This window comes from Albidovulum sediminicola (genome assembly GCF_025751575.1).
Lineage (GTDB): Bacteria > Pseudomonadota > Alphaproteobacteria > Rhodobacterales > Rhodobacteraceae > Albidovulum > Albidovulum sediminicola.
In genome coordinates this window covers 57,062-112,932 of record NZ_JAOWLA010000013.1, presented here as the reverse complement: position 1 = coordinate 112,932, position 55,871 = coordinate 57,062, and the positions used below count along the sequence as shown (strand labels likewise).

At 66.1% G+C, this 55,871-nt stretch carries 54 protein-coding genes and 5 pseudogenes (2 of these 59 running past the window's edge); 21 read left to right on the top strand and 38 right to left on the bottom strand.

The features are described from left to right. Together OE647_RS14330 and OE647_RS14325 are read left to right on the top strand one after the other, a co-directional pair. Positions 1-24 (top strand): IS5 family transposase gene (locus OE647_RS14330; protein WP_412174959.1); it begins 827 nt to the left of the window's first position. Within the gene, positions 1-24 belong to an annotated coding region that runs on past the window's edge; the region does not span the whole gene. A 129-nt stretch (positions 25-153) separates the two neighbouring features. Further along, positions 154-827 (top strand): annotated as a pseudogene (locus tag OE647_RS14325) (transposase); the annotation flags it as partial. 58 nt (positions 828-885) lie between these two features. On the opposite strand, the pseudogene OE647_RS14320 reads toward OE647_RS14325, so the two are convergent. Further along, positions 886-1,095, bottom strand: a pseudogene (locus OE647_RS14320) (TAXI family TRAP transporter solute-binding subunit); the annotation flags it as partial. A gap of 585 nt (positions 1,096-1,680) precedes the next feature. On the opposite strand from OE647_RS14320, the gene OE647_RS14315 reads away from it, so the two are divergent. Next, positions 1,681-2,853, top strand: a complete 1,173-nt coding sequence (locus OE647_RS14315; protein WP_263722436.1) for a ShlB/FhaC/HecB family hemolysin secretion/activation protein — start codon at positions 1,681-1,683, stop codon at positions 2,851-2,853. 30 nt (positions 2,854-2,883) lie between these two features. Here the strand turns inward: OE647_RS14315 and OE647_RS14310 are convergent, their stop codons facing one another. Then, positions 2,884-3,849: an EamA family transporter gene (locus OE647_RS14310; RefSeq protein WP_263722435.1), complete on the bottom strand. Its 966-nt coding sequence runs from the start codon at positions 3,847-3,849 to the stop codon at positions 2,884-2,886. Between the two features lie 344 nt (positions 3,850-4,193). Further along, positions 4,194-4,607 carry an RrF2 family transcriptional regulator gene (locus OE647_RS14305; RefSeq protein WP_263722434.1) on the bottom strand — a complete coding sequence of 138 codons (414 nt, stop codon included), beginning with the start codon at positions 4,605-4,607 and terminating at the stop codon, positions 4,194-4,196. 141 nt (positions 4,608-4,748) lie between these two features. Here OE647_RS14305 and OE647_RS14300 point away from each other — a divergent pair, with 141 nt between their 5' ends. The 6 genes from OE647_RS14300 to OE647_RS14275 are packed head-to-tail and all read left to right on the top strand — an operon-like array spanning position 4,749 to position 8,110. Beyond that, the gene (locus OE647_RS14300) at positions 4,749-5,147 is read left to right on the top strand and encodes a group III truncated hemoglobin (protein ID WP_263722433.1); all 399 of its coding nucleotides are present in this window, start codon (positions 4,749-4,751) and stop codon (positions 5,145-5,147) included. A 2-nt stretch (positions 5,148-5,149) separates the two neighbouring features. Next, complete coding sequence (locus OE647_RS14295; protein ID WP_263722432.1) at positions 5,150-5,635, top strand: hemerythrin domain-containing protein; 486 nt, start codon at positions 5,150-5,152, stop codon at positions 5,633-5,635. Then, on the top strand, positions 5,628-5,972 hold the full coding sequence (locus OE647_RS14290) for a carboxymuconolactone decarboxylase family protein (protein ID WP_263722431.1): 345 nt from the start codon (positions 5,628-5,630) through the stop codon (positions 5,970-5,972). The genes OE647_RS14295 and OE647_RS14290 overlap by 8 nt, the downstream gene beginning before the upstream one ends. Further along, positions 5,972-6,394, top strand: a complete 423-nt coding sequence (locus tag OE647_RS14285) for a DUF488 domain-containing protein (RefSeq protein ID WP_263722430.1) — start codon at positions 5,972-5,974, stop codon at positions 6,392-6,394. The genes OE647_RS14290 and OE647_RS14285 overlap by 1 nt, the downstream gene beginning before the upstream one ends. Then, positions 6,375-7,415, top strand: coding sequence for an NAD(P)H-dependent flavin oxidoreductase (locus tag OE647_RS14280; RefSeq protein WP_263722429.1), 1,041 nt, complete (start codon positions 6,375-6,377; stop codon positions 7,413-7,415). Before OE647_RS14285 ends, OE647_RS14280 begins: the two co-directional genes overlap by 20 nt. Continuing rightward, complete coding sequence (locus OE647_RS14275; protein WP_263722428.1) at positions 7,412-8,110, top strand: 5-formyltetrahydrofolate cyclo-ligase; 699 nt, start codon at positions 7,412-7,414, stop codon at positions 8,108-8,110. Before OE647_RS14280 ends, OE647_RS14275 begins: the two co-directional genes overlap by 4 nt. A 103-nt stretch (positions 8,111-8,213) precedes the next feature. Here OE647_RS14275 and OE647_RS14270 read toward each other — a convergent pair whose 3' ends face one another. The 8 genes from OE647_RS14270 to OE647_RS20205 are packed head-to-tail and all read right to left on the bottom strand — an operon-like array spanning position 8,214 to position 17,315. Then, the gene (locus OE647_RS14270; RefSeq protein ID WP_263722427.1) at positions 8,214-9,128 is read right to left on the bottom strand and encodes an FAD:protein FMN transferase; all 915 of its coding nucleotides are present in this window, start codon (positions 9,126-9,128) and stop codon (positions 8,214-8,216) included. Positions 9,129-9,132: 4 nt separating this feature from the next. Continuing rightward, on the bottom strand, positions 9,133-9,699 hold the full coding sequence (locus OE647_RS14265; protein WP_263722426.1) for a nitrous oxide reductase accessory protein NosL: 567 nt from the start codon (positions 9,697-9,699) through the stop codon (positions 9,133-9,135). Then, on the bottom strand, positions 9,696-10,517 hold the full coding sequence (locus OE647_RS14260; protein ID WP_263722425.1) for an ABC transporter permease: 822 nt from the start codon (positions 10,515-10,517) through the stop codon (positions 9,696-9,698). Before OE647_RS14260 ends, OE647_RS14265 begins: the two co-directional genes overlap by 4 nt. Further along, positions 10,514-11,410, bottom strand: a complete 897-nt coding sequence (locus OE647_RS14255) for an ABC transporter ATP-binding protein (protein WP_263722424.1) — start codon at positions 11,408-11,410, stop codon at positions 10,514-10,516. The genes OE647_RS14260 and OE647_RS14255 overlap by 4 nt, the downstream gene beginning before the upstream one ends. Then, complete coding sequence (locus tag OE647_RS14250) at positions 11,376-12,704, bottom strand: nitrous oxide reductase family maturation protein NosD (RefSeq protein WP_263722423.1); 1,329 nt, start codon at positions 12,702-12,704, stop codon at positions 11,376-11,378. Before OE647_RS14250 ends, OE647_RS14255 begins: the two co-directional genes overlap by 35 nt. Before the next feature lie 2 nt (positions 12,705-12,706). Next, positions 12,707-14,626, bottom strand: a complete 1,920-nt coding sequence (gene nosZ, locus OE647_RS14245) for a TAT-dependent nitrous-oxide reductase (RefSeq protein WP_263722422.1) — start codon at positions 14,624-14,626, stop codon at positions 12,707-12,709. An 11-nt stretch (positions 14,627-14,637) separates the two neighbouring features. Continuing rightward, positions 14,638-16,821 carry a NosR/NirI family protein gene (locus OE647_RS14240; RefSeq protein ID WP_263722421.1) on the bottom strand — a complete coding sequence of 728 codons (2,184 nt, stop codon included), beginning with the start codon at positions 16,819-16,821 and terminating at the stop codon, positions 14,638-14,640. Beyond that, complete coding sequence (locus tag OE647_RS20205) at positions 16,818-17,315, bottom strand: DUF2946 family protein (RefSeq protein ID WP_412174958.1); 498 nt, start codon at positions 17,313-17,315, stop codon at positions 16,818-16,820. Before OE647_RS20205 ends, OE647_RS14240 begins: the two co-directional genes overlap by 4 nt. 348 nt (positions 17,316-17,663) lie before the next feature. Between OE647_RS20205 and OE647_RS14235 the strand changes: the two genes are divergently transcribed. Further along, entirely contained in the window at positions 17,664-18,188 is a 525-nt protein-coding gene (locus OE647_RS14235; protein WP_263722420.1) for a GFA family protein, read from the top strand. Here OE647_RS14235 and OE647_RS14230 read toward each other — a convergent pair. Continuing rightward, positions 18,185-18,880, bottom strand: coding sequence for a glutathione S-transferase family protein (locus OE647_RS14230; RefSeq protein WP_263722419.1), 696 nt, complete (start codon positions 18,878-18,880; stop codon positions 18,185-18,187). The two genes, OE647_RS14235 and OE647_RS14230, sit on opposite strands and share 4 nt — an antisense overlap. A 331-nt stretch (positions 18,881-19,211) precedes the next feature. On the opposite strand from OE647_RS14230, the gene OE647_RS14225 reads away from it, so the two are divergent. Then, positions 19,212-19,550, top strand: a complete 339-nt coding sequence (locus OE647_RS14225) for a hypothetical protein (protein ID WP_263722418.1) — start codon at positions 19,212-19,214, stop codon at positions 19,548-19,550. Continuing rightward, complete coding sequence (locus tag OE647_RS14220; RefSeq protein ID WP_263722417.1) at positions 19,534-20,208, top strand: hypothetical protein; 675 nt, start codon at positions 19,534-19,536, stop codon at positions 20,206-20,208. The genes OE647_RS14225 and OE647_RS14220 overlap by 17 nt, the downstream gene beginning before the upstream one ends. Positions 20,209-20,459: 251 nt before the next feature. Here OE647_RS14220 and OE647_RS14215 read toward each other — a convergent pair whose 3' ends face one another. Then, complete coding sequence (locus OE647_RS14215; RefSeq protein ID WP_263722416.1) at positions 20,460-22,163, bottom strand: winged helix-turn-helix domain-containing protein; 1,704 nt, start codon at positions 22,161-22,163, stop codon at positions 20,460-20,462. A 109-nt stretch (positions 22,164-22,272) separates the two neighbouring features. Here OE647_RS14215 and OE647_RS14210 point away from each other — a divergent pair, with 109 nt between their 5' ends. After that, complete coding sequence (locus OE647_RS14210; protein WP_263722415.1) at positions 22,273-22,620, top strand: hypothetical protein; 348 nt, start codon at positions 22,273-22,275, stop codon at positions 22,618-22,620. A 90-nt stretch (positions 22,621-22,710) separates the two neighbouring features. Then, entirely contained in the window at positions 22,711-23,580 is an 870-nt protein-coding gene (locus OE647_RS14205; RefSeq protein ID WP_263722414.1) for a class I SAM-dependent methyltransferase, read from the top strand. Here OE647_RS14205 and OE647_RS14200 read toward each other — a convergent pair. The 6 genes from OE647_RS14200 to OE647_RS14175 form a co-directional block, all read right to left on the bottom strand. Next, positions 23,577-23,831, bottom strand: coding sequence for a hypothetical protein (locus OE647_RS14200; RefSeq protein WP_263722413.1), 255 nt, complete (start codon positions 23,829-23,831; stop codon positions 23,577-23,579). The genes OE647_RS14205 and OE647_RS14200 overlap by 4 nt on opposite strands. 19 nt (positions 23,832-23,850) lie before the next feature. Then, the gene (locus OE647_RS14195) at positions 23,851-24,951 is read right to left on the bottom strand and encodes an ABC transporter ATP-binding protein (protein WP_263722412.1); all 1,101 of its coding nucleotides are present in this window, start codon (positions 24,949-24,951) and stop codon (positions 23,851-23,853) included. 9 nt (positions 24,952-24,960) lie between these two features. Then, positions 24,961-25,794, bottom strand: a complete 834-nt coding sequence (locus OE647_RS14190) for an ABC transporter permease (RefSeq protein WP_263722411.1) — start codon at positions 25,792-25,794, stop codon at positions 24,961-24,963. Further along, the gene (locus OE647_RS14185) at positions 25,791-26,636 is read right to left on the bottom strand and encodes an ABC transporter permease (protein WP_263722410.1); all 846 of its coding nucleotides are present in this window, start codon (positions 26,634-26,636) and stop codon (positions 25,791-25,793) included. Before OE647_RS14185 ends, OE647_RS14190 begins: the two co-directional genes overlap by 4 nt. A 66-nt stretch (positions 26,637-26,702) precedes the next feature. Then, entirely contained in the window at positions 26,703-27,827 is a 1,125-nt protein-coding gene (locus OE647_RS14180; protein WP_263722409.1) for a polyamine ABC transporter substrate-binding protein, read from the bottom strand. A 222-nt stretch (positions 27,828-28,049) separates the two neighbouring features. Next, positions 28,050-28,943 carry a LysR substrate-binding domain-containing protein gene (locus tag OE647_RS14175; protein ID WP_263722408.1) on the bottom strand — a complete coding sequence of 298 codons (894 nt, stop codon included), beginning with the start codon at positions 28,941-28,943 and terminating at the stop codon, positions 28,050-28,052. A gap of 95 nt (positions 28,944-29,038) precedes the next feature. Between OE647_RS14175 and OE647_RS14170 the strand changes: the two genes are divergently transcribed. Further along, complete coding sequence (locus tag OE647_RS14170; RefSeq protein WP_263722407.1) at positions 29,039-29,815, top strand: creatininase; 777 nt, start codon at positions 29,039-29,041, stop codon at positions 29,813-29,815. A 143-nt stretch (positions 29,816-29,958) separates the two neighbouring features. On the opposite strand, the gene OE647_RS14165 is transcribed toward OE647_RS14170, so the two are convergent. From OE647_RS14165 to OE647_RS14115, 11 genes and pseudogenes are all read right to left on the bottom strand, one after another. Continuing rightward, positions 29,959-31,173: a M24 family metallopeptidase gene (locus OE647_RS14165; protein ID WP_263722406.1), complete on the bottom strand. Its 1,215-nt coding sequence runs from the start codon at positions 31,171-31,173 to the stop codon at positions 29,959-29,961. Between the two features lie 260 nt (positions 31,174-31,433). Next, on the bottom strand, positions 31,434-32,576 hold the full coding sequence (locus OE647_RS14160; protein WP_263722405.1) for an ABC transporter substrate-binding protein: 1,143 nt from the start codon (positions 32,574-32,576) through the stop codon (positions 31,434-31,436). A 223-nt stretch (positions 32,577-32,799) separates the two neighbouring features. Then, positions 32,800-33,690 (bottom strand): annotated as a pseudogene (locus tag OE647_RS14155) (AMP-binding protein); the annotation flags it as partial. Positions 33,691-33,884: 194 nt separating this feature from the next. After that, positions 33,885-34,037 (bottom strand): Rid family hydrolase, encoded by a 153-nt coding sequence (locus OE647_RS14150; RefSeq protein ID WP_263722404.1) that lies wholly within the window; start codon positions 34,035-34,037, stop codon positions 33,885-33,887. Between the two features lie 124 nt (positions 34,038-34,161). Then, positions 34,162-34,434, bottom strand: coding sequence for a hotdog family protein (locus OE647_RS14145; protein ID WP_263722403.1), 273 nt, complete (start codon positions 34,432-34,434; stop codon positions 34,162-34,164). Further along, positions 34,431-34,637 (bottom strand): acyl-CoA dehydrogenase family protein, encoded by a 207-nt coding sequence (locus OE647_RS14140; RefSeq protein ID WP_263722402.1) that lies wholly within the window; start codon positions 34,635-34,637, stop codon positions 34,431-34,433. Before OE647_RS14140 ends, OE647_RS14145 begins: the two co-directional genes overlap by 4 nt. Before the next feature lie 275 nt (positions 34,638-34,912). Continuing rightward, complete coding sequence (locus OE647_RS14135) at positions 34,913-35,125, bottom strand: hypothetical protein (RefSeq protein WP_263722401.1); 213 nt, start codon at positions 35,123-35,125, stop codon at positions 34,913-34,915. Positions 35,126-35,186: 61 nt separating this feature from the next. Next, a pseudogene (locus OE647_RS14130) lies at positions 35,187-35,863 on the bottom strand (enoyl-CoA hydratase-related protein). A gap of 37 nt (positions 35,864-35,900) precedes the next feature. Then, positions 35,901-36,299: a MarR family winged helix-turn-helix transcriptional regulator gene (locus OE647_RS14125; protein WP_263722400.1), complete on the bottom strand. Its 399-nt coding sequence runs from the start codon at positions 36,297-36,299 to the stop codon at positions 35,901-35,903. Then, positions 36,296-37,036 (bottom strand): SDR family NAD(P)-dependent oxidoreductase, encoded by a 741-nt coding sequence (locus tag OE647_RS14120; RefSeq protein ID WP_263722399.1) that lies wholly within the window; start codon positions 37,034-37,036, stop codon positions 36,296-36,298. The genes OE647_RS14125 and OE647_RS14120 overlap by 4 nt, the downstream gene beginning before the upstream one ends. Then, a pseudogene (locus tag OE647_RS14115) lies at positions 37,033-38,567 on the bottom strand (oxidoreductase). Before OE647_RS14115 ends, OE647_RS14120 begins: the two are co-directional and overlap by 4 nt. A 98-nt stretch (positions 38,568-38,665) precedes the next feature. Here OE647_RS14115 and OE647_RS14110 point away from each other — a divergent pair. Continuing rightward, on the top strand, positions 38,666-38,839 hold the full coding sequence (locus OE647_RS14110; RefSeq protein ID WP_263722398.1) for a hypothetical protein: 174 nt from the start codon (positions 38,666-38,668) through the stop codon (positions 38,837-38,839). A gap of 133 nt (positions 38,840-38,972) precedes the next feature. On the opposite strand, the gene aguB is transcribed toward OE647_RS14110, so the two are convergent. Both aguB and OE647_RS14100 read right to left on the bottom strand, forming a co-directional pair. Further along, on the bottom strand, positions 38,973-39,854 hold the full coding sequence (aguB, locus tag OE647_RS14105; protein ID WP_263722397.1) for an N-carbamoylputrescine amidase: 882 nt from the start codon (positions 39,852-39,854) through the stop codon (positions 38,973-38,975). A gap of 121 nt (positions 39,855-39,975) precedes the next feature. Further along, positions 39,976-40,278, bottom strand: a complete 303-nt coding sequence (locus tag OE647_RS14100) for an antibiotic biosynthesis monooxygenase (protein WP_263722396.1) — start codon at positions 40,276-40,278, stop codon at positions 39,976-39,978. 208 nt (positions 40,279-40,486) lie between these two features. Here OE647_RS14100 and serS point away from each other — a divergent pair, with 208 nt between their 5' ends. Beyond that, positions 40,487-41,779: a serine--tRNA ligase gene (gene serS / locus OE647_RS14095; protein WP_263722395.1), complete on the top strand. Its 1,293-nt coding sequence runs from the start codon at positions 40,487-40,489 to the stop codon at positions 41,777-41,779. Between the two features lie 84 nt (positions 41,780-41,863). Here serS and der read toward each other — a convergent pair whose 3' ends face one another. Genes der through OE647_RS14080 form a run of 3 tightly spaced genes read right to left on the bottom strand, consistent with a single transcriptional unit; the run spans position 41,864 to position 45,443 of the window. Continuing rightward, positions 41,864-43,333 (bottom strand): ribosome biogenesis GTPase Der, encoded by a 1,470-nt coding sequence (gene der / locus OE647_RS14090; RefSeq protein WP_263722394.1) that lies wholly within the window; start codon positions 43,331-43,333, stop codon positions 41,864-41,866. A 52-nt stretch (positions 43,334-43,385) separates the two neighbouring features. Next, entirely contained in the window at positions 43,386-44,741 is a 1,356-nt protein-coding gene (locus tag OE647_RS14085) for an outer membrane protein assembly factor BamB family protein (RefSeq protein WP_263722393.1), read from the bottom strand. A gap of 45 nt (positions 44,742-44,786) precedes the next feature. Beyond that, a complete protein-coding gene (locus OE647_RS14080) occupies positions 44,787-45,443 on the bottom strand; it encodes a tetratricopeptide repeat protein (protein WP_263722392.1) in 657 nt (218 codons plus the stop codon). 225 nt (positions 45,444-45,668) lie between these two features. On the opposite strand from OE647_RS14080, the gene OE647_RS14075 reads away from it, so the two are divergent. Then, positions 45,669-46,772 carry an efflux RND transporter periplasmic adaptor subunit gene (locus OE647_RS14075; RefSeq protein WP_263722391.1) on the top strand — a complete coding sequence of 368 codons (1,104 nt, stop codon included), beginning with the start codon at positions 45,669-45,671 and terminating at the stop codon, positions 46,770-46,772. Beyond that, positions 46,769-50,341 (top strand): efflux RND transporter permease subunit, encoded by a 3,573-nt coding sequence (locus OE647_RS14070; RefSeq protein ID WP_263722390.1) that lies wholly within the window; start codon positions 46,769-46,771, stop codon positions 50,339-50,341. Before OE647_RS14075 ends, OE647_RS14070 begins: the two co-directional genes overlap by 4 nt. Positions 50,342-50,356: 15 nt before the next feature. On the opposite strand, the gene OE647_RS14065 is transcribed toward OE647_RS14070, so the two are convergent. After that, complete coding sequence (locus tag OE647_RS14065; protein ID WP_263722389.1) at positions 50,357-52,270, bottom strand: ABCB family ABC transporter ATP-binding protein/permease; 1,914 nt, start codon at positions 52,268-52,270, stop codon at positions 50,357-50,359. A gap of 96 nt (positions 52,271-52,366) precedes the next feature. Between OE647_RS14065 and OE647_RS14060 the strand changes: the two genes are divergently transcribed. Further along, the gene (locus tag OE647_RS14060) at positions 52,367-52,708 is read left to right on the top strand and encodes an ArsR/SmtB family transcription factor (RefSeq protein WP_263722388.1); all 342 of its coding nucleotides are present in this window, start codon (positions 52,367-52,369) and stop codon (positions 52,706-52,708) included. Between the two features lie 47 nt (positions 52,709-52,755). Here OE647_RS14060 and OE647_RS14055 read toward each other — a convergent pair whose 3' ends face one another. Further along, positions 52,756-54,330: a LysM peptidoglycan-binding domain-containing protein gene (locus OE647_RS14055; protein ID WP_263722387.1), complete on the bottom strand. Its 1,575-nt coding sequence runs from the start codon at positions 54,328-54,330 to the stop codon at positions 52,756-52,758. Between the two features lie 99 nt (positions 54,331-54,429). Here OE647_RS14055 and OE647_RS14050 point away from each other — a divergent pair, with 99 nt between their 5' ends. Further along, complete coding sequence (locus OE647_RS14050) at positions 54,430-54,987, top strand: LOG family protein (RefSeq protein ID WP_263722386.1); 558 nt, start codon at positions 54,430-54,432, stop codon at positions 54,985-54,987. A gap of 10 nt (positions 54,988-54,997) precedes the next feature. Here the strand turns inward: OE647_RS14050 and rarD are convergent, their stop codons facing one another. Then, positions 54,998-55,871: the 3' portion of an EamA family transporter RarD gene (rarD, locus tag OE647_RS14045; protein WP_263722385.1), read on the bottom strand. Its footprint extends 8 nt past the window's final position; only the last 874 of its 882 coding nucleotides appear in the window; the start codon falls outside the window, past its right edge — the gene reads right to left on this strand; the stop codon is at positions 54,998-55,000.

The window sequence follows — 55,871 nt, the reverse complement described above, 5'->3', positions numbered from 1 at the left end:
GCGACAGTCATGTTCTGGCTATGATGCAAGAACGAGTCCTGATTCTAGCGGAGAGTCCGCAGGTTGATTTCTGGGCCTACGCTGCCCTGACCTGCCCCCCGCGAAATCCCTCGCCATTATGTAGCGTCTGCCCAACTTTGAAGGAGCAGACGAATGCGAAAGAGCTGTTTCGGCGAAACGCAGATTATCGGGATGATCAAGGAACAGGAGGCAGGCATGCCGACGGCGGAGGTGTGCCGTCGACACGGGCTTAGCCCGGCCACGTTCTACAAGTTGAAGTCCAAGTATGGCGGCATGGAGGTGTCCGAGGCTGCCAGGCTGAAAGCGCTGGAGGATGAGAACGCCGAACTGAAGCGGCTGCTGGCCGACACGATGCCGGACAACGTGGTTCTGAAGGATCTTCTGGGAAAGAACTGGCGACGCTGATCAAGCGGCGAGAGGCAGCGCTCAGGGCGATGCGGGATCACGATATCTCGCAGCGTCGGGCCTGCCGGCTTGTCGGTGTCGATCCCAAGACGGTCCGGCGCGAACGCCCGCCGGACTGCCCCGAGATCCGCAAGGAGATGCAGGATATCGCCGGGAAGCGGCATCGGTTCGGCTACCGCCGGATCGGCGTTCTGCTTGAGCGCAAGGTCATAATCATGAGCCACAAGAAACTGTATCGGCTCTACCGGAAAGAAGGACTGTCGGTAAAGCGTCGGCGCGGCCGCAAGCGGGCCCGAGGATCGCGCACGCCGATGCCGGGGGCGGCGCATCCCAACGCGCGCTGGTCGCTCGACTTCCTGTCGGACAGCTTTGGCGCCTCACGCAAGTTCCGCATTCTGGCTGACCCGCATAAAGCCCGGTGCCGGAGTAGGCCCAATAGGCAATGTCGGATTGCGAAAAACCGGAATGAAACCGCCCCTCGGCGATTCCCGCGATGTTGTCGACCGATCCCTTGGATCTCTGGGCCATCGCGATCGGCCCGTCCACACCGCAACTGCCCCCTTCGCAGGGGCGCGAGCCGGGCGGGTTCGTAATTGCATTGGCGATGGTTCCACCGAGTGGATAGTAAGTCGCGCCGTCGCCCCCTGTTCCGATCGAGAATAGCGGCATTCCCTGCGCGTTTCCCGGCGTTCCCAGGCACAGCGCCGCGGCCGCGAGCGCCCCCATTCGGATCAACTCCGCAAGTCGCATGGTACTCCCCCGCATCCCGAGTCCTCGACTGCCCAGCCTCTTGCTGCAACCGCGCTTTGTTCTCGCTGGGTGGGTACGACCGCCGGACGACGCCAGCAGGGCAACCTACTGTAGCAAGATTGTTGGATTGTTGCCGTCTCTTCACAAGCGCTTGCGCTTCCTTTCAAGCAACATGCGCCCGGACCAGCCGTCAGACGGTTCAAGCCGCCTGCCCCAGCCGGCCTTCAGGCCCTGGCCACATGAACGGCTTCCGGCCAAGATATCCTGCAGGACAATCCAGGCATGCAACGGCCGAAAGCGGTCCGGCAGGCAAGCATCAGCCGCCCTTCGAAAGTCAAACCGGTCAAGGCCCGGCACCCGCGCGCCGGCCCGGCGAGAGCCCCGTATTCTCAGCATGTTATGCTAATTTTGTTGCGCACCCCGATTACCATGGATAAACAAAATGCTCGAAGGCGCATCGCATTTTGCACCGGGGAGTCGGGTGGGGTACTCGTGAAGACGGTTTTGTCTGTTCTGACGGCATTGGTCCTGAGCATCTCGGCAGCCAGCGCCCAATCCTTCTTCACCAATCTCGGAACCGACCCGTCAACCGGCGTCGACAGGGGCTCCGCCTCCGTCATCCGGAAGGTGGATCGACGGACCGGCTTCCTGACTTTCTCCTCGATCGGCACGAAGGAGATCGGGCCCTATATCGCCTCGGGCACCCTTGCCTGGCCGGATCTGATCGGGGACGGCGATCAGCTGGACCTGGTGCTGGTCCTCGGTGGGCTGTCGGAGTCCGGCGGGCTTGAGCTTGCCGCCGCAGGCGCGGGCTATCGCCGCGAATTGCCGGGCACCGGGGTCACGATCTTCGCCAACGCCGACCATGGCGATTTCGCGCTTGGCTCGGCGACCAGCAAGGCGCTCGCGATCGAGGGAACGCAGACCAATGCGGCCATCGGCGCGCGCAAGGTCTGGAACCTGCCGCAGTACAGCCGGCTGACCGCATCGGTCGAAATGGCGCTGCGGAACAGCCACATCGAGATCCTCGGCGCGACGGCCGCCGAGGAACGGCTCCGGATGCTTCGCGCCGCGCTGCGCTACGAACGGGGCCTGCCCTACGGATTCCAGCAGCGCTACGGGCTATCCGTGACGAAGGGGATCGACGGCCTCGGCGCCTCGGCCTCGGCGGGGCCGCGCCTGTCGGCGCCCGGCGTTGCGACGGACTTCCTCCGTATCGCCTTCAGCGCCGAGATGTCGGTCCCTCTTTCGGCGCGTTTCCTGGTCAATGCGGGCGTCGTCGGTCAATGGACGAACGACAGCCTTCCGGTATCTCAGCGCTGCGGCTACGGCACCAACGCCTATGCGCGCGGCTTCGACCTGAGCTATGTGAATGGCGACAGATGCCTGGGCAGCCGGGTGGAACTGGCCTACAATCTCATCCTGCCCGATCCACGCGCCAAGGTTCTGGACCTGCGACAGGCTTTCCTGGGGGTCGATGGCGGCGCCATCAAGGATATGCCGAACCCGCTGATACCCGGAAACTCGGACCGCTGGTCAAGTGTCTCTGCGGGCCTGCGCGTCGCGAAAGGGGCTTTCGTCGGCGAGGTTGCCCTGAGTCACATCCTCGATAAACCGGCCGGGGCCTTCCCGCAGGACGACACCCGGTTGTGGTTCCAGGCCGGATTCAGCTTCTAGCCCTGCAGCCGGGCGTTGACCGGCGGCGCATCAGCCCGCGCGCGGGGCGGCCGCGACGGCGGGACGCCGCTTGCGCGCGATCATCCTTTCGCTCAGCCAAAGCACCAGCATCGACATCATCAGGAGCGCGCAGCCCCCCGTTTCTGCGGTGCTCAAGCGGTCCGACAGGACCCAGACCGCGAGGCAGGCCGCAATCGCCGGTTCGATCATCGAAGCGATCAGGCCGACAAGCGCCGACCTGCATCGGGCAATGCCCGCGCAATAGCAGACATAGGCCAGCGCGGTCGGCCCCAGCCCCAGGTAAAGCACCAGCCCGACAAAGCGCGGGTCGGAAAGACCCGCCGCCAGGCCCGAGACATCAACTTTGGTGACGATGGGCAGGAAGAGCATCAGGAAGACGCTCGAACAGGAAAGCCCTGTCCCAGCGACGACGAGCGGCGGCGCGCCGCGGCCAAGCGAGCGCGCCGCGTCTGACATGGCGACGAAGGCGACCGCGGCCAAGACCGCGGTCAGCAGCCCTTCGCCCGATCCGGCCAGTCTGACACGGAGGAGCCCGTCATCCGCGATAAGCAGCAACCCCGTCAGCGCAAGCGCCAGCGCGGCCGCACTTCCGGCCGAGACGGGCTCCCTCCGGCGCAGCCAGCTTGCGATCATTGCCAGGACCGGCGGAAGGCATACCGTCAGAAAGACCGTGACGGTGACCCCCAGAAGCGTGAAACAGCGGAAAAGGCCGATCTGGAAGACCGCGTTCGACGCCGCGAAGATCAGAAGGCGCAGCGGGTCGAGCCGCGTGGCAGTCACCGCCCTCAACCCGAGCAGCGCGGTCGCGATCAACAGGATGACGGGACCGGCAATCGCGGTGCGGGCGAGGCCCAGCACCTCGGGCGGAAGGCCCGCGGAACTGGGCGCGATCCGCGCACCCACCCCCACCGTGGCCCAAAGCGCCGCCGCCAGCAGCACCAGGCAGATCCCCGATCTCTCACCGACAGCCCTCACGCGCGCGACCTTTCTTTTCCCGGCAGCGGAAAGGTCTGTCCGGCTCGATACCCACGTCCCGGAAGGGACCGAACCGAACATCGGGGCATCGCCGCCGAGGGCCAGGGAGCACACCCGAAAACGGCGACCGACACGAACAACCGGCAAACCAGGAATACCGCCTACGCCGCCGAACCCCCGAGGTTCGACGCGGCCTGACGGTGGGGGCGATTTGTTGCAGAACTATTTGAAATGCTGTTGCGCGGTTTCTGGCCCCGCTGGCCGCCGGATCTCAGCAGCGCGGCACCAGGCGATACGGCCGCCCGCTCAGACGACCGACGGGCGCGGGAGGCGTGCCTGCGCCCTCATGCCGCCAGTTTCGACAAGGCGACATCGGCAAGGGTCGATTGGTTCAACTCCTCGATGAACCCCGCCTCGGCGCGGCGCAGCCTCGCCTTGAGGCGGCAACACCCGTCGATCACGCATTCGTTCTTGTCGGGCCTGAAGCATTCGACCAGGGCCTGCCCCTGTTCGAGCAGCCGCACCACATCGCCAAGCCGGATGTCTGCCGGATCGCGGCTCAGGACGGCCCCACCGCTCACACCTCGGCGGGTCTCGACGATACCGCCACGGGCAAGCTGTTGCAGGATCTTGGTCAGGTGATTGCGGGAAAGGTTGAACTCCGCGGCCAGTTCGGCGGTGGAAAATGCCTGGCCGGGCGCGCTGGCCATCCGCATCAGCATGCGAAGCCCGTAGTCGGTAAAGGACGTGAGGCGCATGGGATCCTGTCCATTCTAATCAGGTATTTACAATACCTAATTAACAAAGCTAGGCTGGATTACAAGCTCAGACTCGGGGGGGCCATGTCATCCGCGGATTCCCAAACAGCGTCCTTTCGTTCGCGAACGACCGCTGAGATCATGTCAACCACTGGCCTCGACGAAGAAACGCTGACGGACCTGTTGCAGCGGCTGAATGGCAAACTGCGCGAGGACCACGTCCTCGGCCCGATCTTCGCAGCGCCGGATTCGGATCACGACCCGCACCTGGAATGCATGGCAGCCCTGTGGTCCGCGGTCACGCTGATGACAGGCCGCGGGAACTGCGCCCCGGTGCTGGGGTACGCAGCCCTGCCCCCACAAGGGGAACATTTCGGCCGCTGGCTGACACTCTTCCACGAAGCGGCAAGCGAAAGCTCCCTTCCCGAAGACGCCGCCATGGTGACCGATCAGGCCGTTCGGATCGCCCAGTGGCTGCACAGCGCCGTCGAGAACACTGGCCCCAGCCCCGCGAAGGATAACTCAGGCCGGACCCAATAGAGATGGCGCGCCCGACACCCCCTAAAGACCCCGGTGCCCTCACCCGCTTCATCCAGGGCGAGTTTCACGCCAGGCACCGTGCCAGGCTGCCCGCGCTGGCCGCGCTGTCGGAGGAGGTCGAAAGCATTCACGCCGGACGCGCGGGGGTTCCGGCGGGGCTGGCCGGCCTGCTGCGTCAGATGATCGGCGCGCTGGAGGTTCACATGAAGATGGCCGAGTTGATCCTGTTCCCAGCCATGCGGAAGGCCGCACCGGGCCTGGATCTCCCCATCGCGGCGCTGCGCGCCAATCATGAGGATCACACGGCAGAGGTCGAACAGATCCTGGGCCTGACCAGCGGCCTGACCCTGCCGGCGGGTGCCTGCGCAAGCTGGACCCGTCTTTACGCCGAAACCAGGGCGTTCCTTGACGATCTCAAAGAGCACATACGCCTTGAGAACGAGGTGTTGTTCCCGCAATTCGAAACCGGAGTGGCGCGCCATGGCTGATCTGCATCTTCCCAAGCCGACGAGGGAGCTTGTCGATCGGCGCCACGCCCTCGCACCGGGTCCGGAGGACGCGTTCCGCGCCTTCTCCAAGGCCGTTTTCGCCGAAGGCGCCCTTGATGCACGAACTAAGCAGCTGATCGCCGTTGCGGTCGCCCATGTGACCCAGTGCCCGTGGTGCATCGAAGGCCATGTGAAGGCCGCGCAACGCGAAGGGGCCTCGGGCGAACAAATCATGGAGGCGATTTGGGTCGCCGCCGAAATGCGCGCGGGGGCCGCTTGGGCGCATGCGCTGAAGGCGGTCGAGCTGATCCCCGGCACCGACAAACGGGAAGCGTGATGCCACCGAGACCGCCCGTCGCCGAAACCCCTGCCGGGCGCATCCGGGTCAAGCGGGTCTACCGGGCGGCGCGGGTCTCGGACGGCAGGCGCATTCTGGTTGACCGGCTCTGGCCGCGTGGCGTGGCGAAGGACCGTGCCCGGCTCTTTTCCTGGTACAAGGAGATCGCGCCAAGCGGCGATTTGCGGCACTGGTTCCACGACCATCCTGACCTCTGGGCGGAGTTCGAAACGCGCTACGGGGCAGAGCTGGCGGCCAAGGAGGACCTGGTTCGCGAACTCGTCGGATACGCCGAGGACGACGTCGTCACGCTGCTCTACGCCGCGAAAAACGAGGAGCAGAACAATGCCGTCGCGCTTCGGGATTACCTTTGCCGATGGCTTGAACGGAAGGGGGTCGAGCATGACAGAACAACCGCTTGAGGTTTCGCTGCACACGCCGCTGTGCGACCTGCTGGGATGCGACCTGCCCATACTGCTGGCGGGCATGGGCGGCGTTGCGCGGTGGGAACTGGCCGCTGCCGTGGCCAATGCCGGGGGCTACGGCATCCTGGGCATGGTGCGCGAAGACCCGGACCTGATCGCGCGGGAGGTGACGGCGATGCGGGCGGCGACCGGACGGCCCTTTGCCGTCAACGTCATCCCGGCGGCAACGGAACGGCGGCTCCTGGATGCACAGATCGCGCGCTGCCTTGAACTGGGCGTCTCAACCTTCAGCTTTTTCTGGGACGTGATCCCCGATGTCGTCGACCGCGTGAAGCAGGCCGGAGCCCTCGTGCTGCATCAGGTCGGCACGCTCGACGCGGCGCGGATGGCCGAGGATGCCGGCGCGGATGTGATCATCGCCCAGGGCATTGAGGCGGGCGGACATGTCCATGGACGCAGCCCCGGTTTTGCGTTGGCCGAACAGGTCCTGGCGGGAACGCGGCTGCCGGTCGTCGTCTCCGGCGGGATCGCGACGGGCGAGGGGCTTGCCGCAGCGCTCGCGATTGGGGCCAGCGGCGTGCACTGCGGGACGGCGTTCCTGGCCACCGAGGAATCCTTCGCCCATCCCTACCACAAGGCGCGTGTGGTCGAGGCGACCGGCGACGATACGGTCCTGACCGATGTCTTCGTGCTGAACTGGCCCGCCGGCGCTGCGGTCCGGGTGATCGGCAACAGTGTCACCCAAGGTCTGAAGGGCCAGTATCTGGGGCACGACCCCGCGACGCTCCCGCGCGAGGCGATTGCCTGGGACGGCGACCAGCCCCGCCTGCGCTTCAGCACCGATTCACCCCTACGCACGACGACCGGCGATCTGGAGGCGATGGCGCTTTTCGCCGGTCAGGGTGCGGGCGCGATCAGAAAAGTCGTCCCCGCCGCGACAAGGTTGGCCGAGATCGCGGCGCAGGCCAGGCACATCTTGGCAAACCCGGCGCAGGACCGGGTCGAGGCGGCAACATGAGCGGCGACCCCAAGAGCATCCGCAGCCAGGGCCGCTATGCCTCGCCCCCCTGCTACGCCGCCGAAGTCGCGCCGGACTATTTCGACCCGCTGGCGGTCGATCCCGAACAGGCCCGCGATGTCGCGCGCTGGCGCAAGGCCGAACGCGCCCGCCTGCGCGACGCGCGCATGGCGCTCTCGGTCGAGGAACGCAAGGCGGTTGGCGAGGCATTGGCCGGACACCTTCGGCAGGTGCTGAACGATCGCTTCGGCGGCGCGCGCGACCGGGTCTTTTCCGCCTACTGGCCGATCAAGGGCGAGCCGGACCTGCGCCCGCTGATGGCGGAACTTGACGAGGCCGGCGTGATCGTCGCCCTGCCGCTGGTCGAGACCAAGGCCGCGCCGCTAACCTTCCGCCGCTGGACCACCGCGACGCGCATGGTGCGCGGCGACTGGAACATCCCGGTCCCGCCCCCGGACGCCCCCATCGTCACACCCGAGATCGCGCTTGCCCCGCTCGTCGGCTGGACCGCCGATCGCTATCGCCTCGGCTATGGCGGGGGATATTTCGACCGGACGCTCGCGGCGCTGAAGCCGCGCCCCTTCGTGATCGGGATCGGCTTCGACGCCGCCCGCCTCACGACCATCTTTCCGCAGCCCCATGACATCCCGCTCGATCTGATCGTGACGGAGGCGGGAGCGCAGGGCGACACTTAGCGCGGCGGTGCCGGCAGGCCTGGATGCGCCCCGGGCGCGAGGCGGCGCTGGACGGCCCGAAACTGGCCACATGCGATCACGACGCTGAACTGACCCGCCTTGCTCAGACGGGAACGGCGGCCTCGCAGCGGGCGTCTTCGAAGCGGGAAAGCCAGCCGGCGATCTCGTCTACATCGCTTGCCATGCAGGCGGCGGTCGAGAGCGCGTCAGCCAGCGCCGCAGACGGGGCGGAGATAGAGACGGCTCGCCATTTCGCCGCGGCGGGCAGTCCGGCCCGGGGATCGAGGATATGCCCCGCCTGCCCCTCCGCATCGAACACCGTGCCCAGCGGCGCCGAGGTCGCCAACGCACGGCTGCGCAGGTTCACCGCCCCGCCCTCGGCCAGCCGGACCGGCCAGTCGCCGCCCTCGGGATGGCCGCCGATGGCGCGAAATTCGCCAGTGTCGATGAGCACATCCGAAAGCCCTTCCGCCTCAAGCAGCGTCGCGACGCGGTCGGCGATGTAACCCTGGGCGATACCATTCAGGGTCAGCGCCATCCCCGGCAGGACCGCGACCTGCGCGGCGTCAAGCCGCAGGTCGGACCAGCCGCCAATGGCGCGCACGGCCGCCAGGTCCTCGGCGGCAGGCCGCCCCCCGGCGACGGAGCGTTCGGCCCAGAGCGCCCAGAGCGGCTGCACCGTGGGGTCGAAAAGCCCGCCCGTTGCCCGGTGCACCGCGCCCGCGATCGTGAGGCATTCGAGAAGCTCTGGCGGCGGGGCGTCGATCTGTCCGGCGGCATTCAGGCGCATCAGCGCGCTGTCCACCCGGTAAAGGCTGAAGACATCCTCAAGCCGGTCGATCTCGGCTGCGGCGCGGGCGCAGATCGCGGCCGCGTCGGGATGGGCGATCCGGATCGTGGCGCGCGCGCCGAGCGCGATGCCCGACCAGGTGTAGACCCCCGCCGCGCCCGAGCGCACGGGGGAGGCCATCGCCAGGCTCGCGGCGGAAATGGTCAGGAAGCGGCGGCGGTTCAGCATTGGGTCACCCCTCGATCTTCTGAGACAGGGCCTTGAGGCGCGCATCGAACTCTGCGTCGTGCCCGGCATCGTGGTCCTCATGAGCGACCGGCGCGATCACGGCACTGTCCGGCACGGCAGACAGGTCCATGACGTTCCCGCCACGCGCGTCCGCGAAAGCGGCGGCGGCGGCGGCATCGGCAAAGGGCACGAGCTCCGGTGCGCCCATGCCGCCCTCGACCTCGGCCCCGACGACGTAGTGGGCGCTTGCCGCCGCGATCCAGTTCGTCGCGCCCGGCTCCTCCCAGGTCGCACCGGCCGCGCCCATGTCGTTCACATAGATCGCGAGGATCACGCCGTCCTGTTCAGGCAGCCGGGCGTAAGCCACGGCATCGCGCACCTGGCTGAAGAAAAGCGGCTTGCCGGGGAAGCCCTCAAGATGAACCTGCGCCTTGGGGCCGGGGTGTTCCAGGACATTCATCTGGCAGTAATGGCCGACGGCGGTTTCGCTCAGCGCGACGGGGGAAAGATCCTGGGCTTCCTCCTTGCAGGCGGCGGTCAGGAGCAGGGCGAAAAGAAGCGCACGTTTCATGGGGTCACCTTGCGAAAAGCGGTCGCGGCCAGAGTGAGGGAGAGGAGCGGCCAGGCGATGACCGACAGTGCCGATTGCCAAAGCGGGATGGCCTTTGCCGCGCCGGCCACTCCGGCGGCGGCCGCGGCGGCCTCGGACGCGGCGAGGTTGTAAAGGCGGAAGGCGTCCGCCGGGTTCGCCAGCAGCGCCAACGGGAAAAGATCGGTGGTGAACCAGCCGCCATCGTCGCTCACCACGGCCGCAAGGAGCCCAAGGTCATAGAGCACGACAGCACCCAGCCAGAGCCCGATCGCAAGGCCCGCGGCGCCCGAGGGGCGGCGGGCAAGGGACGAAAGCGCATAGCCTGCCCCAAGGAAGGTGGCGCCCAGCAGCAGCGAGGTCCAGGTCAGGCGCAAAAGCGACGGCAGGCCAGAGGCGGAGGCCGGATCGACCCAGAAGGCCGCGACGGCGGCCAGCCCGTAGCCCGCGACCACCGCCAGCGCCAGAACGCCAAGATGCGCGACGAGCTTGCCCAGCAGGATCTCCACCCGCGCGCCCGGATAGGTCAGCAAGAGCGGCAGCGTGCCGCGCTCGACCTCTCCGGCGATGGCATCGAAGGACATCAGAAGCGCCACGAGCGGCACCAGGTAGACCCCGAGCGAGGTCAGCGAGGCCACCGTCACCGACAGCCGGTCAATGCCAAGGCCGCCGGTCGGCGCGGAGCCGGCAGCGGAAAGGACCAGCGCGAACACCGCCATCAGGCCAATGGAGATCGCGACCCAGCGGTTGCGCAGCGCGATGCGAAACTCCATCGCGGCGGTGGCGAGGATGCGGTTCATTGCCCGTCCCTCCGGCTGAAATGGCTGTAGATGTCCTCGAGGCTCGGTGGCACGACCTCGATGTCGGCCACCTTTTCCCCCAGGTCCGCGACACGGGCGAGGATGCCGAGCTTGTTTTCCTGCGCGCAGGACAGCCGCAGATCGGCGCCGACACGGATCGCACCGGGCAGAGCCTCGGCGATCTCGGAGGCATAACCGTTCCGGGCAGTCACATGCATGGTGACGGGCAGGGCGGCGGTGCGGCGCAGGTCACCCAGCGTTCCCGTGGCAACCATGTGGCCCTGCGACAGGATGACGATGCGATCGGTCCGCGCCTCGACCTCGGTCAGCGCGTGCGAGGAGAGCAGAACCGCCGCGCCTTCGGAGGCGAGCCCGTCAAGAAGCGCGTAGAAGTCGCGGCGCGAGACCGGGTCCAGGCCCGAAGTCGGCTCGTCCAGCACCAGGAGCCGTGGCTTGCCGATCAGCGCCTGGGCAAGCCCGACACGCTGGCGCATGCCCTTGGAATAGGTCCCGATCCGGCGCCGTGCGGCAGCATGCAGGCCCACACGGTCCAGAAGGTCGCGCGCGCGCTTGGGGTCTTCGCCCCGCAGCGACAGGAAGTACGCGATCTGTTCCTCGCCGGTCAGCGCCGGGTGGAAGGCCGCGTTTTCCGGCAGATAGGCCACCTGCGCCCGTGCCGCGGCGGAACCGGGCGCCGCGCCGCAGACCGTGACGGAACCGGAATCGAAGGGGATCAGGCCAAGGACGATCTTCATCATCGTCGACTTGCCTGCGCCGTTATGGCCAAGCAATGCCACGCGGCTACCCGGCTCGACGGTCAGGGACACCGCGTCGAGCGCCTTGAACCCGGCGTAGGTCTTAGTGAGTTGCGAAATCTTCAGCGTCGGTGTCATCTTGGTTTCCTTCCGCCCAGCGCCCCGCGACCTCGGCCTCCATGGCCTCGATCGCGGGCGGGACGGGGATGGCCCGTGCGGCCATCAGTGGATGTGAATCGAGAACCCCGCCGGGCAGCGTCGCCGGAAAGCTCTTCTGGCTCCACCGGACGAGCTGCACGGCCGGCGAGCCGGTCAGGAGCGCGGCAGCGGGTTGCGACCACAGGATATGGTCCATGAGGTCGTTCGGACGGAAGACCGCATCGGCGATGCCGTCGCCGTTCAGGTCGAAGGCCGGATGGTCCGACCAGTAGTTGCCGCGCCCCTCGAAGCTCCATTCGACCTGCTTGGTTCCGACGTATTTCACCTGCTCGCGGTTCGCCGCGAAAGTGTTTCCAGTCAGAACGTTGCGCTCCGATCCTGCGGTGAAATGGATGCCGATGCCGCAGCGCTCGAAGCGGTTGTCGTAGATCAGGTTCTTGTGGGCGTTGTAGATGAACAGGCACTTCTTCGTGCCACCCCGGACCAGATTGCCGCTGACATCGGCATTGTTGGCATAGTTCAGCATCACGCCATGTTCGCGGTCACCAAGCGACAGGTTGTCCTTCACCACGACCCGATTGGAATACATGATCGCGTAGCCAAGGTGATTTCCGATCGAGACGTTGCCGGAGATCTCGCTGTTGTGCGTGTACATGTAATGCACAGCGAAACGCAGATCGCGGAACAGGTTGTTGCGGTAGATCCCCTTGCTAGAGGTGTTGGAGAAGATCCCGTCGCGGCCATAACGGATGTCGTTGTCCTCGATGACCGTTCCGGGGGCGTTCCAGATATAGACCCCATTGCCGCGGTCGTTCATGCGGTCGAGCCGGAGGCCGGTGATCGTATTGCCGCGCACGACACCGTCGATGCCGCCATGAACATCCACCCCGTGCAGGTTGCCGAAGATCGCATTGCCCTCGATCAGCGCCCGGTCGGCGCCTTTCACGATCTTGATGCCGGCGTCTAGATCGGCGTTCTTTCTGCCGGATCCGGTGACTGAAATACCCCGCACGACGACATCGGCGGCGGCGACGGTGATCACCGTGCCCTGCCCCATTCCGTTGACGACGGCGTCGGCCGGTCCGGTCAGGGTCAGCGGGCGGTCGATGACGACGGGGCCCTCATAGGCCCCGTCGCCGAGGATCAGCACATCGCCGGGGTTGGCCCCGGCGATGGCGGTCTGCAACGTGCCCGCGCCCGGCATGACCTGCACCTCCGCGGCCCAGAGGGGCGCGGCCAGCAGCATCAGGACGGAGAGCAGGCACTTCGACATGATCAGCTCGCTTTCGGCTCCACGAACATCCGGCCGCGCATCTCCATGTGCAGCGCGTGGCAGAACCACTGGCAATAGTACCAGTATACACCCGGCTGACCGGCGATGAAGGTGACCGAACTTGTCGCCTGAGGCCCGACCTCCATCGCCACGCCATGGTTGCCCATGGTGAATCCGTGGGTCAGGTCATCGATGTCATCGAGGTTGGTGACATAGACCGTCACCTCGTCCCCTTCTTTCACCGTGAAGCTCTGCAGCGCGAACTCAGGCGCCTGGCTGGAGATATAGACCCGGACCTTGTCGCCGTCGCGGATCACCGTGTCCTGCCAATCGTCCAGATCGACACCATCCGCCTCGGCCTGCTTGCGCGCATCGGCCCACATCGGGTCCTGGCGGTTCCACACGCTCACCGGGTTGACCTTGGAGGCATGCACCAGGATCGAGTCGTGCGGCTCGGCGAAGGTCGGGCCGTCATGCACCAGCGTCAGCTTGTCGCCCTCGATCACGAACAGCTGTTCGTTCTCGGGCTTCAGGGGGCCGACGTTGAGGAAGCGGTCCTTCGAGAACTTGTTCATCGAGATGTAGTACTTCGCCGCCGCGTCCAGCGTCTCGCCCTCGGCGGTCGAGTTGTGGCCCGGCTGGTAGTGCACGTCGGTCTTGGACAGGATGGGGTCCTCGCCCGCGATGGCCTTGTCGATGTTCCACTTCACGACCTGGCTGTCGAGGAAGAGCGTGGTGTAGGCGTTGCCCTGGCCGTCGAAGCAGGTGTGTAGGGGCCCGAGGCCCAGTTCCGGTTCGGCCACGACCGCGGAACGCGGATCGGCGCCGTTGTAGAACACGTCGTCGAGCTTGCGCACGTCGATGATCGACACGGTCGGCGACAGCTTGCCGCCGATGCACAGGTGCACCTTGTCGGGCGCCATGTTGCAGCCGTGCGGGTTGTTGGGAACCGGCACGTAGCGGGTGTAGTTCTTATCGCTGCCCTTGCGGCCGTCGATCACCTTGACGCCGTTCAGTTCCTGGTAGTCCCCGGCCTCGATGCCCTTCTCGATCTCCGCGATGTTGTAGACCACGACGTGGTCCATCTCGGCAGAGGTCATGTCGGCCAGGTTCATCCCCATCTCGGAGTTGTAGGAGGTGGAGAAGGCGTATTTGCCCTCATAGTCTGCGTCGGTGTTGTCGAGGTTTCCGCTTACCATGACCTGCCAGGCGATGGTCATGTCGTCGGCGTTGATCGCGGTGTAGAAGTTCACATACTGCGACGGATCGTCGAGGATCTGGCCGTCGTTGACCATCGGCACCTCATCCTCGCCGTTGGCGAAGACATAGTTGGTGCGCGGCCATTTCTGCGGACGCAGACCGTGGATGCCCTTGGCGTTCGGGATCTCGATGATCTTGTCGCATTTCATCACGTCGCCGCGCACGCGGGCCACGCGGGTATTGGCCTTGTCGTTCATGAACAGGAAGCGGCCGTCGTACTTGCCCTCGGTGAAGGACATGTGAACGTGGTGCAGGTCGCCGTTCCGCGGGAATTCGAGACCGTTCGCGGCAAGGTATTTCTTCGTCTTCTCGGTCAGACCCTCGGTCAGGATCTTCCGCGACTCGTTGGTGATGCCCCAGCCGGTCGCGGAACAGATGTTGAACACCGGCACGCGCATCAGTTCGCGCATCGATGGGATGCCGAGGATGCGCATCTCGCCCGTCTGACCCGAGGACCAGAAGCCGTAGTACTCGTCCAGCTGGCCCGGCGCGACATTGGCGGCCTCGGAGGCGCTCACGGCGCTGGCGCCGGCCAGGGTGGCCGCACCAAGGACGCCCCCGGTCAGCGCGACGCGCCCCCCGATGGCCCCGGTCAGAGCACCCCCGGCCGTCGCGCCCAGAAGCCCCCGTCTCGATATCCCGGTCCTATTTCCCAGTGACATGGTCTTTCCTTTCATTCGGCAGGTTGGGATTTGGGTGAATTCGGATGCCCGGTCAGGTCGCGCGGTGCCGCCGTGCCCACGGCGTCGCGGCGCTTCATCTTCTTGATGACGACCGGGCAGGTCGTCTTGGATTGATAGAGAACCTGGCAGTGCAGGCAGTTCACGCATTCGTTCGGGTTGATCTCTCCGGTCGGGTGGATCGCCTGAACGGGGCATTGGTTGGCGCAGGTCTGACAGGGATGGCCACATTCGTGGTACCGCTTGAGCCAGTCGAACATGCGAAGCCGGGCAGGAATGGCGAGTGCTGCGCCCAGCGGGCAGAGATAGCGGCAGTAGAAGCGCTCCACGAAGAGCCCGGCCATCAACAGCGCCGCGACATAGGCGACGAAGGGCCAGGCGCGGACGAACTTCAGGATGATCGCGGTCTTGAAGGGTTCGACCTCGGCCAGATGCTCGGCTTGCTCGATGCTCATCAGCGACACGCCGAAGAGGCCGAGGAAGATCATGTATTTCAGCGGCCAGAGGCGTTCATGCAGGCCCCAGGGCAGCGTCCACTGCGGAATGTGCAGGGCCTTTGCTACGCGGTTCAGAAGCTCTTGCAGCGCGCCGAAGGGGCAAAGCCACCCGCAATAGGCCCCACGGCCCCAGAAGATCAGCGATGCCGCGACCGCGAACCATAGGATGAAGGTCAGCGGATCGAGCAGGAACGCCTGCCAGCTGAACCCGGTGACGAGGGCGCCGAAAAGCGCCATCAGGTTCACCACGGACAGCTGCGCATTGGCGTACCAGCCGAGGAAGACCAGCGTAACGGTCAGGTAGCCGATCCGGAACCAGAAGAACGCCCTCTCATTCCGCGTGACCCAGGTCTGGAAGAAGAAGGCGGCCGTCAGCACGAAGAGCATCCCGCCCAGCACCGCGATCTCGGTCTTTGAGCCAAGCCAGATCTTCTTCCAGAGCTGCGCCTGCGCGGCGTCTTCGTCTTGGGCGGCGGCGGCCTCCGCGGCCGTCGGCTCGGGCGCGGGGGCCGCGGCGACCGGACGCAGGTAGGTTTGCGGTAGCTGATAGCCCAGCTCGAAGGTGGTGAAGAGCTTTTCAATCGCCCCCACCTCACGCTGGACCAGAAGCTGGATACGGAAGGGCTGCGAGGGGTCGAAGCCCACATCGGCCGGGATCTTGAAGAGGTCGGACTCCAGGAACTGCGGGGCACCTTCTGCGGCAACGGAGACCAGGCGCTTGTGCATCCGGTCCCGGAACCGGACCGACACATCGCCCTGGATCAGCACGATCCGGTCGAAGATGCCGCCCCGGACATAGCCCGACCCCTTGAAGCTGTAGAGGCCGCGCCCGACGACGACGATGGCGTGTTCGCCGGGTTGCAGCCAGCCCTCGAGATTGGCGTATTCCGCCTCGCCCAGGATCGAGCGGCCGATCGCGGGGACCGACACAAGGGCGGTCTGCATCTCGATGAAGGTGGTCTCGGGCGCTTCGGTCAGCGGGCGTTCGGCGGCCCGCTTGTCCTCCAGCGCCGCGAAGGCGCCGTTGACCTGCCCCACGTCAAGCGCGAGGCGGCGCAGCGTGCCGTCGCCCTCCATCGCCATCCAGTCCCCGGGGGCCGAGGCGTCCGGGTCGACCTCGAACACAGGGCCGGTTGCCTTCGCTTCGGGCGCAAGCCCGCCCAGCCCCAGCGCACGCGCGACCTTGAGGCCGGAACGCACGATGGAATCGTCGATGACCATCACCGTCACGGTCGCGCCAGAGATGATGTCGACCTCGTGCGAGGTGCCGCCCGTTTCCGCCTCATGCACCAGATCAAGCCCGACATAGCCCGCGGCCATGGCCTTCATCTTCGCGTCGGGAATGCCGATCAGGACGATGGGTTCGGAGTGCTTCACCAGTGCGACGCCGATGATCTTCGCGTCCTTGTCGACGGCGACCATCGTGTGGATGGGTTTGCCGGAATATCCGGTCGTGCCGACGAAATCGCTGGTGATGAAGGCCCAACCGAGCGTTTCGCCGCCCTTCAGGACCGGCGCCGCAGCGATATCGTCACGGATCGGGCCGAAGGCGTCGGCCCCGGCCACGAGGTCGCCAGCGGAAACCTCCGTCAGGAACCTGGGCAGCACCGCCTCCGCCGAGGCGGAAAGCGCCATCAGCGCAAGGGAAATCAGGGAAACGAAAAGCCGAAGGAATGTCATCCGCGAGCGTCCTTGAAGTAACGCCCAGAGCGGTGGCACATCCCGGAAGCGACAAGATCCGCTTTTGTCGAAGCGCGCACAGCGGTCCGGATCCGCATCGGAGCCGGGTTTGCGCGCGCCGGGCAGGCATTGGAAAGGGCCCTGGGCGGAGGCCCCCTCGATTGCGGGCGCAGGTTTGGCCGCGTCCGCGCGACCGTTGCCGAGAATCGGCATCCCCCCGACCGGCGCGCGGCGCGAACGGGCGCGGAATGTTCAGGCGCAAGCAGCGCAGGAGCGGAGAGCGCGATGCAGATCGGGCAGTCCGCACAGTCCGACGTAGGCTGTGCGGGCGCTCCCTCGGCGTTCAGATAGATCGTCTTGGCTCCGTTTTCAGCGCAAATCACGATCGCCGTCAGACCCGCCGCCGCGCTCATGGCGTGCACGCGCGGCCCGCCCGCCAGCACGGTGGCCAGCGAGAAGATCAGCACGAGGAAAAGGCGGGTGACTCGGAACATGCGCCTCGGTCGCATGGCTGGCGCGGGATATCCTTGATAATAATCAATTCGAAAATTCATATGTGTTCCAGCGCAGCCCTAAGCCTGCCAAACCGCCGCGCCCTTGGCCCCGATGGAATGCCTCCACTGAATTGGTCCACGAACCGGGGTAGATACGGCCCCGCCCTGAAGCCCTGGCAGCGGGGGGTTCTGCACATCGCTCGCAAGCTCGTCCAGTTTTCCACCCGCAACGGCAGACCAAGATCATCGACGAGGGCGCGGCGACCGAGACCGCCGCATCCATCGGGGATACGCGACAAGTCTGCCCGTTCGTGCTAGGCATGGGGTCACGGCATTCGGCGAGGGCAGATGCAAAAGGGGCGTTGCCTGTGTGGCGAAATCGAGTTCGCGGTTGAAGGCCCGCCAAACGACGTCATCAACTGCCATTGCAACTTCTGCCAGCGCGCGGCCGGCAGCGCCTATCTCGTGGAGACGCTTTTCGGCAAGGCGAAGTTCCATCTTCTGAAGGGGTCGCCCAAGGTCTACGAACATCGAAGTGAGGGCAGCGCGAAGCGCATTCAGATCCACTTCTGCGACCGGTGCGGGACCAAGACCCATATGCTCTTTGAGCGGTTTCCGTCATCTGTCGGTGTCTTTTCCGGCACGTATGACGATGCCGACTGGTTCGAACACGCGCCGGGCCGCGCGCTTCACTTTTTCCTGAGTACGGCGCCCCTGGGCACGGTCTTGCCCGCAGGCCATGAGGTCTATGACGCGCACTACTGGCAGTCCGAAGGCATCCCCGCCGTCCCGCAGGTCTTCGAGACCCACGAATTGATGACACTAGAGTTGAAGGCAGAAAGCCGTCGGCGCTTGGGCACTTCCAAGTCCTAGCGCGCCTTGCCGTAAATCGGCGTGCCGTCCGGCTGATAGCCGGTGATACCGGGCTCCCACCACCAGATGGGATTGGCCTTGAAACTGTCGCGTTCGTCCAGCCGGTCCAGCAGCGCGCTGACCTTGGGAAACTGGCGCAGGTCCAGGTCGATGCCCAGGGGTCTTGCCTGCACGAAGCGTACATGCGCGGCCAGGAAGATGTCCTGAACCGACGCGCAGCCAGCTTGGAAACCATCGCCAACGCCGCCGAGCCGATTGTCGAGCCATCGCAGGATGGTGGTCAGTTTTTCGGCCGACCGCTGCAGGTGCGCGCTGTCGGCAAGCCCGATGCCACCCCATTTCATCTGCGAAATTGTGGTCGCCGCGTTTCCGAAGGTCTGGATCGTTGCGAAGGTCAGCTTGTCCTGCCACTCGGCCTCCGGACGGAACAGATCTCTGGCCAAGGGCGGCTCGGCCGGTGGCCGATGCGCATAGGTCGCAAGCAGATAGTCGGCGATCGTGCCGCTTTCCCAAAGCGTTTGCACGCCGTCCCAGAAGGTGGGCACCTGCAATGTCGGCGTCGCCCGAACCCGGTCTTCGACGCTCGGCGTCGTGATTTCCTCCCGCCGTTCGTAGTCGAGTTCAAGCTCATCCAGCAGGATGCGGACAGCCCGCGCGAAGGGTGACCCGGTGGTGAAGAGCAATGCGCGCATGTCGAACTCCGCTGAAGGTTCGGAGCGAGCATAGAAGGTCGGACCCGGCCTGTCTGCTTTCTTGGCCTCAAGCGGACCGGCCCCTGCTATCGCCGCGGGCTGACGGCTTGCGCCGCCACATTGCAACGTTCCCTGGCACGCGCCCGGTCGGACGCCGCCCCCACCCCGGTGGCGGGCAACGCCTCCCGGGTGCATCCCAATGGTCAACGGGCCAAAGGGCTAGAGGGCCGTGAAACCGGAAGCGATCCCGATCCATCCTTGCGATCGCGAAGAATTCTCTTCCCTTGCCGCCCGGTCCGTCGAATCCTGTGTTGGAGGCGGAACCAGAACCATGCCAGTTTGCCCTGTCATTCTTTCGGCGGCCCCCCTGTGCCCGCTTCCGGCGGCCGCACTCTGTGTCGCCAACGAGAGGCGCGAGACGCTCTACCTCACGGTCGAGGCGGCAGGGACCGGCGACCGGATCGCCGCCCTGCGGACGCCGGGCGAGCGGCTTTGCCCGAAGGGCAGCCGGATCGGGACCGTGGCGGCCTTCGTGTCCGCCGCCGAGATCGAGGGCAGTTCGCGCCTTGCGGCCGGCGTGGACCGGCTGCGGGCCTTCGCCCGGTTCGACCGCTACACCTGGGCCTCTCAACAGATCGAAAGCGAGGATGCGCTTGGCCAAGACCCCTGACCCGGACAGACCGCCGGGGGCCCTGCGCCGCACCCTCCTGCGGCTCTGCGCGGTCCTGGTTCTGGCGCTGGCGCTGCGCCAGCTCCTGCTATGGGAAAGCGCCGAGGCGGAGGCGGGCCTGGGCCAGCTTCGCCCGTGGATGCTGGTCCTGTTCCTGGTCGTCTATGCGCTGCTGATCGCCGTCCCCTTCGTCCCCGGCGTCGAGGTGGGCCTGACGCTGATGGCGATGGAGGGCCCCTGGATCGCGCCCTGGATCTATCTCGCGACGGTCGGCGGGCTGAGCGCCGCCTTCGCTTTCGGCGAGGGATTGTCCTATGCCCGGCTGCACCGGTTCCTGACCGACCTGCGCATGGATCGCATCTGCCGGCAGATCGAGAAGATCCAGCCCCTTGGCACCGCCGCGCGGCTCGCGCTTCTGGAAGCCCGGGCGCCGACCTGGGCCAGGCCGCTGGTCTCGCGCTATCGCTATGTGCTGATGGCCGTGCTGATCAACCTTCCCGGCAGCACGCTGATCGGCGGCGGGGGCGGGTTGATGTTCCTGGCCGGGTTCAGCCGGCTATTCCACACCCTGCCCATGATCGGGACGATCATGCTCGCCGTCGCCCCCGTCCCGATCGTCTTCTGGGCCTTCGGAGTGGACCTGCGCGAATTCCTCTAGGCTCAAGCGGTCGACCTCGGGGGCGATTGGCCGCCATGTTGAAGCCAGGACAGGATCGCCGCGCCTCGGCATCAGGTGTGGTCCCCGATCAGAGTTCCCAAGCGCATGACGGATGGCGCGGCAGCCTGAGCCGCCGGCACCGCCCCGGATAGAGTGGGGGTATCATTGCCCCCTCCCCGTGCAGGATCCCGTCCAGTCCCTTGCGGACCGGAACCCCAGCCGGTTCCCGAGGCGGCGGGCGCAACGGATCGCTATTCCGCGGGAACGTCGTAGCCCGCCAGCGCCAGACCCTCCATGAGCTTCTCGATCAACTCATCCGGCATCCCGCGGGCCCGGAAGGGCGCGCGCGGGTCCTTCACGAAATCCGGGTACTTCGCACGCAGACGGCCCACCCACTCCTCGGCCTTCGCCTGCTCGCCGTTCAGGGCGTAGCTCGCGGCGAGGCTGGCCATGTTCATGTGCACCAGCGTGCCCATCGTCAGCATCGTGTTGATCGCCGCCGGGTAATCGCCGCGCATGAAGGCATGAAGATGCCAGACATTGTTGAATCCGGAATGGAGATTGGGGTTCAGCGCGCGGGCGCGCGTGATCCAGACCTCGCCCTCCTCCAATCGGCCGGAATAGGCCAGCCAGGTCCCCAGATCGGCGAGAATCCAGGAATCGTTGGGGTTGATCGCGATCGCCCGGTTGGCGAAATCGAGGAACACCGCGATGTCCTCCCCCTTCATCCGGCTGAGCGCGGCCTGGGCGTAGTAGCCGTCCGGGTTGTCGCGATCCTGCGCGAGCGCATTCTTTGCCGCCTCGCCCGCGCGCTCGGCCCAGTCGGGGGGCGGGTCGATGACGAATTTCTTCGCCTCCATGTAGATAAAGGCCAGCCGCGACCAGGCCAGCGAATAGCCCGGCTCGACGATCACCGCGCGTTCCAGACAGGCGCGCGCCCGGCGATGTTCGGCCGGGGCGAAGGTCTGATAGAACCAGTAGCCCAGCAGCACGCATTCATAGGCGCTCAGCGTTTCGGGCGCCTTGTCGCGAATGTCGCGCTGTACCGCCACGTTGAAAAGCGGCGCATCGCTTGAGCCGACCTCGGACGCGACCTTGCTGGCGATCTCAAGCTGGATGTCCAGGACGTCACCGACACTCAGGTCACGGTCGAAGGGTCCCGGCGGCGTCAGTTGCCGGCAGGTCTTGGCGTCCAGGAACGCCGTCGTGATGCGAATGCGCTCGTTGTAGCGTTGGGCCGTTCCGGTCAGGATGTAATCGGCCTTCAACTGCTGCCGGATCGCGCCGCAATCGGGATCGTCGCGAAAGGCCGCGCCCGCCTCGGGGGCGATGACGAACAGGTTCGAAAAGCGCGCCAGTTGCGCATTTATGTCGCGTGTCAAACCCTCGGTGAAGAAGGCGTCGTCGGGATCTTCACCCAGGTTCCGGAACGGGATGAGCACGATCCGCGGCCCGTCCGGCAGCGGCACCGCAGGACCCGCCACCATCGGGGCGCCGGTCGGCCCGATGGTCAGATAACCTATGCCGAGGGCGATGAGGGCCAGAAGCAGCGCCAGCGCGACCAGCCGAATGGGGCCGCCGCGCCGCGCCGCGCCCCCGTTTCGGGCGGCATCGCCCGCGATCGTCGTGACGACGAGATAGCCCTGCTTGGGCACGGTCTGGACGATTTCGTGCCCGGCATCGCCAAGCGCCCGGCGGATATCGGCGATACACTGAACAAGGCTGTCATCCGTGACGAAGGTGTCCTGCCACACGGCCTCGGCAAGCGCGTCTTTTGAGACCACCTCGCCGCGGTGCTGCAAGAGCAGGGCGAGCACCTGCGTGCTTTGGCTGCGCAACGGCACCCGCGCGCCGTCCGCCCCCCTCAGCTGATTGATATTCTTGTAAAAAACGAAATCACCCAAGCGGAAGATTTCAGACTCTTTCGGGTCGATTTCGGGTTCCGTTCGAGACATTTCAGCCTCCGCTCCAGCATCAAGGTAACGAACCCGCCGCCGACTTGGCAAGTTTTCCAACCTCGGGGCGCCAGTGCGGCGGCGGGTCGGTCCAGAAAAGGAGAGACCCATGAAACCGATCATGACCACCGCACTCCTCGCCCTGATGCTTCCCGGCGTTGCCCACGCGGACAGCCGGATCGAGCGGTTCTGCGGCGCCGGGCATCAAAACGAGGTCGCCACGCAGGAGGCCGTGAAGCCCAATCCCGCCGGGTACTATGTCGTACCGCTCCGCGAACAGGTCGATGAGGGCGACCCGCGGATCATCCTGACGAACGACCAGGACTTCCACCTTTGCACCCGCCCCGTCGCGACCCCGAACATGAGCGCGAATGACGCCTATCTGCAAAGCGGCAAGCGTGAGGTCAAGTTCCTGTTCGTGCCGATCCTGAACTGGCGCGAGCGGACATCGTCGTGACGCGGGCCTTGGGCCTCTGCGTGGCATCCGGCTTTCGCATTTTGCGCGTTGGCGGATCGATGGTATCCTGACGCGGATTGGGGGCTCCAAATGGCCATCGGCACGCAGGACGACACGGAGTTCGTGCACTTCTGGAACACGGTTCTGGAGCCCAAATTCACGAAGTATCGGCATATCCTCCAGGGGGGCCTGTCGCGGCATTCCGCGGCAGTGCTTCCGAAGCTTGGGATCAAACGGGGAATGTCGGTCCTCGATGTCGGCTGCGGCTGGGGCGATCTGTCCTTGCAGGTGGCCGAGATCGTCGGGCCCGAGGGGCGGGTCCTCGGGATCGACTGCGTCGAGGCGTTTCTGGACCCCGCCCGGGCGGACGCGGCGGCGCAGGGATATTCCAACGTCGAGTTCAAAAGGGGGGACGCGGAGATCGCCTTGCCGGAGCGTGCGTTCGACTACGTGGTCGCCCGCTTCGGAACCATGTTCTTCGCGAACCCCGTCGCGGGGTTGCGTCACATGCGCCTTGCCCTGAAGCCGGGCGGAACGATGACCCACATCGTCTGGCGCACCAAGGCGGACAATCCGGCCTGGCACGGCCCCGAAGAGATCACGTTGCGCCACCTCCCGCCACCGGGAGCGAACGCGGACACCTGCGGTCCGGGGCCATTCTCCATGAGCAATCAGACCACGGTCGGCCTGATGATGAAGAGCGCGGGATACGAGGACGTGAGCTTCGCCCGTGTCGATGCGAAGATCATGGTCGGCACGACGCCCGAAGAATGCATTGCATACGCGCTGGCGCTGGGGCCTGCCGGAGAGGTGTTCCGCGAGGCAGGCGCCCTCGCAGAGGCGCGGCGCCCCGAGATCGAGGCGGATATGCGGGCCTTTTTCGAAGCCCAGGAGCGGGATGAAAAGGGGATCTGGCTGGGCACCTCGTCCTGGGTCATCACGGCGCGCAATCCGGGCTAGGCCCGCGCCGTCCGGCGCAACAGGGCAAGGATGCACGCCCGCACCACCGCGATCCGTCCCCTCCCCCGCTCCGGGGTCAGCGGTGCCGCATCGATCTGTCTCTGGCTGAGCCCGCCTGTGGCCACCGAAAGCAGGGTGGCCTCCAACCCTCCCCCGGCCTCATCGACCGCAAGCGGCATCAGCCGCCCGCAGATGGGCACGACCACCCCGCAGGAAGGCCTGCTGACCCGCACGTGGCTTTCCCGGAGCATGCGCTTGTCCATGCGCGCCCTAGTGCTCCATCACCAGATGGCCGTCGTCGTAGGACCAGTAGGCCTCGAATTCCTGTCCGATCTGCAGTGGCAGGTTCGCCAGTTCCTCGTGGCTCTTCTGGATGCGGATCTCCTGCCCGTCCCGTGTTTCGAGATAGACCGTCGCGGTCGCGCCGATGAACTCCTCCCCGATCATTCGGACCGGAATTGCGTTGAGGTCGCGGCCAGACGGCGACCGGAGCGCGAGGTTCGTCTTGGTGTCCAGGACCGTCAGGCTCGCGGTTTGCCCCACCACCGCGTGCGCCGACGGGTCCGGCGAAGCGAGGCTGAGCGCGCCCGCGGGCGTATTGAGTGTGACGATGCCACCCTCGGCGGCGGCGACCTTGCCCGTGAAGATATTTGACGAGCCAAGGAAATCCGCGACGAAGCGGGTGCGCGGTGTGCGGTAGATTTCCTGCGGTGTGCCGATCTGCTCGATCTTGCCGCGGCTCATGATCACCACCCGGTCGGCCATGGAGAAGGCCTCGGACTGGCTATGGGTCACATAGACGAAGGTGATGCCGGTTTCGCGCTGAAGGTTCTTCAACACCGATTGCATCCGCACCTTCAGCGCCGCGTCGAGCGCCGAGAGCGGTTCGTCCAGCAGCAGGATCTCGGGCTCCACCACCAGCGAGCGGGCCAGCGCCACGCGCTGACGCTGACCGCCGGAGAGCTGGGATATGTTGCGACCGGCGAATTCGGTGATCTGCATCCGCTCCAGCCACTGTTCGGCGCGGCGGCGGCGCTCGGCCTTGCCGACGCCGCGCATCTTGAGCGCGAACTCGACATTCTCGATCACGTTGAGGAAGGGAAAAAGCGCCAGGCTCTGCCAGACCATGGGCGTATCGCGGCTCCAGGTCGGAAGGTCGTTGATCGGCTTGCCAGCAAGGCGGATCACGCCTTCGCTAGGCGCCTCAAGACCGGCGAGCATCCTCAGCGTCGTCGTCTTACCGCAGCCGCTGGAGCCCATGATCGCAAGGAACTCCCCCTTGGCGATCTCGAAGTCCATCCGCTGCACCGCGACGAAGCTGCCGAAGCGCTTGACCACGCCCTCGAAGGTAACCAGTGCGTCGTTCGTCATGTTCCGCTCCTATTCGTCCGCCGCCGGACGGTTCTTTTCGCCCCGACCGGTCAGCAGAAGCTGCGCCAGGATCACGAGCGTCATGGATGTGACAAATACGAAGGTGCCGATCGCGTTGATCCGCGGGCTGACCTGACCTTGCAGGAAGCCCAGCACCTTGACGGGCAGGGTCTCGTTCAGGCCCGAGACGAACCAGGCGATGGCGAATTCGTCGAAGGACACCGCCATGGTGATGAAGAGCGCGCCAAGGATCGCGGGCATGGCGAAAGGCACGATGACATGCCGCATCGCCGCCCATTCCGAGGCCCCGAGGTTCCAGGCAGCGGCCTCCAGATCCGGGTCCATCTGCGACAGCCTGAGCCGGATGATCGCCATGGCGAAGGGCGCGCAGATCACCACATGCGTAATGATCACGGAAAGCGCGTTGCCCGACAGGTTGATCCGCGACAGGTAGGCCAGCATCGCAAGCCCGAGGATGATGACCGGGATCGTCGGCGGCAAGAGCGCCAGCGCCAGGTAGACCTGCTTGCCGAAGAAGCGGTAGCGGTAATCGGTATAGGCCGCGCCAAAGCCCAGCGCCGTGGCCAAGACGCCCACCGTCACCCCGACGAAAAGCGTGTTGCGCAGGCCCTGCCAGACCAGCGGGTCGGACGCCACCGCCTGATACCATTCAAGCGAAAACTGCCCGAGCGGGATCGAGGGGAAACGGTCGGAGTTGAACGAGAAGACGAAGCTTGCCGCGATGGGCGCAAAGACAAAGGCATAGCCGAGGACGATGTAGAGCTTCAGCGCGCCATCGACGGCCCTGTTGCGGTTGATGCTCGCGGTATCCTTGTCACTCATTTGGTGCGCCCCTTGTAGGCAAAGCGGACGGCGGCGAAGGCCACGACCAGTAGTGTGCCGATCATGGTCAGCGCGATCACGGCCGCGCGGGGCCATTGCTGGCCGGATTTCGTGGTGTCGGTGATCAGGATCGACAGCGTCGTCGGATCGCCGCCGCCCAGGTAGATGGGGCTGACGAAATCACCGAAGCTGAGGATGAAGGCGAAAAGCGCCGCGATCACGAGGCCAACCCGTGCCGAGGGGATGATGACCGCGAAGACCGTCCGCAACCGCCCGCAGCGCAGGTTGTGGGCCGCCTCGATCAAGGTCCGGTCGATGAACACAAGGCTGAAAAGCTGGAGCAGGACGACCAGCGGAAAGGTCAACGTCAGATAGCCGATCATCGTCGCGCCGACCGTGTTGAGCAGCGCGTAGGGCCCCAGCCCGATCCAGCCCAGCATCACGTTGATGATGCCCGCGTCCGACAGGAAGATCTGCCAGGAATAGACCCGCACGAGGTAGCTGGTGAAGAAGGGGATCACCATCAGGAACACCGCCCAACGGCGCGCCGTCTCGGACAGTTTGAAGGAGATCGCGTAGGAACAGGGGAAGGCCAGCGCGCTTACCAGGACCGAGGCGGCGGCGGCCAGCGCGAAGGTCGTTCCGTAGGCCTTCCAGAAGACCGAACGGCCATACATCGTGACCCAGTTCACGCTGTCGAAATCGACCTGCATCCGGAAGTTCTTCACCGTCCAGAAGCTCAGCGCGACCAGGAAAACCAGCGGGAAGACGAAGAACAGAAGCTGCCAGATCAGAAGCGGCAGTGAAAAGGTCAACCCGTAGAGAGAGAGCGTCTTGCGCATCGGTTGCGGTCTCACATCAAGAGATCAGGGGGCCGGCGGGGGAGCAGCCGCCGGCCCGATGCGCATTCACGCGCCCTTGTACTCGGACCAGAAGTCGTTCCAGGCCTCGAGGTCCTGTTGCAGCGGCAACTGGCGATACTTGATGCGCCCCGACCGGATCAGATCCATCGCGTTCGACTGGCCCGGCACCATGCCCTGGCGTTTGGCTTCGTCCGGGTTCTCCGCGTTCAGGACGTCCCAGCCTTTCTGGTTGGGAACGATCGCCGGATAGGCCGCCATGTTGGCCGATTTCGCCTGCCCTTTGGCCGAGGTGATGTACTGGATCCACTTCTTCGCAAGGTCCTGCTTCTGCGAACCCTTGCCGATCGAGAAGGACTCGGTCCATTGCAGACCGCCCTCCTCGGGAATGGCCGAGCGCACCTTGGCGCCATTCTTCTCCAGCACGCCGGTGATCCAGTCGCCGATACCGCAGAAGGCCAGCATCTGCCCGTCGTTGAGCGAGGAGAACGTGCCGCCGTAATCGAAGAACCCGCCGACCTGCGGGCGCAGGGACATGGTCTTGTCCTGGACGCCCGCCCAGGCGGCCTCGTCGATGTCATAGGGGCTTGCGTTGCCATTCAGGAGGCTCATCTGGCCGAGGTTCGGCAGGTGCCAGTCGAAGTGGCCGACCTTGCCGGTCAAGGCTTCGTTCCAGAACACGTTGTAGGACGATGCCTCGGCCTCCGTCAGGGCGTCGGTGTTATAGGCGACACCAAGGAAGCCGAAGCGCGTGATCACGGAATATAGGGCGCCGTCGGCCCAGTGGCCGGGAAACTGCTGGAACTCCGGGAAGAACTCGTCGAACGCATAGTCGGCGGGGTCGAGCTGTTCGATATATCCCGCGGCGTTGAGCTGCTGCACATATTCGGCGTCCGATAGGATCACGTCATAGGTGCCCGCCGGCGACTGCGAGATCAGGCCAAGCATGTTGTCGCCGCCGGTATAGTACTTCGGGATGAACTTGACGTTGTTCTCCGCCTCGAATTCGGCGACCACGTCGGGCTCTGCGTGGCCGTACCAGGCAAGCATGGTCAGCTCGGTCGGCTCCGCGAAGGCGCGCCGCGAAAGCATCGGCGTGGCAAGGGCCGCGGCCCCCGTGGCGAGAAGCGATCTGCGCGTCAATCCAATGGTCAGTCCGGCATTCTGTTGCATCTGTGTCTCCCTGTGAGATCTGCCGACTTGCGTCGTTGAAGGGACGCTAGGCCAAGGAGCCCGAGAAACAAAATCCGTTATTGAAATCGCTCGATTTGCCGCCCTTATGCCATTGTGTGCTTGCGCGTCCCGCTAGAAATCGGGTGAGAGTCGCAAGACAACGCACTGAAAAGATTATGGTCTACCCAGACGCAGGACCAAAGGGAACTGACGCAAACGCGCCTAGACGTCCAGCAGCTGCGCGTTCGATCCCACGCTGTCTAGTCCAGCGACGAGGTCGCTGACAAGTTGCAGCCCGGCGGGCGAGAGCCGGGGATGCTTGTAGAAAAGCCCGACCCTGAGCGGCTCAAGCGCCGGAAAGCCTTCGGCTTCATCCAGGACACGCATCCCTGGCAGCATCGTCGCGCGGGTCAGGGCCGTGACACACAGCCCGTTCAGCACCGCGTTCTGAAGCCCGGATATGCCCGGTCCGGTGTAGACGACGCGCCAACGGCGCTCGGTCGCGTCAAGCGCCTGGATCATGCGGGCACGATAATCGCAGCCCTCGGGATGCGCGCCCAGCGGAACGGGGCGATGGGCGAGGTCCCGGTAACCCTCGGCAGCGGCCCAGATCGGCTGCTCGATCCAGGTGCGCGAGAGATAGGGCATCTGCGCGGTGGGCATCACGGCGATGATGATATCAAGGTCATCCGCCCTGAGATGCTGGTGCAGTTCCCGGCTGAGGTCGCAGTGAACCTCAAGCTCCACATCCGGATTGTCGAGGCTGAACCGCGTGATCGAGCGCTGCAGGAAAGCGACCGCGTAGTCCGTCGGCAGCCCGATCCTGAGCACGCCCGTCTTGTCGGAGCGGTGAAAATAGCTGACCGCCTCATCGTTGATGCGGATCATTTCGCGCGCATAGCTCAGCAGCGCCTCACCGGCCGAGGTCGGCTGAATGCTGCGCCCTTCCTGGGACAGGAGCGGCGCGCGGACAAGCTCCTCAAGCCTGCGGATCTGAAGCGAAATTGCCGGCTGGCTACGGCCGAGATGGGCGCCCGCCTTGGAATGACCGCCAAGCTCGACCACCGCGATGAAGGTCCTGAGCAGATCGGTCGGCAGGTTCGTCAGAACGGCCATGCATTTGCGCCCGAAATGGAAGAATTGGGACAATCTATTTTTCTTATCGACCTCCGGCAACGTAATTTTGCGGCAAGCCTTATGCAGGAGTAATCATGTCCCTCAGCAGCGCCTTCGCCTCTGAACTGACCTGGCCCGACTATGCCGCGGCGGTCGGACACGGGCAAACGCCGATCCTGATCCCCATCGGATCGATGGAGCAGCACGGCCACCACATGCCGCTTCATGTCGATGTCCTGTTGCCCACCGAGTTCGCCCGGCGGGTCGCCTCCGAAATCGGCGGGCTGGTCGCGCCGGCCTTTACCTATGGCTACAAGTCGCACCAGAAGTCCGGCGGCGGCAATCACCTTCCGGGCACGACAAGCCTTGACGGGGCGACCCTGGTCGCGGCGTTGAAGGACGTGGTGAAGGAGTTCGCGCGGCACGGGGTCCGCAAGATCTGCCTGGTGAACGGCCATTTCGAAAACTCCTGGTTCATCGTCGAGGGCATCGACCTCGCGCTGCGGGAATTGCGCTGGGATGGGATCACCGATCTGAAGGTGGTCGTGCTATCCTACTGGGACTTCGTCCATAAGGACGCCATCGAACAACTCTACCCCGGCGGCTTCCCGGGTTGGGATGTCGAACACGGCGGGGTTCTGGAAACCTCGCTGATGCTGGCGCTGCACCCGCAGCTGGTGCAGCTCGATCGCGCCGTGGACCATGCACCGGCCAGCTTCCCGCCCTATGATGTCTATCCGGTCAAGGCGGCCTGGACCCCGGCATGTGGCACCCTGTCGTCGCCCAAGGAGGCCTCGGTCGAGAAGGGCCACATCCTGCTGGAGGTCTGTACCCAGGGCATCGTCGAGGCGCTTAGGGCCGAGTTCATCTGAAACCGGTTCTGACCGGGACGGACGGGGCCGCGCGCGGCCCCGTTTCCTTTTGCCGTCCCCGCCCCCCCACGGCGGCTGGGCCGCATTCCGGAACAGAAAAACCCGGCCGAAGCCGGGCCTTTCCGATCCCTGATCGCCGGGCTTCAGTTCCGGATCACGTTGTGTTCGGGGCCGAAGGGGAAGCCGGTGATGTTTTCCGCTCCGTCCTCGGTCACGATCAGGATGTCGTGCTCTCGATAGCCGCCCGCGCCGGGCGTCCCTTCGGGCAGCATGACCATCGGCTCCATCGAGACGACCATACCGGGCTTCAGCTCCGTCTCGATATCCTCGCGAAGCTCGACGCCGGCCTCGCGTCCGTAGTAATGGCTCAGCACCCCGAAGGAGTGGCCGTAGCCGAAGGACCGGTACTTGAGCAGGTCCCATTCACGGTACATGTCGTTCAGTTCCAGCGCGATCTCGTTGCACTTCGCGCCGGGCCGGATGAGTTCGAGCCCGCGGCGATGGACGGCCACATTCTTTTCCCAGATGTCGAGGCTCGCATCATCGACGCTGTCGCAAAACAGCGTGCGTTCCAGCGCAGTGTAGTAGCCGAAGATCATCGGGAAGGTGTTCAAGGACAGGATGTCGCCCGACTGGATCTTCTTGTTGGTGACGGGGTTATGGGCGCCGTCGGTGTTGATGCCCGATTGGAACCAGGTCCAGGTGTCCATCAGTTCCACGAAGGGAAAGGACCGGGCGATCTCTCGGATCATCGCGTTGGTGGACGCGATGGCGACCTCGTGTTCGGGCACGCCCGCGCCCACCGCCGCCGCGCAGGCCGCGCCGCCCACGTCGCAGATGCGCGCGCCTTCGCGGATCAGCTTGTGTTCCTCCGCAGATTTGATCGAGCGCATCCACATCGAGGGCTGCGCGATATCGACGAATTCCACACCCGGCAGAGCCGCCTCAAGCTGCTTACGGTAATCGAGGTTGACGTGATCGAACTCGATCCCCAGCCGCTTGACGCCCGGCGTCAACTGCCGAACCGCGCGATAGAAGTTGTCGCGGCGCCAGTCGGTATAGGTGATGTTGCTGCCGAAGCTGCGCCGCCAGGGCTGGCCGCCATCGATCCCCGCCGAAATCGTCGTGGCCGCATCTTGCGTGATCACCATGCCGTACTTGCGGCCGAAGTAGCAGTAGAGCCAGCCGGAATAGTAGTTGATGCAGTGGTAGGAGGTGAACAGCGCCGCATCGACATCGTTGGCGGCCATCCACTTGCGGACATCATCCTGACGGCGTTTCATTTCCGCGTCCGAGAACGGCGAATAGTCCTTCTCGCCGTTGTGCCATTCCATCACGTGGAGCATGTCTTCTGTCATCTGATGGGCCTTCCTTTGCTCAAAATTGCTGAGCAGGAGCCTATCCGTGACCTGAGAAGCACAGAAATTTGTAATGGAAATCGTCCAATTTGTGCTTCTTGGGGCTCCCCTGGACGCGGTCGCACGCAAGACGCGCGCGGCACACGTCAAACCCCCGGGTATCGGTCCGCGATCGCGCCAGATCGCTGGCGGCGGGCCGTGCGGCCAGAAGCCCTACCGGATCGTCTCCCCGAGCCAGGGCCGGATCGCGCCCGGCCCGATCACATATTGCACGCTTCCGCGTAGGCGTCGCCGCGATCCTCAAGCGCCACACCCACGACCTTGTTGGTGTAGACATCGCCCTCCTTCACCACCTCGCGGACATAGATATCCTGGATCGGGTGATGGTTTGGGCCGAACGCGAAGTCCCCGCGGGTGGAGGCGAAATCCGCCGACTCAAGCGCCGCGCGGAAGGCGTCCTGATCCGCCACGTCCGCCTTGGCCTTGGCTGACAGGAGCAGGTTGGCCGTGTCGTAGCCCTGGCTTGCGTAAAGCGAGGGCAAACGGCCGTATTCGGCCTGAAACGCCTCGACGAAGGCCGCGTTGGCCGGGTTATCCAGGTCCTTGCTCCACTGAGAGGTGTGGTGCACGCCCAAGGCCGCGTCACCCACCGCCTGCAAGAGGTTCTGATCGAAGGAGAAGGCAGCACTGACCAGAGGGGTCGTCATGCCCGAATCCGCGTATTGCTTCATGAAAGCGATGTCCATGCCGCCGGGAAGGAAGAAGAACACGCTGTCCGCATGCGAGGCGTGGATCTGCCCGATCTCGGCCGCGTAGTCGGTTTGGCCAAGCTGGGTATAGACCTCGCCCGCCTTTTCACCCTTGTAGAAGCGCTTGTAGGCGGCGATGGCGTCCGTGCCGTCGGGATAGTTGGGCGCCAGCATGAAGGTCTTGCGGTAGCCGGCGGAATTCGCATAGGCCCCGGCGGCCTCATGCAGGTTGTCGTCCTGCCAGGCGACGCTGAAATAGTTCTTGTCGCAACCCGCACCCGCCAGCGCCGAGGGGCCTGCGTTCGGCGACAGGTAGAATGTCCCCTGTGCGACCGCCGCAGGCACCACCGCCATCGCAAGGTTGGACCAGAGGATGCCGGTCAGCACATCGACCTGAGCGGACTGGATCATCTTTTTGGCGATCTGCACCGCGATCTCCGGCTTTTGCTGATCGTCTTCGACGATGACCTCGACATCGGTCGCACCCGCCATCTTGAGCGCAAGGTTGAACCCGTCGCGCACGTCGATGCCCATCCCCGCACCGCCGCCCGACAGCGTGGTGATCATGCCAACCTTGATGCCCTCGGCCCCAGCCGAGCCCGCGCCCAGTGCAAGCGCCGCGAGCGCACCGAGAAGGATGGTCCTGGACCTCATCTAGATTGTCTCCCCGTGGTTTGTTCGCGCTCACCTTGAAGGGTTTGCATCTGCTTGCAACCCAGAATTTCACCGCCTCACGCCCCTCACCCGCCCGGATCGCGCAAGCGGAAGCGCTGGATCTTGCCCGCCTGCGCCTTCGGCATTGCGCGGGTAAAGACGATCCTGGGCGGATACTTCTAAGGCGCGATGGTCCGTTTCACATGATCCCGCAGCCGGAGGTTCGTCGCATCGTCGGGCGCCCCCCCTCGGCCAGGACCACATGCGCCTCGATGATCGAGAGCAGATTGGCGGGCGTTGCCTGTTCCAGAAGCGCGTCCGCGGCGCCAAAACGCAACGGAAAGACCGCGAACCCGCCAAGCCCGAACGTGAAGGCCAGGCGCGGCGATTCGACGAAGCCATCGTCCGGCGTGCCGCCCGGCACCTCGCGCGCGTAGCCGTCCGCGATGATTGGAAGGTCGCGGTGGAAATGCATCGTGGCCTTGGGCGAGCCCGCCGTGCCGCGGGTGACCCCCAGAAACGCCACGTCGTCCCGGCCCGTCCGCGCGGCCTCGAACCGCAGCGGCTTGTTTAGCGCCACGCAGTCAAGCTCCACGCCGCGATTGGCCGTCCCGTCGACACCGATCACCTTGCGCAGGTGGCGCGAGCCCTTCGCGCAGGCCACCATCTCCTCCATCAGGCAGGTGTCGCACAGCGCCAGGCCGATTTCAACCTTGTCCACGATCTTGGCCAGTTCTCCCGCCCCCCGCATAGGCATCGTGTTCACGACAACCGCGCTCACCTTGGTCGCAGCCAGCCAGCACGCGACCAGCGCAGGGCTATTCGCATATCGAATAAGAATGCAGTTCTTATGCTTTACGCCATAATCCTCAATCAAAACATGAGCGATCCGATTCGACCAATCCGCCAGTTCCTTTTAGGTCCGGATGCGCCCATTGCCGATCAGCGCCGTGTGGCCGGCAAATCCCCGCTCGACCATCCGGTCGCAGAGTTCCACGCCCGCGTTCAGCCACTCGGGATAGTAGAACGGGTCCAGCCGGATCTCAGGTCATTGGTCCGCCGGCGGCAGATTGTCCCGCGTGAAGCTGTCCACATGTCCCCTTGGTCCCGGCACTGCGGCTCCCCTCGTGCGCTGCGCCTCAGTCCCGCGGAATGACCGCCGCTGCCAAGATCACGACCGTGACGCGATCCTCGACCCGCACCAGCACCGGTACCAGCGCCATCGCCGGGTAATGCGCGCCGATCACAACTTAATAGACAGCCCCAAAGCTCTGACATCATAAATTATTTCTACTTTTCGGTGGCAAATCAGGTCAACCGAACCAAATGCCCCGGCCGCGCCCCGGCGTAGGCCAGAACCGCCACGACATTGCGCAGCGCCTGGGCAGCCTGATCAACGAACGCTTCGCTTTCGAGCCGGCGGTCGGCGTTCCACCCCACCATGCCGCCGGTAAAGACCATGCGCCCCGTCACGGCGGCGCCGTTCGATTAACCGATCGCGGGCTTCCAGCCCTCGGGATGGAGGAACTTGTGCACCATCGGAACACTCCCTGACGGTTGTGATGCGGTCACGGACATCATCCGGCTAGGACTTCGGCCGCCCCCCATCGACCAGAAACAGCGTCGGCGCGACCGTCAGCCGGTGGTGCGCGCCGCAATGGGCGTGGAAATCGGCCTCCATGCGCTCGGTCGGCACCCCCTCACCCGCCACCATCATCGCGGCACAGGAATGGCCCGCAACCTCGCGGAAGAAGCGTTCGCAGACCGAGTTGGTCATCTCGAAGTAGCGCGGGTAGAAGACGATCCCCGCCGGATCGCAGTGGTTGAATTCGACGCGGATCGCGCGGCGGTAGATCATTGCAGCGCCCTTGCGATCACCATCCGCTGAACGTCCGAAGCCCCTTCGTAGATGCGCAGCGCCCGGATTTCGCGGTAAAGGCGCTCGACCGCCGATCCGTGGCGCACCCCGTCGCCGCCGTACGGCTGCACGGCCATGTCGATGACCTCCTGCGTCGCTTCGGTCGCGCAAAGCTTGGCCCTCGCGGCTGATGCGCGCGGCACCCTGATCCTTGACCCCGACCGCGCGAAAGACCAGCAACGCCGCGTCGATCTTCAACGCCATGTCGGCCAGATGGCCAGCACAATCTGGTGGTCCGAGAGCCCCCCGGACGCACCCGCGCCAACGCCTTCTCCAGCGCCGGCGGGCAAGGCGGAGTGCCGCCGCCCCGACGGCCGGGCGGAAATGGTCCTGAACCGTCATCGCAACCTTGAACCCCTGCCCGGGCGCGCCGGTCAGCGCGCCAGCGGGTGGGGCGCCATCACCTCCCGCATCACGCTCAGCGTGCGGATATCCAGCCGCTCCCCTGCGCTGGCTCCGGTCGCGCGCAGCCAGACGCCCGCCCCAGGGCCGCGACAAGGCCACGGGAGGCGGCATCGGAATCGTCATGATCGACCGGCAACTGGGCGCCGCACCAGGCTTCAAGCCGCGCCGCCAGGTCGCGGTGACGATCCGCGAAGAAGGGCCAGTCCCGGAAGCGATCGTCGCTCATCTTTTCTTCTATTCCCAAGTATCCGGGGGGGTCAGGGGGGCTGCCCCCCTTTTCCTTGACCTCAGCTCCCTTGGAACACCGGCGTCTTTTTGGCCACGAAGGCACGGTAGGCGCGTTCGAAATCGCGGGTCTGCATGCAGATGGCCTGCGCTTGCGCCTCCGCCGCAATCGCCTGGTTGAGGCCCAGGTTCCACTCCTGGTTCAGCTGGATCTTGTGATGCCATGGGCAAAGACCGGCCCCGCCGCGATCCGGCGGGTGAGCGCCATCGCCTCCTCCTCCAGCCGGTCGGCCGGATGCAGCGCGTTTCAGAAGCCCCAATCCGCGCCCTCCCGCGCCCCCTTGCTGCGCCCCATTTACAGCAGTTCTGCAGCCCACCCCTAGCCGATGATGCGCGGCAGCGCGGCACAGGCCCCAAGTCGCACCCAGCAAGCCCTGCGCGAGTGAAAAGGAAGGCGCACTTGGCCTCAGGCGTCGCGGTCCTGAGGCCCCTTCATGTCCATGCTGACGAAGGGTCCGATGATGTCGTGGACATCCCCGCCCGAACAGAAGTTGCCGCCGTTCGGCGCAAGCACCGCCACATCCACGTCCCCGGCACAGGGCAACACGCGGAAGGTGTCGCGCAGTTCCGCGTAGCTCTCGAATGTCAGAGGGTTCTTTCGGTCGGGCCGGTTCAGGTGGATCACCGCGATCTGGTCCCGGATCTCCCACAAGAAATACACCGACGCGAGGTTTGCCATCTAACTCATTACTTTACAAACCTTTTCAGTATCTCCGTCAACTGGTCGAGATCCTCCTGGCAGAGGCTCGCGAAGATCGCATCCACTCGCGCTCATGGTCTGCGGCCAGCGTCTCAAAGGCGGCCAGCCCCGCCTCGGTCAGCGCCACGAAGACGGTGCGGCGATCGGTCTGAGAAGGCGTGCGGCGCACCATTGCCTCCGCCTCCAGCCGGTCCACCACCGCGGTGGCGTTCCCGTTCGACACCAGCAGCATCCGGCTCAGCTCGCTCATCGTGACGCCCCCGCGCCGCCGGTAAAGCGCGGCCATCACGTCGAACCGGGGAAGCGTGGTGCCATGTTCGACGCGCAGGAACTCCCGCAGGCGGTTCTCGGCGGTCCGGGTGACCGCAAGAAGGCGGATCCAGAGCTTCAGGCGGCGCTTGGACAGATCGCTCATGCCTCGCCCCCGTTGATGGAGAGCGCCTGCCCGTTCACCCCCTCCGATCCCGGCGCGCAAAGCCAAAGCGCGCAGGCCGTGACCTCGGCGGGCTGGATCAACCGGTTCTGCGGGCTCATCGCCTCCAGGACCGCCCGGGCTTCGGCCCGGCTGCGACCGGTTTTCCCGGCGATGACCTCCAACGAGTGGTCGGTCATGGGCGTGTCGAGGAAGCCCGGGCAGATTGCGTTGACCGTCACCGGGCTGCGGGCGATCTCCAGCGCCAGCGACCGAACGATTCCAATAACTCCATGTTTTGCAGCAGCATAAGGCGCAATCTTCCCGTAACCTTTCACCCCCGCGGTCGAGGCGATGGCAATGAGCCGCCCCCAGCCGTCCATCTGCCTCAGCCCCTCGCGCAGCGTCAGGAAGGCGCCCGTCAGATTGACCGCGATCATCGCGTTCCACTGGTCGAGCGTGGTTTTCGCCATCACCCGGCTGTCGGCGGCACCGGCGTTGGCGATGACGATCTGGCAGGGTCCGGCCTCGGCGAACATCGCCTGGACCGAGGCTTCGTCGGTCACGTCCGCCAGGACCCAGCTTATCGCATCATGCCGCGCGGCGGTGGCACGAAGCGGCTCGGACCGGCGACCGCTGATGACGACCTCCGCACCTGCGTGGGCAAAGCCCAGCGCAAGGTCGGCCCCCGCGCCCGTCCCGCCCCCGGTGATCAGCACCCGTTTTCCCGTCATGCTCATGCCCGGATCACCTCCGCCGCCTTTTCCCTGAGCCGCCGCGCCTGGTCGCGCCCCCGATGGCAAGGGCGCGGCCATTCCTCGGCCTCGTCGTCCAGTTCCGCCGCCGCGTGCAGCGTCGAGTACGGATCGGCGAGGTGCGGGCGCGCGAGGCAGCCAAGATCCGCCCGCGCCGCCAGCAGGATCACATTGACCTGGCCGACCTCCGTGGTGTTGCCCACGGCCATGGTCGCCAGGCCCGCCTCGTTGCGGATGCGGTCGGAGAGTCGCGTCTGGAACATGCGGCCGTAGACGGGCTTCGCATCGGTCGGGATCTGGCCTGCGCCCACATCGATCATATCGGCCCCGGCCCTTGCGAAGAGCCGCGAGATCTCCACCGCCTCAGCCGGGGTCACGCCGTGATCCCCTCCCCAATCGTTGGCAGAGATGCGCACCGACGTCGGCTTGCGATCGCCCCAGGCGGCGCGCATGGCGCGGAAGACCTCCAGCGGCCAACGCATGCGGTCTTCCAACTGCCCGGCGCAATCGTCCGTGCGCAGGGTCGACACTGGGCTCTCGTCCCGCACCCGGTCCATGCCGGCGCGAGTCATCGCGCGCGGGGCGGCATGATCGGGCGACCATGGCAGCGCCGAGGGGCCGAGGATGTCCCAACCGCCCTCCGTCACCGGCATCTCGTTGTCCTCCCACGGGACCTGGACCGAGGCCTTGCGCCCCGCAGCCAGTCAGGATCGCGCAGCCGCAGGTTTTCGTGGCTGATCCGTTGCGAGCGGGTCAGCAGCGAGCAGGCGAACTGTTCCGGTGGCAGGTCCGGGTAGCGCTCCGCCGCCTCGAACCATTCCAGGCTGTTGCGCGACGCCGATTGAAGGCGCAGCACCTCGGTCCGCCGTTCCGCCTGGTAGCGCTCAAAAGCGGCCTCCAGCGGCGGTTCGTTAAGCAGGTAGTCCGCGAGCGCGATGGCGCTGTCGAAGGCGAGCCGTACGCCCGGTCCGATCGAGAGATACCCCCTGGTGGCCGCGTCCCCCATCAGCACGACATTGCCGTTGTACCAGCTTTCGCAGATCACGCGCGGGAACTTCATCCAGACCGTCGGGCCGCGCAGGTGGGCGGCGTGCGACATCAGCGCATGCCCGCCAGCGTGACGTTCGCAGATCTTGCAGCTTGTTTCGGCCCCGTCGAACTCCGTCTCGACCCGCAGATCGACGCCGAGGGCGCGGGCGTGGTCCTGCAGGAGGACAAGCATCTGTTTGCGGCCGATCCCGGCAAAGCCGCGCCCGCCCGACACGGTGCGGCGACCGTCATGGACAACCACGATGTCGTCCCAACAAACGAAATGGCTGCGGATCGCGTCGGTGGAGGCCGGGTCGTTCTGCTGCATCCGGCGCGGCGCAGCGTCCGACAGCACCACGCCCCGGCCAAAGGCGTCATTTGCGCGGCTCCGCTCCCGCACCGTGACCTGATGGCCAGCGTCGCGCAGCTTCATCGAGATCGCGAAGTAAAGCCCCGCCGGACCGCTCCCGAGACACAGAACCGTCATGCGCCGCCTTTCCGCCCAGATCCCGGTCAGCGTGGCACCGGCGGAAAACAAGTTCAAGTTTGAAGCTTTTAGCTCGAAATTCCATACCGGATACCATCATGCCCGCGGACGCGATCAGCATGGAAAAGCCACGGGCCAGCATCGCCGGATTGGGGACGATGCGTCTGGTGGAACTTGCGGGCCATGCGGGCACCGATCCCGATGCGCTGGCCATGCTGGGTGCGCACCCGCCGACGCGGCCCGTATTGCCCTGCGGATCGAGGCCACGCTGATCAACGAGGCCTCCTGGCTTCTGCACGAAGGGCGCGCGGCGGTCCTGGCCATGCTGAGCGAGCGGGAGGCCAAGGCGCCCCTGGCGCTTCAGGGGCGCTATCGCCCGGCGCCGTAGCTCGCGCGCGGGTGGCCCTAGCCAACCACCCGGTTGGTGCCGTCCATCGTCGCGAGCGCGCCATACATGTCCGGCCTGCGGTCCCGGAAGACGCCCCAAAAGCGCCGCTGCTGCGCGATCGCGGCCAGATCGAAGGTCGCGGTGATCACCGACTCCTCGTCGCGCCCGGCCTCCGCGACCATTGCGCCGGTCTGGTCGGCGATGAAGGACGAGCCGTAGAAGGTCACCTCCGTCTGCCCGTCCCGCTCAGTCCCAATACGGTTCGAGGCGATCACCGGCAAGATGTTGGCGGCCGCGTGCCCCTGCATCGTGCGCTGCCAATGGGCGGCGCTATCGAGGGTCGGGAAATGCGGCTCCGACCCGATGGCGGTGGGGAACAAAAGCGCCTCCGCCCCCAGCAGCGCCAGCGAACGGGCGGTCTCGGGGAACCACTGATCCCAGCAGATGCCGCAGCCGATCCGGCCGAACCGCGTCTGGAAGACCTTGAAGCCGGTGTCGCCGGGGGTGAAGTAGAACTTTTCCTCGTAGCCCGCGCTTTGGGGGATATGGGTCTTGCGGTAGGTGCCCAGGATCTCCCCGTCCGCATCGATCATGGCCAGCGTGTTGTAATGCGCAAGCCCCGCGCGCTCGAAGAACGAGATCGGCAGCACGACGCCAAGGCGCCGGGCCAGCGCCCGGAAATGCTGGACGGCCCGGTTCTCTTCCAAGGTGCGGGCGAGGTCCAGATGGCGTTCCACGATCTCCAGGCAGAAGTACGGCGCCTCGAACAGCTCCTGGAGGAGGATGACCTCGGCCCCGGCCTCTGCCGCCCGCAGAACCAGGCTTTCCGCCCTTGCGAGCGTCTCGTCGGCATCCCAGCTGCACGCCATCTGCGTCGCCGCAAACGTCACTTCGGTCATCGCGCGTCCCCCCCTTTTGCTGGGACAAGCCTTAGCAAAGCGCGGCCCGGCGCAATATTCCCCCAAAGGGATAGGCGCGGTCGGTCTGAAGCGGCCGAGGCGGGTTGACCCCCGCGATGACCTAGTTGCGGCGCTCGACGACGACCTCGCCCGAATGCGGATCGGTCACGCCCAGGCCGCCGCCCAGATCCTCCAGGCTGTCACGGAACCCGTCGAGAAGCGCGATCATCGCGGGGCGCGCCGCGGCGAGCGCGGCCATATCATCCCACTCTCCGACGACGACATAGTCCCGCTCACCTGTCTTGACGAGCCGTAGGGCACGCAAGCCTTTCAGCTCCGCAAGGCTGCGGCTGTCGTGGTGGCCCTCGAAGGCGGCCTGCTGTCCTGGCTTGACCCTCATCCTGACGACATTCATCGCGGTCATGGCACTCCCTCCTGCCGGATCGGCACCTCGGGCGTCATGTCCGCGGCGCCTGACCAAGCCTAGCACATTTCCGTGGTCCGCGCTTGCCGCAGATGGCGGCCCACTGGCGCGGGTGAACTGCGGGCGGGCGGGCGGCGATGCGTCGTTGCGCTTCCACAAGGGCCGCCGATATGGCATAGGCAGCCCACATTCAGTCTTGAGGCCAATCATGCACGACATCCGCGCTATCCGCGAAAATCCCGCCGCCTTCGATGCCGCCCTTGCGCGCCGGGGGCTTTCGGGGCTGTCGTCCGAGATCCTCGCCATCGATGAAGGCCGCCGGGCGAAGATCCTGGCCGCCGAAACCGCGCAGGCGGCGCAGAACGCGGCCTCCAAGGAGGTCGGCGCGGCCAAGGCGCGGGGCGACGAGGCGGAGTTCGAACGGCTCCGCGCGCTGGTGGCGGAAAAAAAGGCCGAGATTGCGAAGCTCAGCGCCGAAGCCGGCGAGGAGGACGCGCGGCTGCGCGACATCCTCCTGGGCATCCCGAACCTGCCGCATGACGACGTGCCCGAGGGCGCGGACGAAAACGACAACCAGGAAATCCGCCGCTGGGGCACGCCGCGCGGCTTCGATTTCAAGCCGGTCGAGCATTTCGAGATCGCCGGCGTGAAGCCCGGGATGGATTTCGAGACCGCCGCCAAGCTGTCGGGTGCCCGCTTCGTGCTGCTGCGCGGGGGCGTCGCGCGCATCCACCGGGCGCTGGCGCAATTCATGCTGGACCTGCACACGGGCGAGCACGGCCTGACCGAGACGATCACTCCGGTTCTCGTCAAGGACGAGGCGATGTACGGCACCAACCAGCTGCCGAAATTCGCCGAGGACAGCTACCAGACCACCAATGGCTGGTGGCTGATCCCGACCTCGGAAGTCACGCTGACCAATACCGTCGCGGGCGACATTGTGGAGGAGGCGGCGCTGCCGATCCGCATGACCGCGCATACCCAGTGCTTCCGCTCGGAAGCGGGCAGCGCGGGCAAGGACACCTCTGGCATGCTCCGCCAGCACCAGTTCGAGAAGGTCGAGATGGTGTCGATCACCACGCCCGAAACCTCGCTGGACGAACACGAGCGCATGACGAATTGCGCGCAGGCGGTGCTGGAGCGGCTGGGCCTGCCCTACCGCACCGTGGTGCTTTGCACTGGCGACATGGGCTTTGGCGCCCGCAAGACCCATGACATCGAGGTCTGGCTGCCGGGGCAGAACAAGTATCGCGAAATCTCCTCGGTCTCGGTCTGCGGCGATTTCCAGGCGCGGCGGATGAACGCGCGCTACCGTCCGGCGGGCGGCGGCAAGCCGGATTACGTCCATACGCTGAACGGATCGGGCCTCGCCGTCGGGCGCTGCCTGATCGCGATTCTGGAAAACGGCCAGCAGGCCGACGGGTCGGTCGTCATGCCCGAGGCGCTGGTGCCCTGGCTGGGCGGCAAGACCCGGCTGACGGCGGAGGGCGTGCTGGTCTGAGCCGGCGCGCGGGACCCCGGTGCGGAGCGGGGGCCAGCCCCCGCCCCCCCGGAGTATTTCGGCCAGAATGAAGGGGGCGGTGGATCAGGCCTTGCGGCCTGTCCCGCCCTTTTCGACGTGTTTCCTGAGCCGCGACGGGATGGACTTCTTCTTGTCCTTGTAGGGGTTCTTCGCCCCCTGGTCGCGGAAGGTCAGCCGGATCGGCGTGCCGGGCATGTCGAAGCTGTCGCGCAGACCGTTCGTCAGGTAGCGCCCGTAGCTTTCGGGGATCTGGTCAGCATGCGTGCACATCACGACGAATGCGGGCGGCCGGGTCTTGACCTGGGTCATGTAGCGCAGGCGGATGCGGCGGCCGCCGGGCGCGGGGGGCGGGTGCGCCTCGGTCATGGCGCCCAACCACTGGTTCAGCTTGGCGGTGGTCACGCGGCGGTTCCAGACGTCGTAGGCCTTCAGGATCGCGTTGTGGAGCCGGTCGAGCCCCTTGCCGGTCTTGGCCGACACGGTGACGAGCGGCGCGCCCTTGAGTTGCGGAAGGAGCCGTTCGAAGGCCTCGCGCAACTCCTTCAGCTTTTCGGCCTTGTCCTCTTCCAGGTCCCACTTGTTCGCGGCGATCACGACCGCCCGGCCCTCGGTTTCGGCGAAGTCGGCGATGCGCAGGTCCTGCTGTTCGAAGGGGATGTCCACGTCGAGCAGGACCACCACGACCTCCGCGAAGCGCACGGCGCGAAGCCCGTCCGCGACGGAAAGCTTTTCGAGCTTGTCCGTAACCTTGGCGCGCTTGCGCATCCCGGCGGTGTCGAAGATGCGCATGGGCGTGCCCATGAACTCGGCGGTGACGGAGATCGCGTCCCGGGTGATCCCGGCCTCGGGCCCGGTCAGGAGCCGGTCTTCGCCGATGATCTTGTTGATCAGCGTCGACTTCCCCGCGTTCGGCCGCCCGATGACGGCGAGCTGGAGCGGCCGTTCCAGCGTGGGCTTGCGCGGGCCGTCATCCTCGCCCTCGTCCCCCGACACATCGACATCGGTTTCCGGCACCTGGAGCTTGTTGCGGGCGGCGAACTCGGTCGCCAGCGGCTCCAGCACGCGGTAGAGGTCGTCCATCCCCTCGCCATGTTCGGCGGAGATGCGCAGGGGCTCCCCCAGGCCAAGCGCGTAGGCTTCGAGCGCGCCGGCCTCACCCGCGCGGCCCTCGGCCTTGTTGGCGGCGAGGATCACATGGGCGTTCTTGCGGCGCAGGATCTCCGCGAAGATCTGGTCGGTGGGGGTGATCCCGGCGCGGGCATCCACCACGAAAAGGCAGATATCGGCCATTTCGACGGCGCGTTCGGTCAGGCGGCGCATCCGGCCCTGAAGGCTGTCGTCCCGTGCGTCCTCAAGCCCAGCGGTGTCGATGGCGATGAAGCGCAGCGGCCCGAGGCGCGCGTCGCCCTCGCGCAGGTCGCGCGTGACGCCTGGCTGGTCATCCACCAGCGCCAGCCGCTTGCCGACCAGGCGGTTGAACAGCGTCGACTTGCCGACATTGGGGCGGCCGACGATGGCAAGGGTGAAGCTCATGGGTCCGGGTCCTGCGAAAGGGGGCAAGCCGCCCCCTTACACGGGTTTTGGCTCAGCGGAAAGCCAGAAGCTTGCCGTTTTTGGACAGCACATAAAGCGTGCCCCCCGCCACCACCGGGGCCGAGGCCGCTCCGCCAGGCAATTCGACCTGCTGGAGCGCCGCGCCCGACGCCGGATCGAACGCCGTCAGGGTTTCGCCGCTGGAAGCGATCCAGAGCCGCCCACCGGCCAGGACTGGCCCGTAATGCGCGAAGATGCCCTTGCGCTTCTTGTCCTTGTCCTTGGTGAAATAGGGCATGTCCACGCGCCAGACGGCCTCTCCGGTCGCGGCATCGAGGCGCACCAACTGCGCCTCGTCGTTGACCAGGAAGATCGCCCCGCCCGCGACGGCGAAAAGCCCCGCCGCCCCGTCCTCGGCCGTCCAGCCCGGTGCCCCGGTTTCGGCGCTGAAAGAGGCAAGACGGCCCGCAGCCGTGCCGGCATAGACAGTCGCGCCGTCGATCACCGGATCGCCCGACAGGTCGCTGATCGCCGCATAGGCGCGCCCCAGTCGGCGGCCCGTGACCTGACCAGCCCAAAGCCCGGTGCCGGAACTCTTCTCCGCCGCGATCATCTGGCCGCTCGCGAAGGGGAAGAGCACCAGGCGCCCGTCGAAGGCCGGGGCCGCGACGCCGACCACGCCGGATTGGCTTGCGAGCGCCGGGATCTGCCAGGCGATGCGACCGTTGGAGGCCGAAAGCGCGGTCGCCGATCCGTCGCGGGTCGAAACATAGACAAGGCCGTCGGAGACCGACGGGCCGCCCGAGGCAATCCCGTCAAGGCGCTGGCGCCAGACGACGGCGCCAGTCGCGGCATCGAGCGCAATCACTTCCCCGTAACCCGTGGTCGCAAAGATCCGGCCGCCCTCGGCCGCAAGCCCGCCGCCGGAGGCATCGCCGTCACGGTCGGTCGCGGGCGTAAGGTCGCTTTGCCACAACGGCGCGCCATTGGTTCCGGTCGCGGCCACGGTCGCGCGGGCGTCCAGCGTGAAGATGCGCCCATCCGCCACGATCGGGGCGGCGGTGATCCGGTTCTTGCGGCTGTCGCCCGCGCCAATCGGTGCACTCCAGGCCAGAACGGGGGATGCCGACAGCGCGGCGTGGGGGGCCTTGTGCGTGCCCGCGCCGCCCCTGAGCGGCCAGTCGGCGTTCGAGACGACCGCCGGCAGCGTGATCGGCACCGCCTCCGGCAGGACCGTCGCGGGTCCCGAGGCATTGGAGGCGGCGGACATCTGCAACGCGCCCTCGCCCTCGGGCAGGCTCGTGTCACGCGGCTTGACCCGGTCGCCCGGCAGGATCAGTTCGCCCTCGGAACACCCCGCCAGAAGCGCCAGAACCGCCACGGTGCAAAACCCCTGGGTAATCTTCACGGCCCCTGCCCTTTCCTGTTTCCCGTCCACGCGGTCGCGGGTTGGTCACTGTTGCGCGGGCTCGCCTCCGAGCACCACGATCATCTGAAGCGCACGTTGCTTGAGCCCGGCGGTCACGCCCGCCTCCTGCACCAGCTGCTGGTAGAGCGCGAGCGCCTCTTCGGTCTTGCCGGAGGCGATCAGGGAAAGGCCCTGCTGCTCAAGCGCAAGCGGACGGTAGGGGGCGCCGGGCACAGAAAGCGCCGCAAGCCGTTCCTCACGCTCCTGCGCGTTCAGCGCGGGCCCCTTGAGGATCAGGTATTTCAGTTCCGCGAGCTGGCGGTAGGACTCGGGCGCGCCCGCGTCCGACGCCACACGCTCCAGCGCGGTTTCGGCCGCACCCGCGTTGCCCTGCTTCAAGGCCTCGTCCGCGGCCAGGAAGGACAGAAGCGCGGCCTGCCCCGGCTGCGCGGTTGGGACGGTCGACAGCGCCTCGGTCCGCGCGGCGGGATCGTCTGCCGCCAACGCGGCCAGAATCGCGTCGCCGAAGGCTTCGGCCTCTGCCTTCGCCTGGGCTTTTTGCCACTCGTTCCAGGCCGCGCCGCCGACGATCAGTAGCACCGCGAGGATCCCGATCCAGCCATAGCGGCGCAAAACCGCAAACAAGCGGTCGCGGCGCACCTCTTCGGCCACTTCGTCAATGAAGCTGTCGGTCTCGCTCACGCCCGTCTCCGCCGTTTCGCGCCCGTCCGGGGCGTCATTCGCCGACCGTCTTACACGCAAGCGCTTGGCCTTGCCAAGCCTTCCCCAAATCGCGGGGCGGTTGCAAGCCGACACGGCTCGGCATAAATTGAACCGGTCGGTTCAGAAGCGACTTGACGCACTCGCGCGTTGATCGCCAAGAAAGGGCCGTGCAGTATTAAGGTGCGGACCGCACCAGAGGTCTAGATGCGTATTCTTCCGATGGTCACGGCCGTCCTGGTCTGTGTCAGCCTTTATTTCCTGATCTTCGAACGTGACCGGCTGTTCGGGCTTGCCGGTCGCGAGGCGGCCGCGCCCGCCGCCGCCGTGACTGCCGAACGCCCCGAGGTCGAGGACACCGCCGCAGCCGTCGCCGTGGTCGCGATCCATTCCGTCGCCGTTCCGGTGGATACCGGGGTGCTGCTGCGCGGCCAGACCGAAGCCGCGCGCCAGGTCGAGGTGCGGGCAGAAACCTCAGGCCCCGTCGTTTCCGCCCCGCTGCGGCGGGGTGCGATGGTCGAGGCGGGAACGCTCCTGTGCGAGATCGACGCGGGCACCCGGCCCGCCGCGCTGGCCGAGGCCGAGGCGCGGCTGACCGAGGCCGAGATCAGTGCCAATGCGGCCACCAAGCTTCAGGCCGGCGGATACACCTCCGAGACCGCCGCCGCGGCGGCGGCCGCCGGGCTTCAAGCGGCGCAGGCCGGTGTGGAGGCTGCCCGCAAGGAGATCGAGCGCACCCGCCTCACGGCACCTTTCAACGGCCTTCTTGAGACCGACGCGGCAGAGACCGGATCGCTGCTGACGACCGGCGGGCTCTGCGCCACGATCATCGCGCTCGACCCGATCAAGTTGGTGGGCTTCATTCCTGAAACCGAGGTCGACAAGGTCAAGGTCGGCGCGCTTGCGGGCGCGCGTCTGGTCACCGGGCATGAGGTGCGGGGCCGCGTGACCTTCCTGTCGCGCGCCGCCGACCCAGAGACGCGGACCTTCCGGGTGGAGGTGGAGGTCGCGAACCCCGACCTCACGATCCGAGATGGGCAGACGGTCGAGATCCTCGTCGCCGCCGACGGCGCGCAGGCGCACCTGATCCCGGCCTCGGCGCTCACGCTCGACGACACAGGGCGGCTGGGTGTGCGCACGGTCGATGCGACCTCCAAGGCGACGTTCGTTCCGGTCGAGGTCATCCGCGACACCGCGCAGGGCGTCTATGTCACGGGCCTGCCCGAGACGGCCGACATCATCGTTCTGGGGCAGGAATACGTCACCGACGGCGTGACGGTCGCCCCGGCCTTCCGGGGGGCCGCCGGATGACCGGCATCGTCGAATGGGCCGCCGCGCGGGCGCGGATGGTCCTTGCCTTCATCGCCATGTCGATCCTGGCGGGTCTGGTCGCCTACATCGGCCTGCCCAAGGAGGGCGAGCCCGATATCGAGATCCCGGCGATCTTCATCTCCGTCCCCTTCCCCGGCATCTCGGCAGCCGACAGCGAAAAGCTGCTCGTTAAGGTCATGGAGACGGAACTCTCGGACATCGACGGGCTCAAGAAGATGACCGGCACCGCCGCCGAGGGGTATGGCGGCGTGGCGCTGGAGTTTGATTTCGGCTGGGACAAGACCAAGACGATCGCCGACGTGCGCGACGCGATGAACACGGCCGAGGCCAAGTTTCCCGACGGCGCCGACAAGTACACGCTGACCGAGATCAACTTTTCCCAGTTCCCGATCATCATCGTGAACCTTTCGGGAAAGGTGCCCGAACGCACCCTCCTCCGGCTGGCGAAGGACCTGCAGGACCGGCTCGAAACGCTGGAACCGGTGCTGGAGGCGGGGCTCGCGGGCCAGCGCGACGAGATGCTGGAGGTCGTGATCGATCCCCTGCGGCTGGAGGCCTACAACGTCACCGCCGGGGAACTGATCTCGGTCGTGCGCAACAACAACCAGTTGATCGCCGCCGGAGAGGTGGACAGCGCCACCGGCACCTTCGCAGTCAAGATCCCGTCCTCGTTCGAAAGCCCGCAGGATGTCTACAACCTGCCGGTCAAGAAGAACGGCGACCGCGTCGTGACTCTGGGCGACCTGGCCGAGATCCGCCTGACGTTTGAAGACCGGACCGGCACCGCGCGCTTCAACGGCGAGACGACGCTGGCGCTCCAGGTCGTCAAGCGCAAGGGCTACAACGTCATCGACACCGCGAACCTCGTCCGCGAGACGGTGCAAGAGGCGCGCGCGGGCTGGCCGCCGGAACTGCGGGCGGCGGTCAATCTGGGCACATCCCTCGACCAATCGGTGACCGTGGGGGCGATGGTCAGCCAGCTGGAAAGCTCGGTCCTGACGGCCATCGCGCTGGTGATGATCGTGGTGCTGGCAACGCTGGGGTCACGCTCGGCGCTGCTGGTGGGCTTTTCGATCCCGACCTCGTTCCTTCTGACCTTCGCGCTCCTGGCGGTCTTCGGCATCTCCATCTCCAATATCGTGATGTTCGGCCTGATCCTGGCCGTGGGGATGCTGGTCGATGGTGCGATCATCATCGTGGAATATGCCGACAAGCGCATATCCGAGGGCCAGGGGCCAATGCGCGCCTATACCGAGGCCGCCCAGCGGATGTTCTGGCCTGTGGTCTCCTCCACCGCCACGACGCTTTGCGCCTTCCTGCCCATGCTCTTCTGGCCCGGCATCCCGGGCGAGTTCATGGGGATGCTGCCGGTCACGCTGATCTTCGTCCTCTCGGCCTCGCTGGTGGTGGCGCTGATCTACCTGCCGGTCATGGGCGGGGTCGCGGGCCGCATGACGCGCAAGCTCGAACATCTGGCCGAGATGTTGAAGCCGCTGCCCTGGGCGGTTCGGGCCGGTCTGGTCGTGCCCGCGATGGCGACGATCTACCTCGGCGCGATGCTGATGCTGAACCCGGGCTACCTGTCGGGGACGCGGCTGGCCGATCCCTCCATCCTTGACGCGGTCCCCGGTGCGCTGATCTTCCTGCTCGGCGCGGCACTGGGATCAATCACGCTTGAGGCCGCGCGCCGCCCGGCGCGGGCCGCCCCGGTCCGCGCGGGCTACCGCCGTTCGCCCTTTGGCCGCGTAATCCACCTCATTGCGGGCAATCCGATCATGCCGGTCGTGACGATCGCCGCGGTCGTCTTCGTCGTCATCTCGGTCTTCGGCTATTACGGCAAGCACTCGAAAGGGGTGGAGTTCTTCGTCGACAGCGAGACCGAGCAGGCGATCATCTACCTGCGCGCCCGTGGCAACCTGTCGCTGGAGGAAAAGGACGCCATCCTGCAGGAGGCCGAGGCGATCGTGCTGGAAACCCCCGGCATCCATTCGGTGTTCGCCTTCGCCGGAAAGGGCGGGATCGACCAGAACAACGGCGGGGCTCAGGCCCCGCTCGACACCGTGGCGCAGCTTCAGGTCGAGATGCAGCGGTGGGAGACGCGCAAGGACGACCCCGAACTGGACGGCGATGTCGTGCTGAACGGGCTGGTCGCGCGGCTGGAAAAGATCCCCGGCATCCGCATCGAGTCACTCAGCCAGTCGCGGGGCCCCTCGTCGGGCAAGCCCCTGCACCTGCGCCTGACGGGGGACGATTTCGCCGCGCTGGAAGCCGCAGTCGAGACGGTGGAGGCCAAGTTCACCAGTCTCACCGGGGTCAAGGGGATCGAGGACACCCGCCCCCTGCCCGGCATCGACTGGCAGATCGACGTCGATGTCGAAAAGGCGGGCCGCTACGGTGCCGATGTGGCGACGGTTGGCGGCATGGTCCAGCTGGTGACCCGCGGCATCCTCCTCGACACGATGCGCGTGGACACCTCGGACGAGGAGATCGAGATCCGCGTGCGCCTGCCGGAGGAGGACCGGTTCCTCTCCACCCTGGACACGCTGAAGGTTCGCACCTCGGAAGGGCTGGTACCGCTGGCGAACTTCGTCACCCGCCACCCCGTGCCGAAGCTCGGCCGCATCGACCGCTTCAACCAGAAGCGATACTACGACGTGAAGGCGGACGTGGCGCCGGATCTCACCAATGACGAGGGCCAGCCCATCAACGCCAACGAGCGTATCGCCCTGGTCACCAGCTGGCTTGAGGATGAACGCCCGCTGCCCGCCGGTGTCGACTGGCAATGGACCGGCGACCAGGAAGAGCAGGCCGAGAGCCAGGCCTTCCTGATGCAGGCCTTCGCCGGGGCGCTTGGCCTGATGTTCGTGATCCTGCTGGCGCAGTTCAACTCGTTCTACAACACCGCGCTGGTCTTGATCGCGGTCGTCCTGTCCACCACGGGCGTGCTGATCGGGATGCTGATCATGGACCAGAGCTTTTCCATCATCATGACCGGGACCGGGATCGTGGCGCTGGCCGGAATCGTGGTGAACAACAACATCGTGCTGATCGACACCTATCAGGAGTTCAGCCAATACATGCCCCGGATCGAGGCCATCACCCGGACCGCCGAGGCGCGCATCCGCCCTGTCCTTCTGACTACGATCACGACGATGGCGGGCCTGGCGCCGATGATGTTCGGGCTCAGCCTCGACTTCCTCGGCGGGGGGTATTCCGTGGACAGTCCCACCGCGCTCTGGTGGAAGCAGCTGGCGACGGCAGTGGTCTTCGGCCTTGGCATCGCGACGGTGCTGACGCTGGTGCTGACGCCCTCGCTCCTGGCGCTCAGGGTCTGGATCGAGACAGGCGCCTTCCGCTCCGCCCGGCGGTTGCAGGCGCTGTCCCTGGGCGCGGGCAGCCGCGCGGCGCGCGACCTCGCGCTCGCCAGCGCCGCGCGCAAGGTCGAAAGCCCCGAGATCCTGTGGGACGAAGCAAGCCCCGACCCGGCGGACGTGGAGACCGAGAATGACGCCGAAACCCCTTCCAGTCCGCTGCGGGCGGCTGAATAGCCGCCCGCGCTTCTGTCAGACCTTGGGCGCGAACCGGTAGTTGCGGTCGGCCGGAAGATCGCCGCCTTCGTTTGCCGCAGTCCCGCCCGAAGCTGCGGCCTCCTCCAGATTGACAAGCCGAGGTCCGCGCGGGGTGTCTTCCTCGGCCGACTGGCGCGCCCACATCGCGGCATAGCGCCCACCCAGCGCCAGCAGTTGCTCGTGGCGGCCCTCCTCCACGATCTCGCCCTTGTCCAGCACGACGATCCGGTCCGCGTCGGCGATGGTGGAGAGGCGGTGCGCGATGGTCAGGACGGTGCGGCCCTGACCCATTTCCTTCAGGCTTTCCTGAATGTCGCGTTCGGTCTGGGTGTCGAGCGCCGAGGTCGCCTCGTCCAGAAGCAGGATCGGCGGGTTCTTGAGGATCGTGCGGGCAATGCCGACCCGCTGCTTTTCGCCCCCCGACAGCTTCAAGCCGCGCTCGCCCACCTTGGTCTCGTAGCCTTCGGGCAGGGACATGATGAAATCGTGGATTTTCGCAGCCTTGGCGGCGGCGATCTGTTCCTCCCTCGGGGCGTCGGGACGGCCATAAGCGATGTTGTAGTGGACCGTATCGTTGAACAGCACCGTATCCTGCGGCACCACGCCGATCAGACGGTGAACGCTATCCTGTGTCACGTCGCGCAGATCCTGCCCGTCGATCCGAAGCGCACCGCCCGTCACATCGTAGAACCGGAACAGGAGCCGCCCGATCGTGGACTTGCCGGAGCCCGAGGGACCGACGATCGCCACCGTCTCGCCCGCCGCGACCTTCAGGCTCACGTCCTTCAGAATCGGGCGCGCGGGGTCGTAGGCAAAGGACACGCGGTCAAGCTCCACCTCGCCGCCACTGACCTTCAGGCCGGGTGCGCCGGGCTTGTCCACGATCTCGGCCGGCTGGCCCAGAAGTTCGAACATCTCCCCCATGTCCACCAGGGCCTGGCGAATCTCGCGATAGACCGTGCCCAGGAAGTTCAGGGGCATGGTGATCTGGATCATGTAGGCGTTGACCATGACGAAATCGCCCACCGTCAGAATGCCCTGCTGCACCCCGATCGCGGCCATGACCATGACGATCACGAGCCCAGTTGTGATGATCAGCGACTGGCCGAAGTTCAGCATCGACAGGGACTGACCGGTCTTGATCGCCGCCTGTTCGTAGCCCGCCATGGAGGCGTCGTAGCGGTTGGCCTCGCGCGTCTCTGCGCCGAAGTACTTGACCGTCTCGAAGTTCAGGAGGCTGTCGATGGCCTTCTGGTTCGCGTCGGTGTCCTGTTCGTTCATCTGGCGGCGGATCTTCACCCGCCATTCGGTGATCTTGAACGTATAGGTCACGTAAAGCGCGATGGTGATCATGACCACCACCGCGTAGCGCCAGTCGAAGACCACGGCAAAGATCACCGTGACCAGCGACAGTTCCAGGATCAGCGGACCGACCGACAGCAGCATGAAGCGCAGAAGGAAATCGACGCCCTTCACCCCGCGCTCGATGATCCGCGACAGCCCGCCGGTCTTGCGGGTGATGTGATAGCGCATCGACAGGCGGTGGATGTGGCGGAACGTCTCCAGCGCGAGTTTTCTCAGCGCGCGCTGCCCCACCCGGACGAAGATCGCGTCGCGCAATTCGTTGAAGCCCACCGCGCTCAGCCGCGCAATGCCGTAGGCGACCGTCAGCCCGACCGCGCCGATGGCCAGCAGCCAGGCCTCCCCACGGGTTTCGCCGCCCAGGGCATCGACTGCCGCCTTGTAGAAGAAGGGCGTGGAGACCGAAATCAGACGCGCCGTGAGAAGCGCCACAAGCGACAGGACGACCCGCCGCTTCACCCAGCCTTCGTCCTTCGGCCACAGATAGGGCGTCACGCGCCTGAGGGTCCGCAGGTTGCTGCGACGTTCCGACTTTTGTTCGCTCATCGTGATGATCCGCCCGCCCTTGCCAGCCGCTTGATCGCAGGGCCGGTTTACCCTATCAAGAGCCTATCGATTCAATGATTCATGAGTAATTGAACTGTGGAGCAAAGTCGAGTCCTCGCCGCACTCTCCGCGCTGGCCAACGAAACCCGGCTGGAGCTGGTGCGCCGCCTGATTTCTCAGGGGCCGGAGGGCATGGCCGCGGGCGACATCGCGCGCGACCTGGACATCTCCGCGTCCAGGCTTTCGTTCCATCTGGCGCAGCTGGAACAGGCCGGGCTGATCACCGGGCGCAAGGCCTCTCGCAACGTGTTCTACGCCGTCGATGCGGCGGGCATTGGGCAAGTCATCGGCTATCTTCTGAACGACTGCTGCCGCTCGCACCCCGAGGTCTGCGCCTGCTGCACGCCGCGCCTGTCCCCCGAAAACGGCAGGATCTGAGTCGCCGCCGCACGCGGGTGTTCCGCCGCGCCCAGGTTTGGGCCGCGTCAGGGATTGCCCTCGGGCACCGTCAGGATCTGACCGGGATAAATCAGGTCAGGGTCGCGGATCTGGTCCCGGTTGGCCTCGTACACGCGCACATAGAGGAAGCCGTCGCCGTAGTTCTTCGTGGCGATCCCCCAAAGCGTGAAGCCGGGCTGCACCGTCACGATCCGCGCCCCCGTCACCTTGCCCGGGGCATCGGGCGTGGCGGCAGTTTGCGCGACGGCGGGTTGGGCGGCAGCGGGTTGGGCGGCAGCGGGTTCGGCGGTGTCGGACTGCTCAGTGACGGACTTCTCAGTGACGGACTGCCCGGTTGCGAGCGTATCGGAGGGCTCTGCGCTTGCCGGTTCAGGCGTCTCAGCCGAAGCGACCATGGTTTCAGGTTCATCCTCAGAGGCCGCTTCAGCGGGTTGGGCCGCAGGTTCGGCGGGAGCCGTTTCGGCGCTGGCGGGTTCCGCTACGACGGGCTCGGCGGGCGCAGGCTCACTGGTTTCAGACACCGTGGCCGCTGACTCTGGGGCGGCTGAGCCTGGGGTCGCCGTCTCGGTCGTAGCGGGCTCGGTAGTTGCAGGCGCTTCTTCGGCCCGTGGCTCAGACGCGGCCGGGTCGGTGCCCGCGCCAAGCGCCGCCACAACGGTTTCAGGGGCCTCTCTCTGGAAGGGCATCTCGACGCGAGTGGTCACCTTGCCCTCGCGGTCGATCTCATCCGCCCGCAGCTGATAGAGCGAGGCCGGGATGTCGATGAGCCCCGCGCTCCAGGTGCCGGTCGCGCCCACCTCGACGATCGCGACCGGCTTGTTGTCGAGGTAGATGCGCACGAAGTGCTCGGCGGTGCCACGCCCGGCAATGATGACATTCCCCTGCGCGTCATAGCTGATCGTGTCGATCGCGATCCCATCGGTTGCCGCCGGCGCGGCAAGCTTGCGCACGCCGTCCTCGTCAACGACGATCACTTCGGGCGCCGTGGCCGGTTCGGCAGCGGGTTCCGAGGGCTCCGCGGTGGCCACGGCCTCCGGCGCGGGCTCTGGGCCCGCCACGAGTGCGACGATCACGCTTTCGGCGCTTTCGATCGTCGTGCCATCCTGCAGGTGCATCATCAGCGTAAGGATGCGCGCATCGGCCGAGGGCGCCAGCGTGAAAAGCTCCGCAAACCGGCCATTTCCATCGGCGACCGCGCGTGCGACCTCGGCCCCGTCGGCCAGGATCGCAAGCTCTGTCCCAGGCGCGGCGCGGCCTGCGACCAGGGCCGACCCCTCGGCTGTCACCCGCACGGTGTCGAACGCGGGTGCGGGCGGCATATCGGCCGCCGCTGCCGACGGGGCAGACTCAGGGGCGGGCTCAGGCGCAGGTTCTGCGGCTGGCTCGGCGGAGGGCTCAGGGGAAGGCTCGGCGGTCGCGGTTTCCGTCGCCTCCGTCGCGGCGGGCTCAGAAACGGTTTCGCCAGCGATGGGCATGACAGGCTCGGGCGTCGGGCGCATCAGGAAAAACCAGATCACCAGCAGCGCGACCACGACCCCCGCGGCCACAGCCAGCCAGAGCGCACGGTTGCCGGACGCTGCGCCCTCTTTCACTTCCGTCATGTCTTTCCCATCCCCTTCGCCGCCTTCCCTCGGGCGGTGCTTGAGCGACATTATCAACCCCGCTATCACCGGTCAAAAGAACCTTGAGGATCTCCTGCCATGACCGCATCGATCAAATCCGTCTGTGTCTATTGCGGCTCACGTCACGGGGCGCGGCCCGAATATGGCGCGGCCGCGCAGCAGACCGGGGCGATGCTGGCCGCGAAGGGCTGGCGCCTGGTCTACGGCGCGGGCGATGTGGGACTGATGGGAGAGGTCGCGCGGGCGACCCAGGCGGCGGGCGGGCAGACCTTCGGCGTCATCCCCGAGCACCTCTTCCGGCGCGAGGTCGGCAAGCGCGACCTGACGTCCTTCGTCGTGACCGAGACGATGCACGAACGCAAGAAGGTGATGTTCATGAACTCCGACGCGATCGTCGTGCTGCCCGGAGGCGGCGGTTCTCTGGACGAGTTCTTCGAGGTGCTGACCTGGCGCCAGCTTGACCTGCACGCCAAGCCCATCATTGTGCTGAACACCGAAGGCTACTGGGACCCGCTGGTCGCGATGCTCGACCGGATCGTCGACCAGGGCTTCGCGGACCCGTCGCTTCGCGACTTCGTGCAGGTCGTCCCCGATGTGGCAGCGATGGCCGAGGCCCTGGGCTCCGCCTTCGGCTAAAGGCCGGGGATCAGGTCATTCCAGCCCGCCCGGGCCAGCGCAACCCGGCGAGCGAATAGACGGCAACGGCGGCCCAGATCAGGGCGAAGGCCCCAAGGTGCCAGCCCGTGAAGGGTTCGCGGAAGATCACCGTCGCGCAAAGGAACTGCAGCGTCGGGTTCAGGTATTGCGTCAGCCCGAAGGCCGCCATCGACACCTGCCGCGAGGCGTAGGAAAAAAGCATCAACGGCACCGCGGTGATGACCCCGCTGAAGGCGAGCATAGCCGAGGTCGCGAAGTCCTCCCCGAAATGACCGGTCCCCGTCCGCGCCGTCTGCCAGAGCCAGAACAGCGCGAGCGGCGCCAGCAGCAGCGTCTCGACCGTGATCGAAACGACCGGCCCCGCGCCGAGGCGCTTCTTGATCGCGGCGTAGATCGCAAAGGTGCTGCCGAGGAAAAGCGCGATCCAAGGCGCCGTCCCGAGGCCCCAGGTCAGGAGCACGACCGCCGCCGCCGCGAGCGCGACGGAGACGATCTTGGCCAGCTCAAGCCGTTCCTGAAAGAACACCACGCCCAAGAGCACCACGATCAGCGGAAAGATGTAGAAACCCAGGCTCGCCTCGACCGTCCGCCCGGCCTGGATGGCAGAGATGTAGCCAAACCAGTTGATCGCGATCGTGAAGGCCGCAAGCATCAGCAGCCAGCGCCCCGATCCCGCAAGAAGCTGGCCGACCTCGCGCAGGCGGCCCTTCAGGCCCAGCCAGACCGCAAAAAGGGCAAGCGACCAGAGCGCGCGATGGGTCAGAACCTCCAACGGGGGGACATGCGACAGCGCGCGGTAATAGACCGGCGACATGCCCCAGACGATGCAGGCAGCCAGCAGGGCGGCGATTCCACGAAACTCT

Coding starts and splice junctions, on each gene's coding strand:
- OE647_RS14065 (WP_263722389.1), bottom strand. CDS start 52,270: ATGAGCGAACAAAAGTCGGAACGTCGCAGCAACCTGCGGACCCTCAGG.
- OE647_RS14120 (WP_263722399.1), bottom strand. CDS start 37,036: ATGAGCATGACGGGAAAACGGGTGCTGATCACCGGGGGCGGGACGGGC.
- OE647_RS14230 (WP_263722419.1), bottom strand. CDS start 18,880: ATGCGCGCATTGCTCTTCACCACCGGGTCACCCTTCGCGCGGGCTGTC.
- OE647_RS14150 (WP_263722404.1), bottom strand. CDS start 34,037: ATGGTCTTTACCGGCGGCATGGTGGGGTGGAACGCCGACCGCCGGCTC.
- OE647_RS14215 (WP_263722416.1), bottom strand. CDS start 22,163: ATGTCTCGAACGGAACCCGAAATCGACCCGAAAGAGTCTGAAATCTTC.
- OE647_RS14270 (WP_263722427.1), bottom strand. CDS start 9,128: ATGCTGAACCGCCGCCGCTTCCTGACCATTTCCGCCGCGAGCCTGGCG.
- OE647_RS14185 (WP_263722410.1), bottom strand. CDS start 26,636: ATGCGCAAGACGCTCTCTCTCTACGGGTTGACCTTTTCACTGCCGCTT.
- OE647_RS14255 (WP_263722424.1), bottom strand. CDS start 11,410: ATGACACCGACGCTGAAGATTTCGCAACTCACTAAGACCTACGCCGGG.
- OE647_RS14305 (WP_263722434.1), bottom strand. CDS start 4,607: ATGCGCCTCACGTCCTTTACCGACTACGGGCTTCGCATGCTGATGCGG.
- OE647_RS14275 (WP_263722428.1), top strand. CDS start 7,412: ATGAGCGGCGACCCCAAGAGCATCCGCAGCCAGGGCCGCTATGCCTCG.
- OE647_RS14055 (WP_263722387.1), bottom strand. CDS start 54,330: ATGACGGAAGTGAAAGAGGGCGCAGCGTCCGGCAACCGTGCGCTCTGG.
- nosZ (WP_263722422.1), bottom strand. CDS start 14,626: ATGTCACTGGGAAATAGGACCGGGATATCGAGACGGGGGCTTCTGGGC.
- OE647_RS14240 (WP_263722421.1), bottom strand. CDS start 16,821: ATGACATTCCTTCGGCTTTTCGTTTCCCTGATTTCCCTTGCGCTGATG.
- OE647_RS14070 (WP_263722390.1), top strand. CDS start 46,769: ATGACCGGCATCGTCGAATGGGCCGCCGCGCGGGCGCGGATGGTCCTT.
- OE647_RS14135 (WP_263722401.1), bottom strand. CDS start 35,125: ATGAGCGACGATCGCTTCCGGGACTGGCCCTTCTTCGCGGATCGTCAC.
- OE647_RS14250 (WP_263722423.1), bottom strand. CDS start 12,704: ATGTCGAAGTGCCTGCTCTCCGTCCTGATGCTGCTGGCCGCGCCCCTC.
- OE647_RS14285 (WP_263722430.1), top strand. CDS start 5,972: ATGCCACCGAGACCGCCCGTCGCCGAAACCCCTGCCGGGCGCATCCGG.
- OE647_RS14160 (WP_263722405.1), bottom strand. CDS start 32,576: ATGAGGTCCAGGACCATCCTTCTCGGTGCGCTCGCGGCGCTTGCACTG.
- OE647_RS14190 (WP_263722411.1), bottom strand. CDS start 25,794: ATGAGTGACAAGGATACCGCGAGCATCAACCGCAACAGGGCCGTCGAT.
- OE647_RS14300 (WP_263722433.1), top strand. CDS start 4,749: ATGTCAACCACTGGCCTCGACGAAGAAACGCTGACGGACCTGTTGCAG.
- OE647_RS14180 (WP_263722409.1), bottom strand. CDS start 27,827: ATGCAACAGAATGCCGGACTGACCATTGGATTGACGCGCAGATCGCTT.
- OE647_RS14290 (WP_263722431.1), top strand. CDS start 5,628: ATGGCTGATCTGCATCTTCCCAAGCCGACGAGGGAGCTTGTCGATCGG.
- OE647_RS14125 (WP_263722400.1), bottom strand. CDS start 36,299: ATGAGCGATCTGTCCAAGCGCCGCCTGAAGCTCTGGATCCGCCTTCTT.
- OE647_RS14165 (WP_263722406.1), bottom strand. CDS start 31,173: ATGACAGAAGACATGCTCCACGTGATGGAATGGCACAACGGCGAGAAG.
- OE647_RS14050 (WP_263722386.1), top strand. CDS start 54,430: ATGACCGCATCGATCAAATCCGTCTGTGTCTATTGCGGCTCACGTCAC.
- aguB (WP_263722397.1), bottom strand. CDS start 39,854: ATGACCGAAGTGACGTTTGCGGCGACGCAGATGGCGTGCAGCTGGGAT.
- OE647_RS14235 (WP_263722420.1), top strand. CDS start 17,664: ATGCAAAAGGGGCGTTGCCTGTGTGGCGAAATCGAGTTCGCGGTTGAA.
- OE647_RS14110 (WP_263722398.1), top strand. CDS start 38,666: ATGCCCGCGGACGCGATCAGCATGGAAAAGCCACGGGCCAGCATCGCC.
- OE647_RS14295 (WP_263722432.1), top strand. CDS start 5,150: ATGGCGCGCCCGACACCCCCTAAAGACCCCGGTGCCCTCACCCGCTTC.
- OE647_RS14200 (WP_263722413.1), bottom strand. CDS start 23,831: ATGCTCCGGGAAAGCCACGTGCGGGTCAGCAGGCCTTCCTGCGGGGTG.
- OE647_RS14145 (WP_263722403.1), bottom strand. CDS start 34,434: ATGATCTACCGCCGCGCGATCCGCGTCGAATTCAACCACTGCGATCCG.
- OE647_RS14075 (WP_263722391.1), top strand. CDS start 45,669: ATGCGTATTCTTCCGATGGTCACGGCCGTCCTGGTCTGTGTCAGCCTT.
- OE647_RS14100 (WP_263722396.1), bottom strand. CDS start 40,278: ATGACCGCGATGAATGTCGTCAGGATGAGGGTCAAGCCAGGACAGCAG.
- OE647_RS14195 (WP_263722412.1), bottom strand. CDS start 24,951: ATGACGAACGACGCACTGGTTACCTTCGAGGGCGTGGTCAAGCGCTTC.
- OE647_RS14225 (WP_263722418.1), top strand. CDS start 19,212: ATGCCAGTTTGCCCTGTCATTCTTTCGGCGGCCCCCCTGTGCCCGCTT.
- OE647_RS14260 (WP_263722425.1), bottom strand. CDS start 10,517: ATGAACCGCATCCTCGCCACCGCCGCGATGGAGTTTCGCATCGCGCTG.
- OE647_RS14170 (WP_263722407.1), top strand. CDS start 29,039: ATGTCCCTCAGCAGCGCCTTCGCCTCTGAACTGACCTGGCCCGACTAT.
- der (WP_263722394.1), bottom strand. CDS start 43,333: ATGAGCTTCACCCTTGCCATCGTCGGCCGCCCCAATGTCGGCAAGTCG.
- OE647_RS14175 (WP_263722408.1), bottom strand. CDS start 28,943: ATGGCCGTTCTGACGAACCTGCCGACCGATCTGCTCAGGACCTTCATC.
- OE647_RS14205 (WP_263722414.1), top strand. CDS start 22,711: ATGGCCATCGGCACGCAGGACGACACGGAGTTCGTGCACTTCTGGAAC.
- OE647_RS14265 (WP_263722426.1), bottom strand. CDS start 9,699: ATGAAACGTGCGCTTCTTTTCGCCCTGCTCCTGACCGCCGCCTGCAAG.
- OE647_RS20205 (WP_412174958.1), bottom strand. CDS start 17,315: ATGTTCCGAGTCACCCGCCTTTTCCTCGTGCTGATCTTCTCGCTGGCC.
- OE647_RS14210 (WP_263722415.1), top strand. CDS start 22,273: ATGAAACCGATCATGACCACCGCACTCCTCGCCCTGATGCTTCCCGGC.
- serS (WP_263722395.1), top strand. CDS start 40,487: ATGCACGACATCCGCGCTATCCGCGAAAATCCCGCCGCCTTCGATGCC.
- OE647_RS14280 (WP_263722429.1), top strand. CDS start 6,375: ATGACAGAACAACCGCTTGAGGTTTCGCTGCACACGCCGCTGTGCGAC.